Genomic DNA, 57,671 nt, shown 5'->3' with positions numbered 1-57,671 from the left:
ACCAGTTTGGCGCCGACGATCGTGATCTTCGCCGCCGCGTTCCCAGCGTTGGCGCGCGTAGCCGGGATCTCATACGGAGTCGTATCGCTGGTCGTCGCCCCGCTCCAATAGATCAGCTCCTCTTCGCCTGCCGCGCTTGCCCGCTGAATCAGACCCGGCGGGAACATGACGGCGACCAGCATCACGACGGCCATGACGATCGCGTGGAGCTTCTTGTATTTCCGAATGGCTCGCTGCATGGATGAATGCCTCCTATGAATAGTTGTCGCATACTCCTATTTCTAAGTCCCCTGTACAAACTTGTAGGTCTCTCGCATCGGAATCAACTTATCGCTGCGCACCCCTCTGATGTCATTTGTCGATGCTCTACATTTGTTAAATTGCGTTTGAACAAAATTGTAGTCTTGCACAACGGCAACTATAACACGAGATTATTTTGCCATTGTAAACGCGGAAAAGTTATTTTTCGTGCCCCGTCGTTTCGGATTGAGGTCGTTATGGAGGGATAAATGCACAGCGCGGCTTTCATTTTGAAGAGTTGTGAACATTTGTAATTCATGCAATTTATCAAATGACAACTGTGGTAACAAATATATGTCATCGAATTGGCCTTTGTAAAGCAAAGAAACGAGCGAAAAGCGATGGATTTCAATTTTTGTGTAAACTTCATTCACGCGAGGGGGACGCAGAGGGCAACCGGTTAGCGACAATCTATAAATCGCCGCGACATGTCACCTTTCGTTTCATATCCAGCTTATCTCTCCCCTTCCATCCAATCCCTAAGTTACTAGAAACTCATCCTTTCCGATATGCGCAAAAAAACCCGTCGTCCGTCGACGCGGGTTTCTAGGCGCAGTGCTCGCAGCAGTCATTTCTCCTTTTTATTCGACGTTCTCGCTTGCTCCATCAAGAACGCATCTTCTTTCGCTTTGACGATCGACAAATATCCGAACAGATCCCCGATGAGGTTCAAGGTTAAGCCGATCTCGGCTAAATCTATGGAGGATAGTTCGTCAAGTAGCGCGCCGGTTTTCTTTTTGGCCACAGCAACACCCCATAAATTGAGTTAATCCCAACATATGACGCCTTGCCGGAACTTACTTATATACTAGCCCAACCCGGCATAAATGGGCAGTCCTCTCGCGCGGCGCCCCGGGCAACGCCCTCGTCATGTTCGCCTCGATCATTGTCGCTTTTGCGGCATTTCGAACGGCTGCCCCTGCCTTTCTGCAGACGCGCAAAAGCCCGTACAGCCTATTCGCCGTACGGGCTTTTGAAACGGCCTAACGCACCGTCGCCGCTTATCCTTTGGATCCCGAGATTACGATGCCTTGAATGAAGTATTTCTGCGCGAAGAAGAAAATAAGCAGCGGGGGAATGACGGCGACGATTCGAATCCGCCCGAACTGCGCTTGCGACCTGTTCACGAACGATCATTGCCGAACGCAACCGTCTCCTTCCACTAGCGTACTAATGTATAACTTGATGAAGAATGGATGTATTAAGATGGCGACCGTATTCAAGAAAATGGCGTCCCCGAGCTTCCTCTTCTTTGCCTGCGTGATCGTCGTGTCCGCGCTCGTCGGGATCCTCTCCGAGCCTTACTTCACGGAGCCTGTCTTCTATATCGATGGGCACAAATACGCATTGGATCGCGATCAGGGCGCTCTCGTCGCTTACCGCAGCGGGTCGGCCAGCCCCGTTCAAGTGCGCATCGACGGGCCGTCCCGAACCGTTATCATCGACCGACAGGAACATGTCATCGCGAAGAACAGCGATCCTTACAACATCAAGTACAGCGTGACCTATCCGAACGGCCGCCGATACGAAGTCCAGGATCAGTCTCGCCTTCTCCTCAGCTATGACGCGAAGGGCGATCTCTATCTCCCATTCACCGTATCCGTCAACGGTCAGAGCGTGAAGGGCGATGACGAAGAGGCGTATTCCCCCGCCGCACTCGTAACGGCCGCTTATCCGGAATATCATGAGAAGCCGGGCGTTCCCGGCTTCCTGTTCCTTGCCTTGGGCTTATTGATTTACGGCTGGTGCAGTTATCGCTACCGCAAATTCCAAGACGTCACTTTCTGGCTCTCGCTGAAATGGATTTGGGTGGAAGATCCCGAACCGAGCGAATTCTATTACTTCATGTGCAAGGTCGGCGGCATTCTAGTCATGTTTGGCGCGGTCTGGGTCGCCTTCCAAGCCTACTGATCCCTCCCCCTTTCCCTGCCGCATCGCGGCCGTACATCAAAAAGCCCGGTCAGCCTCTCGGCCGACCGGGCTATTCCTCTTTACAACTCCGTTACCCGAACGCCGCGGTAATACGTTCTAGCCGCGCCCCGCGTGCTCACGCCGTACATCCCGTATCCCCAAGTAGCGTCCCGATGCCGCAGCGCTTGTTCGCCGTTGACGGACAGCGTGAGCGTATCGCCTTGGGCGGTGAGCTCGAGCTCGTATTCTTGATCCAACCGCCAAGGGCAGCTGGCTTCCGCGAGCTTCGTATAGCCGAAGTCGTTCAAGTACAGCGCGACCCGGTCCGAACCGTCGAAGCCCGCATGGTAGCCTCGCATAGCTCCTTGCGCGCGAATGGCGACGAGGTGCGAATCCCCGCTCTGCGGATTCAGCTTCACCGAGACGGCATAGTCCTTGGCGAAGTAGTTGCCCGCGTAGGCCTCGCTGGGCTCGGCCGTCATGAGATACATCGCACCGTCCGCCAGGCTCCATGCGCCGTGATTGTGGGCGAACGGCGTCACGCAGCCGAAGTCGGTCGATTGCTTGGCGAAGTCGATCGTATAGTCCGACTTGCCGTAGATGCGGAAGTCGTCGAGGAAGACGCGGCCGAGACTCTTCGGCTTGCGCGTCGAGTACGCTTCCAGCACGATCCCGACTTCGTCGACGAGGTCGCCGCCGGTATCCGGAATCTCGAACTCCACTTGCAGCCATTGCTGATCCACGAGCTTGAGGTAACCCTGGACGAGCTCTTTCCGGCTCTTGGCCAGCCGGACGTACGGCGCGACGCCCATCGTCTCGTTGCCGCTCCATTGGTCGAGATAGATCGCCATGCTCACCTTCTGGCCGGCGTAGGCCCGAGGCGCGAAGGTCGGGGAATACCGTTCGTCGCTGAAGTCGGCCCGCGTATAGAACGGCTTGTAGTAGACTTTGGACATCTCGCCGCGGGTCATGCGGTCGAAGACGATCTCGAGGGAGCCGGTTCCCGAGTGCGCCTTCTCCGCGGAGTGCCGCGCCTGGCAGAAGAACGGATCGGACACCCGAATGTTGTGCGTCGATCCCGGCAGCTCGAAGTCGAAGTAGACTTCGTTCTCCCTGAAGCTGTCCGATAGCGCCGCGGGGCAGGGCTCCTTCGCCAGGCGATAGCCCAGGATCGCCAGCTCCTTCGCATAGGAAGGCAGATCCAGAATGTTGAGGTAGCCGGAGATGCCCGACATGACGATCCCGTCATTGATCGGCCGGCGGTATTTGTCCGCGATCCCCTCCAATCCGGCCGCCACGCCCAGCACCGTGCCGACGTTGCCTGCGTTGCAATCCGTATCCCAGCCGCACATCGTCGCGATCTCGACGGTGCGGTTGAAGTCGCCCTGGCCGTAGATCATGGCGAGCACGCATACGCCCGCATTCGGAATGATGTGGCACACGCCTTTGTACTTGTCGTAGCCCCAGTCCCGCTCCAGCATCTCGCGGCAAGCCCGGAAGTCGTCCGGATGCTCGGCGTGGAACGCCAATACCGCTCTCGCGACCCGCGCGTATAGCGAATCTGCCGGGATCTGGGCCAACGCCGCGTCCAGAATAACGCGAATGTCCGAGGTTTCGAACGCCCGGGCGATCGCCGCGCAGAAGAAGCGGGCGCCCAGCACGCCTTCCCCGTCGTGCGAGACGCGCGCGGCCGCTTCCCCGAAGTCGGCCGCCTTCGCCGGATTGCCGGGATTCACGAGTCCCCACGTGTCGATGAAGATCTGTCCGCCGATCTGCTCGGCGATGACCCGCCCGTTCTGCGCGATCGATCCGGAGCGCGGCGCGGAGATGCCGTTCTTCAAGTTGACGTATGCCGTATGTTCGGTGCTGACGCCGTAGCCGCCCCACCAGAACATGCCGACCCCTTCGCGGGCGTAGTTCAGCCATGCGCGGGCGACGTCGTTTGGAGTGACGTCGCGGTCCGCCGCATCGTCATAGAGCGCGCGCAGGAAGTAATAGGGCCCGTTCGCGTCGTCGTCGGCCGCGAAGTTCTTGAATTCCTTGACGTAGCCGGTAATGTCGCCGTACGTCCGGCGGATGCGCTCGTACGTCCAGATCGTCGGCTCGACCGGCGCGCCAAGGCGAATGCCGATGTTCATGCCCAGATAGCCCGCGTATACCTTTTCCACATAATTGGTTGGAATCATCATGTACACCGCCTTTATAAGATCGGCAGCAGCTGCCGTTGTCTTCGCGCTTGGAATGACAGGTCTTCCTTGAGGATGGCCGCCGCCGCTTCGGCGAATCGGTCCGACTGCGCCGCGAATCCCTGTCGGTTCGCCGCTTCCAATACGGCGATCTCGTCCGCCGGGATCGCCCCGACGCCTTGCATCGCGCCCAGGATGGCGCCGATCATGACCCCGATCGAATCGGAGTCCCGGCCCGAACTGACGCCGTCGCGCACCGCTTCCAGCAAATCCCCTTCGTGCAGGACGATATACGCGAGCGCCATCGGCAGTTCTTCGATCGAGAACAACCGGCTCGGCGTATAGTGGTTCGAGGGAATTCCGAGCTTGTCTGCGCTCCGGTTCACGTCGTTGCCCATCGGCGAGTAAGGCGCGATCGCCGCATGGAAAGCCTCCACGATCCGCTCCCGATCCTGCCGGTCGGCCCGCAAGGCCCAAGCTTGCTCGCAGATGTCCGCAATCGCCCGCTTCGTGCCGTCTTTGGCGAAGCGCAGCGCCGTGCCGACGATATCGTCGACCGTCGCCCCGGGCTCGAATGCTTGGGCGACGCAGCAGGCCAGCACGCCCGCCGCCTCCAGCCCATAGCTGACTTGATGGCCGGACGCGAACAGAATCGCTTCGTCGTAAGCCCCTTTGGGATTGCCGGCGTTCACGACGCCGACGGGAGCGATGTACATGGCCGCGCCGCAGTTGACCATATTGCCGTATCCGCCTTCCCGGGGATCGCAGTTCGCGAGCGCATGGCGGTTGAAGATATGCTTCTCGGGATAGAACAACCGTTCCAGAATGAGCGCCTCCCGGCCGAACTCCGGGATGAAGCGGGGACGGAACGCGATCTCCTTGACGAGCTCGTTCGCCATGTCGTACGCGTCCAGATGGCGCCGCTCGATGCAGTAGACCTGCATCAGCGCGAGCGTCATCAGCGTATCGTCCGTCACGATGCCCTCGCCTCTCACTCTGCCGTACCGGTCGGCTTCCGGCCAATCCGCTTTCCACCACTTCGTCCTCGTCGTCTCGACGCGGCCATACCGCTCCTTGATCTGGGCGTGGGTCATCTTCTCCACGACCGCCCCCATCGCGTCGCCGAAGGCCGTCCCGTAGAGAACGCCGCTCACCCGATCCGCGAATGATATCATGATGCTCCTCTCCCCTCCAAGCGGGGAGCGCGGGGCTTCCGCTCCGCACTCCGTCTGCGTCTTAAGCGTTACTTGATCGTTTGATTGGCGTAATCCGTGATGTCTTTGCCGCCAGCCGCGTTCCAATCCTTCACGAACTGATCCCAGTCCGCGGCCGTCTTCTTGCCGGTGACCATGTTCGCCGCGAACTCGTTGTACAGCGCGGTACAAGCGTCCCACTTCGCCGCGAGATCCGCCGGGATGATGAAGCTGTTGTCCTCGGAGGACATCGCGGCCATCATCTCGAGCGACTTCGTCGCAGGTTCCGACAAGTACGGGGTCGAAGGATCGAATTGTTGCTCCGGCTTGAAGTTCACGGTCGACTCGACGAACCGCGGGTACCATTCGGCGAATTTGTCCGTCAGCTTGATCTTGTTGTCCACGATCTGATACTGCGTGCCTTCGACGCCCAGCTTGTCGAGCATTTGGCCCTTCGGACTCGCGAGATATTCGAGGACGGCGAAGGCCATCTCCTTGTTCTTCGACGTCTTGCCGATGGCGAAGCCGCGGCTTTCCTTGCTGACGTCGATCGGCGTGTAGCCTTGGGCGACGCCCTTGGCCGGAGGGAGCGCCGCGATCTTGGCGCCCGCGCCGTTCTGCGAAGTCATCTTCGTGTTGTAGATATCGATCGTCTTGCCTTGCGTGCCGGCGATAACCGCCGCTTGGCCGTCGTAGAACGCCTTCTCCTTCGTATCCCACTTTTTCGTCAGGAATTCCGGATCGAGCAGGCCGTCCTTGTACAGCTTGGCGTAATATTCCAGCTTATCCTTCTCGAACGAGGTCGTCTTTCCGAACGCGTATTTGCCGTCCGCGCCTTTGATCCAGGTGGCCGTCAAGCCGAACGCCTGGCCGAAGGTCGTATCGAGTTCGTCCAGCGTGCCCGCGGTGGTGTAGCCGTAGGCGGCGCCTTTCTTTTCCTTGATCTCCTTGAAGAAGGCATAATAGTTGTCGGGCGTCGGATTCGCCAGCAGCTCCTTGCCCGAAGTCGTCGCGTCGAGCCAATCCTGCCGCGCGACCGGCACCTTGCTGCTCGTCGGAGACAGCCAGACGAGATACGGATAATGGCTCGTGCGCTTCTGGTTGTACGGATTCATGGAAGCTTTGACATACGTCGATTTCTCGATATACGGCGTCAGATCCTCGAGGATGCCCTGCGTAATCGCGAACTGGTAGTCCCCGCCCTGGAAGTAGATCAAGTCCGGGATGTTGCCGCTCTGAAGCAGGAGACCGAGCTTCTCGGAGTAGGTCCCGCTCTGCACCGGCACGAGCTGCAGCTTCACGTTTTTGCCTTCGGCCTTCATGCCCTCTTCGATGCCTTTGAGCAGCGGGTCGTCGGCCGGCAGGTCTTTGTCGACGATGGTGATGGTGACCGGCTCGGCCGACGCCGGGGACGAAGCGGCGGCGCTCCCGGACGGACTGGCGGCCGGGTCGGCGCTGCCGCCGCCGTTGCCGTTGCTGCAGGCAGCGGTAGCCGCGATGAGGCTGGCGGCCATCAGGATCGCGAATGTTTTTCTCATTTCGGTGTTCCTCCCTTTTGGTTGAACGCTTTATTCTTTCACGCCGCCATCCATGACTCCCCGGGTGTAGTGCTTGAGGATGACCGGATAGAGCATCAGAATCGGAACCATGGCGACCACGATCGTCGCAGCCTTCAAAGCGGAGAAGTCCAGTTGGGCGATGTTGTTGTTCTTGAGCAGATCGCTCGCGCCGACCAGCGCCGTGGTATCCTGCTCCACGACGAACTGTCTTAGGAGCACCTGCAGCACCGTGTTTTTCGGGCTGGACAGGAAGATGCTGGACTTGAAGAACTCGTTCCATTTCGCCACGGCGTAGAACATGCCGATCGTGACGAGCGGAATGCGGGAGAGCGGCACCACGATTCGCGTATATAACGTCAGGTGTCCGGCGCCGTCGATCTTGGCCGCTTCGGTCAAGGAATCCGGGATGTCCTCCAGGAAGCGCATCATGATGATCAGGTAATACACGTTGATCATCCGGTACAGCACCATCGCCCACAAACTGTCCAGCAGGTGGATATCCTTGACGACCATGTATTCCTGCACGATGCCCGGCTCGAAGATCATGATGATAATGAGGAAGATCATGATCGGCGTTTTGCCGACGAGATTTTTCTGCACGAGCACGTAGGCGGCGATCGAGGTGAAGAGAAGGCTCAGGACCGTGCCCGCGATCGTGATGAACAGCGAATTGAGCAGCGCCCGGCCGACGATCGGATTGCCGAGCACGACCTGGAAGTTGATGAGCGAGAAGCCTCGCGGCCAGAGCTCGTATCCGCGCAGCAGATGGACTTGCCCGGGGTTTGAGAGCGCCCTGGCGATCAGATTGACGATCGGGATGAACATCGTCAGCGTGACGAGGGACAGGAACAGCGCGATGAGCGCCTTGGACCAGGTGATTCTTCTAGCCGGCATGCCGCTGCCTCCTTCCTACCATGCGCCTTTGGAAGTCAATCGCTTCGAGAGAAAATGGGTGGAGAGCACGAGCACGAGACCGATGAAGCTCTTGAACAGGTTGGCGGCCGTCGCGAACGAATATTGATTGTTGAGCAGCCCCATCCGGTACACGTACGTATCGATGATATCGATCCGGCTGTTGACGGAGCTGTTGGCGAAGTTGAGCACCTGGTCGAGACCCGCGTTCATGATGAACCCGACGTTCAGGATGAAGATCGTCACCATCGGAATGTACAGATGCGGGAGCACGATCCGCGTCACGATCTGCCAACGGTTCGCGCCGTCCAGGTGGGCGGCCTCGTAGAGGCTCGGGCTCACGCCCATGATCGCCGCGAGGAAGATGATCGAATCCCACCCCATGCTGCGCCAGGCTTCGCTCGCCAGCAGCACCCAGCGGATGCTGTCTTTGTCCGTAAGGAAGTCTTGGGCGTGGAAGCCGAACAGCTTCAGCAGCTCGTTGACGGCGCCCGTGGTCGGCGACAGGAATTCGAACCAGATGCCCGCGATGACGACCCAGGACAGGAAGTGCGGCAGATACGAGACGATCTGCACGGCTTTGCGGAATTTGCCGTTGGCGAACTCGTTCAGCATCAGCGCGAACAGGATCGGGATCGGGAAGATCAAGACCATCTTCATGGCGCTGATGATCAACGTGTTGCGCAGCACCTGGCCGAAGATCGGCGTGCCGAACAGTTCCTTGAAATATTTGAATCCGACGTACACGTCGTTGCCGATGATGCGGTAGTCGTAGAACGCCAGCTTCATGCCCGCGATGGGCCATACATGGAAGATGACGAAGTAGGCGATGCACGGCAGCAGCATCAGATACAGCGCTTTGTCCGTCCATATTTTTCTCAGCTTGCCGTTTCCAATCAATGGGTCGTTCCCCTCTCCGCTGCGAGAACCGCGTTCATGTAAGCGATTACCGAACACTTCGATCTTAATTCTTTTCGTCCGCTTTATCTTCTCGTTAACGGTCTATTTCTTCTCGAAAACAGCTATCGTCACTTCGTCATGACGTATTGCCGGTAAGCTTTGGGGGTTAATCCCACGATCTGCTGGAAGGCTCTGTAAAAGGCCGCGTGCCCTTGGAAGCCGCAGGACAAGTAGATGTCCGTGATCGACAGGTTCGGATCCGCGAGTCCTTTCTTCGCCTCGTGGACGCGAATCTTCGTCAAGTAATCCTTGAAGCCTTCGCCCATCGTTTCTTTGAACAGGTGATACGTCCGGGACGTGCTGAGCGACAGGGAGGCGGCGATGTCCTTCAACTGGATATGCTCGTGATAGCGCGCATGGATGCAATCCAGCGCCGGGCTTAACTTCTTGTAAGCCTGCAGGGATCTGGCCCACTCCTCCGGCGACAGCGCCGTCGCGTAGTGCCGCACCAGGCGCGTGCACGCCTGCATCAGCAGCCCTTTGATCATGCTCCGATGGGCGCGTTCCTCCGCCTGGAGCTCCTCCCAGATGCCGTGCATGAGCCGCCCGATGGCGATGGCGGCCGGCAGCCCGCCGCCGATCTTGTTGACGAACTGGGGCGTCTTCATGAGGAACGGGACGAGCAGCTCGTTGTCGGCGGAGCCGATGAGCGAAGCGTCGAATTTGACGAAGTAGAACCGGCTGGGGCGCGCCGGATCGGACACCGCCCGGTGCTTCTCCATGTTGCCGACGACGAAGACGTCGCCGGCGCGGACGTCGTACCTCTTGTCCTCGAAGTAGAACTGCCCTTCGCCCTCCAGGCAATAGCCGATCTCGAAGGAATGATGCCAGTGGAACGGCGCGAGCTTGGAGCTCGGCACCCAACAGGTCATTTGAATGGGAAAGTCCTTGTTCAACTGATAGTCCCGCTTCATGCTCGGCACCTCCGTCACAGATTCAGTTCCAGCTCCAGGAGCGGCGCGTGCTGCTGGGCTCCGTACACGTCGCGGTCGAGGAACGCGCCGGAGGACACCTGCCGCGCGAACGTGATCTTGAAGCCGAGCGCGGGATCGAAGAAGACGAGATGCGTAATGTGCGCTTCCGGAATGCCGTAGAGCCGGGAGACGAGCGGGCGGTCGATCAACCCCTCGTCCTTGATCTTGTAGTAGATCGCCGGGTCGTCGAACAGCACGTCGATCGTAATCTCGAACGGTCCGCTGTTCTTGCTGCGCAGCACCGATGCCGCTTCGTACAACCTCATGGCTGCACCTCCTCGTAGGTGATGGGGAAAAGCGACAGGCCGTCGTCTACCTCCATGAGGTGGTAAACGGAGAATTCGTACACCGCGCCGAACGGCACGTCGCTCGGCGCGAACGGGAACGCGAGATTCCCGGCCGTCGCCTTGCGGCCCTCGTACCCGAAGTGAAGGAACGTCGAGCGCACCGTGCCGCAGATGCCGTTCGCCAGCTCCTGCGTCTTCGCGACGACCTCGAAGACGATGCCCAGTTCGTGCGCGGGCGCGCGATTCGGCTCCAGCTCTCCCATGACTCCGTTCAAGCCGTAATTGATGAAGTGAATGCGGTAGTCCTCCGGCGGAATCTCCGCGTAGTACTCCCTCACCTGCTGTTCGACGAGCCGCTCCACCTCCTCGATCCGCGAGATCAGGAGCGGGTCGCGCACGCCGGCGACGACGAACGTCCGATAAGCCGCGTGCATCGCGCCTTCCAGCTTGACCTTGTAGACCGCCGTCCGTTCGATCCGGCTGCCGCGCACCTCGACGCTGCCGTCGCCCCGCTCGGCGAACGTGCATTCCGCCAGATTGAGCACGAGTCCCGGACCGTGCAGGATGTACGGATGATCCTTCTCGTAAAAGGTATGGGCCGCGACGGATACGCTCGTGCACCGGCGGGCCGCGTTCAACGGCTGCACGATGAACGAATCCCGCTTTAGCGTGCCGAGCATGCAGTCCTTCGTGGTGCCGGGCTCCGCCGAGAGCGCCGCGCACTCCAGAATCTTGCCCAGATGATAGGCTAGCGCGGCATCGAAGCCGCGATAGATGGCGGGCGCGGCGAACGGAGACGGGTCGTATGCCCTGCCGCAAATGACGATGTCAGCCCCCGCTGCCAGCGCTTCGACGATCGGCTCGTGCCCCATCTGGGCCACGATGCGGTTCGTCGCGGCGAGGCGCGCCGGCGTCAAAGTCGGGACCGCGAGTCCCAGCGGCTCGCACCGCCCCGCGGCCAGACTGGCCTCCACGATCTCCGGCGGGATATCCGCCCAGATGAGCGCGACGCGGACGCCGCGAATCCCCTGCTCCCGCACAATCTCCATCACGATGTCCCGCGTCCATTCCACGTGGACCCTGGCGCCGCTCCCCCCGGCCGACCCGATGAGGACCGGGATCTTTGCCCGGACGCCTTCCGTTAGGATGATCTCGAGGTCCTTCTTGCAGGCTTGCTTGCTCACGATCGCCGTCCCCGCTCCCAGCTTGTGAGGCCCCGCGTCCGTCGAGCCGGCGTCGACGACGATCGCGTCGGGTTTGTGCGCCATGCCTTGCAGGAACGACGCTTTCGGAAAACCGTACCCCAGCATCCCGCAGGGGGCCAATATTTGGAATGATTCCTTCGTCATCTGTTGCCTCCGAACCGCGTTTTGCGAAGTCGCATTCGCTGCGGCAAAATTTGGGTAATTGGATGATCCAATTGTAGGCGAGAGGGTGTCTGTCGCTCTTCCGCTTGCTTAACGCATAAGGATGTTGCGCTTCACTTGGCCGAGATGGAAGAGCAGCGCCGCCTTGGCCTTCGCCGGATCCTTCGCTTGGATCGCGGCCAGGATGTCGGCATGCTCCTTGTACGCCTCCGCTTTGCGTCCCGGGATCGCCGCCGTCTTCTTCATCGTCTTCTGCAGCAGGTCCATATGAAGGTCGATCAGGTTCACCAGCACCACGTTGCGCGTCGCCTTCGCGATCGACAGGTGGAACGACTGGTCCGGATTCGCCGGATCGTCCGACTCCCGATCGATCGTCCCCCACCGTTCTAGAGCGCTTTCAATCTCCAGCAGATCCTGCTCCGACGCCCGCCGGGCGGCCAGCTCCACGATCCCGGTCTCGAAGATCTCGCGGGCTTCCAGCAATTCGATGATCGTTGCCCGCTCGATGTTCTCGAGGATGCGCTTCCGGTCCTCCGCTTGGTTCACGTTCTTGCTCAGGTACCGTCCGCCGCCCGGGCGCGTCTCGATCAGCCCCTCCCGCTCCAAGATGCGGAACGCTTCCCGCAGCGTGCCGCGGCTGATGCCGAACGCCTGCGCCAGCTCCCGTTCCGTCGGCAGGACGGCGCCCGGGGCCAGATTGCCTTCCGAGATGAGGTGCTCGATCTGCTCGATCACGTCTTCGTAAACCCGGTGGTACTTGATTTTTTTGATCGTCATAGGCCGTACCTTTCCGTCCATGCATGGCAAGTCGTTATAATTGGATGATCCAATTATCCGCACCTTCATCGTATTCACCGATGCGAGCGGTGTCAACGCTTTATTTTCGGCGGAACGCTTGGAACTTCGACCGGCTTCGCACCGTTTAGGAACACTTGTTTGCCTTTTGCGCCGCGATTTGTTAGAATTCGGAGTAGCAAGACAATCCCCTTCGAGGAGTGAATCGATTGCCACTCAACGCCTATTTGAATTTTGACGGCAACACGCGCGAGGTCGTGCATTTCTATGCCCAAGCTTTCGGTATCGCGGACCCGGTCATCATGACCTTCGGCTCGATGCCGGCGGATCCGGCGCACCCCCTGCCGCCCGGCACCGAAGATCTCGTCATGCATGCGAAGCTGAACATCGAAGGCAGCGACCTGATGTTCTCCGACGTCTTCCCGGGCATGATGGAGTACAAGCCCGGCAACAACATTACGATCTCCTACGTGACCAAGGACGAGGCGGCGCTGCGGAACGCGTTCCACAAACTCAAGGAAGGCGGCTCCGTCCTGATGGAACTCCAGGAGACGCCTTGGAGCAAGTGCTACGGCCAAGCAACCGACAAATTCGGCATCGGATGGCAATTCAATTTGGATAACGGAGAGTCATAAACGTCAAAAAGCGTTGCGCGGATCCCTTCCGCGCAACGCTTTTTCGTCTTGCACCGTTCCCCCGCATTCCTTCGATCGCTTGACGAATCATCGTCTACTTCCTGATGCGGCTTTGAGATCCGCGACACAGCCGGTTTGCCAATACTTAATACGGTTAATTAATGCCCGTTCACAAGCGGTTTTCAAATGCCGAACGGTTCGCCTATCGTCCCCACAGCGTCTCAACCGGCTTCGCCAAGGCACGCCAATTTTCGGGCACGATCCGAAAATCTGTTACATAGACGGCTTGCATATACTTAACGAGATTAATTATCTTATCTTCAACGAGAAACTCCCGGATTTCAGACGCTTTCCCCGGCACGTTCGATTGAAGGACGCAGCCGAATTCGCTTAGCGGCAGAAACATATCCGGACTCTTCTTGTACGTGCACAGATGCGGGAATCGAGGCGCGCTTCCTGAATCGTACTTGGACAGCTTCGCCGCGCGGTAGTGGTTCAGCAGCAGCGCATGCGCATCGCAGGCGAGGATCGCGAACGTCTCCTCCGGCTCCCGCTTGCTATAGGTCTCCCACATCTTGCGGCAGTCGCGTACCGTCGGCCAGAAGAAGACATGGCGGTCGAGACTCGCCCGGAACTCCGCCAACGTATAGCCCGCTTCGATCATGTGCTCCGGGATGCGCAAGTGCGCGTTGAGCGTCGCCCGGCATTCGGGATCGCGCAGCACCAGCGGCTTCTCGCGGCGCACGCCCGCTTCGTGCGGATACAGGGTGTAGCTGGACAGGAGCGCGTCCCGCCGCGCCATCGCCGGCAAGTTCGTCCCCCTCGTGAAATGGTACAGCGTCTTGCGTCCCTTCGCGCGCGTGACGTCGGCTACGACGGCCTCCGCTCGGCGATGCTCCATGCCCGATCCTCCCGATCCGGGGTTCGTTCGTCCTCGCCCCGCTTGTCCTCGTCTTTGTCAGTATGGCCGGATCGGCAGTCGGCAAGACGCGCGCCGCCGATCGCGAGGCGAGCACCCCGGCCCGTTAACGCGCCCCTATCTAGCCAGGAACGGCGTAAGCTCCCCGCAATAGGTGAGCGTCAACTTGTGCATGGCGCGGGTGCATGCGATATAGAGCAGGCTCTTGTCCAACTCCGTCCGATATACGCGGGCGTCCGCGGACGGCACGACGACCATGTCGAACTCCAGCCCTTTGGCCAGATGGGCGGGCGCGATGCAGATGCCGTCGCGATATCGCTCGCTGTCGAAGCTCAGCAGGTCGATCTCCGGCCAGGCGTCCTTCAGGCGCGCATGCCAGGCGTCCGCTTGCGATTGGGTTTTGCAGACGACGCCGAGCGAGCGCTGCTCCGACGACTCGAACGCGGCGATCAAGCCGCGAATCGTCGCCTCTTCGCCGGCGGGGTCGACGCAGGCGACGATCGACGGCTCATCGCCATGGCGTTCGATCGGGATCAACTTGTCGTTGCGCTTCAGGCGCTGCGCGAACCGCGAGATCTCCAGCGTGGACCGGTAGCTCTTGAACAACTCGACCGTCTCCGCGCGGGGGAAGATCTGTCGGATGAGCGCCAGCGACGAAGAGGAATACGGGTTGACGGATTGGTTGCCGTCCCCGAGGATCGTTTTCTTGCACGGGAACAGCTTCGCCAGGACGGCATACTGAATGGGCGTATAATCCTGCATCTCGTCGACGAGGAGATGCTTGACGAATGCGTAGGGCTCGGCGCCTTCGAGATACATCTTCACGTACGCCAAGGGAAAGGCGTCCGCGTATTCCGCCGTCTTGCCGGACCGGAGACGGAACAGCCCGGGCTTGCCGGTCGCGCGATAGAATTCGCCATACAGCGACAGCGCGTCCCGGTATTTGAACATCTTCCTCACTTCCGCTAGAATGCGCCGCGACGTCGCCGCAGACGGCTTGTCGCCCTCCTCGTCCCTGGCGCTGCCGGCGATCGCGGCGGCCATCTTGTCCAGGCGCGGCAGGACCGGCATGCTCCGAAGCGCGCGGTAGCGCGCGATCAAGTCTTCCCGGTCCAGCTTCACCCCATCGACGACGACGTCTTTCGCCTCGAAATACACCTCTTCCGCCTGTGCGAGGAAGGCGTCCAGTTCCCGGACGAACGCGATCGACGCCTTGTGCGCGATGCGCGCGGCCAGCGCATCGTCTTCGCCCTCCAAGAGCTCCGCGACCTGCCGATGGAACCGTTGAAAGCCGCAAACCCCCGCCAGCGCCTGCGCGGCCAAGTCGTCCATGCCCATCTCCAGGATCGGCTCCTCGCCAAGCTCCGGCAGCACGTTCGAGATATAATCGGCGAACACCTTGTTCGGGGAGAGGATGAGAATATGCCGCGAGGAGAGACGCTCTTTGAAGCGGTATAGCAGAAAGGCGACCCGGTGCAGCGCCACCGACGTCTTGCCCGATCCTGCCGCTCCTTGGATGAGGAGTTCATTGGCGGATTCGTTGCGGATGATTGCGTTTTGCTCTTGCTGAATGGTGGCGACGATGTTTTTCATTTTTTCGTCGGACGCGGCGCTGAGCTCTTTTTGCAGGACGTCGTCGTTGATGGTGATCGCGCTCTCGATCATATAGGCCATCTCGCCGCTTGCGATCTTGTATTGGCGCTTGCGGGTGACCTCGCCTTCCACGCGCCCCATCGGCGCGGAGAAGGCGGCCGGACCTACTCCGTAATCGTAGAACAGGCTGGCGACCGGCGTTCGCCAATCGTAGATCAGATTCTCCTGGCTGGCTTCGTCCGCGAAGGAATGAACGCCGATATAGTAGGCTTCGGCGTCCGTCCGGTCCTCCGTCCGGAAGTCCACTCTCCCGAAAAAGGGCGATTGCGCCAGCTTGCGGAGTTTATCGCGGGTCGCCGCGTTTTTCTCTCCGATATCGATCATCGACGACACTTCGACGCGCTGCGCCGCCCGCTCCGCGGGATCCAGCATCGCCGCGTTCTGCCACAGGTATCGCTTGGCGTCGAGCACGTCGCGGGACGCGGCGGACAGCCGCTCCTCCATCCGGTTCAGCGCCCGTTGAAGCCGGGCCAATAGCCATTGCAAATAGCGTTTCTCGTCGGCCTCGCTCTCGTTGAACATCCGGCAAACCTCCTTCAGATCGATGCGCCGCCCGCGGTGCGGCTCCCTCAATATAAGAGAGATCGCCAAAAAAGAATAGACTTTTTCTTTCCGTTGCGTTATTCTAAAGATAATCTACGCCCCGAAACGGACACTAAATGATCTACCTATATCCATAGCAAAAAGGCCGTCAAGAAGCGATTCTTGATGGCCTTTTTTGCTGTTTATCGGGAAGTGGCGGCCATTCGTCCTGCCCGCTCGAGGAGCAACAGCCTCCCCTTGAAGACGTCGCCGTCCGAGCGCAACCGCCCGCTTTTGCCGCAGGTCAACCGTCTTGCGGAGGGGCCTTGTCCGCTACGACATGCAGGACGATGCCATGCTCCAGCCATGCCTTCATGGCGCAGAGCACCATCGTGAAGCCGCCGGTCGAATCGAGCGCCTGGTGCACGAGCGCGTCTCCGTCGCCATGGAAGCCGGACTCGACTACTTCAACGTAGGCGCCGATATCGCCATGCGGCGTCAACGTCCATTCGACCCGGGTGGCCGCTGGCGCCGACCATTCGAAGACGATGCGCTTCTCCGGCTCGAGCTCCAGCACGCGCACGTCCGTTCCGACCCCGTACATCTCCCAATCCCAACGGATGTTAGCGTCCGCCTCGAGTCTCCCGCTGCTCTTCGTAAACCAGAACAAGGTGGTGATCGCCGGATCGACGATCGCTTCGTACACTTCTCGAGCCGAACGGCGAATCAGCATGCTTGCCTGCGCGACGGGCTTCTGCTTGAGGGTGGTGCTCACTTGGCCCCGCCTCCCGGCGCCTGCGCCGGATCCATGTACAAGACGTTCCAGCGGTGACCGTCCGGATCGGCGAAGCCGCACCCGTACATCCAGCCGTCGGGGCTGCCGGGTCGACCGTACACCTGGCCGCCGGCCCGTTCGGCCTTCGCCGCCAAGGCGTCTACTTCCTCCCGGCTGTCCGCGCCTACGGACACCAAGACCTCGGCGCCTCGGCCGGTATCCGCGGCGGCGATTCCCGCGAAGCGCTCGAACGTCTGGACCGGGAACAGCATGACCGTGACGCCCGGCTCGCCGACCGTGAGCGCGACCGAACCCGGGTCCGGATGGTTGTCGTGAATCCGGAATCCCAGCGAGGCATAGAACGCTCTCGACGCCTCCAAGTCCCGCACGGGAAGATTCAACCACAATGCTTTGGACATCGCTCTTCCTCCTCGTCTTGCATTCTCTTCCTAAGAGTACCAGATTGTCCGCGGTTCGTTTCTTCCCGATTGCGGAGTTGCCTCTCTCCGATGGCCGACCGGATGGCCTCGTCCGGCGAATTCAACAGACGGGCGGCCGCTGCCAGAGCCCGATCGTCCGGCATAGCTCGACCATCTGATACGCGCCTTCGTACTGCCGCCGGTTGCGCTCGTGAATGCTGAGCAGCGCGTCTTCGTATACTTTCCTTGCTTTCTCGAAGCTATGATGATCGACCGACTGCACGATCTCCTTCATGCGATCGAGGAAATAGACGGTTCGGCGCAGCGTGCGGATCAGCAGAATCTGCCGAACGTGCGTCGGCGTGAACAGGCGGTAGCCGTTCTCGGGATCGCGGTCCGGCCGGAGGAGTCCTTCCTTCTCCCAATGGCGGATCGCCGAAGCTTGGACGTCGGTCAGCGCGGCGACTTCGCCGATCGACATGCGGCTCTTCAGCTTCTTGTTCGGCGCGAGCGGCAGCTCCGGATCCCGCAGCAGCGCCAGCGTCTGGTCGGCGACCTGCTTCTCGTGGTGGAGCTGCGCCTGCTCCCGGTTCACGAGCCACAGCGCGGCGTCCAGATCCGAGTCGCGGAGAAGGCGAAGCACCTGGCTCGCGACCGAGACGCCGAATCCGGCGAACAAGGCGCGGAGGCAGCGGAAGTATGCCAGGTGAACGTGCGTATAGAGGCGGTAGCCGTTCTCTCCGCGCTCGGGAATCGGGACGATGTCCCAGGATTCGTAATGACGCAGCGCGCTCGTGCTAATATTCAATGCTCTGGCGATCTCGATCGGCTTGTAGTAACGCATCTCTATTCGCCCTCCGTATGCTATCGTTCGATCTACACTATACCCGAACCGCCCGAATCCTACAAACGCTAGAGCAAAACCCTAAAGTGCTATACTCGGGTTGTCACCGAATTCATGCAATTAGGGAAGCGAAACATTTGCACTTGCATGAGTGTTGTAAGATAAGGTTTGAACTTCATTTGACAGCCCCGAACCGGGAAAGGAGATCCGAATGAAAATAGCGCACGAAATACCGCAAGCCGATGAATGGATCGCACTGAAAAACGCCGCCGGCCAGCGATCCCCGGACCGAACGGCCGCCGAGGCCGCGCTCGACCGCTCGCTCTGCTCGGTCGTCGTCCGGGACGTCGATGCGTCGCCGATCGGGATGGGCCGCATCGTCGGCGACGGCGGCTGTTATTTCCAGATCGTGGACCTTGCCGTTCATCCGTCCCGCCAAGGCCAAGGCGTCGAAGAATGGCTGATGCAGGCGCTCCTCTCCTATCTCGACCGGCATGCGCCAGAAGGCGCCGCCGTAACGACGATGGCGGACGTCGCTTCCATCCCGCTGTATCAGAAGCATGGCTTCAAGCTCGTGTATCCCGACTTGTACGGCATGTCTCGCCAAAAAACGCAAAAGGAAGTCGGCCCTTGAATTCTTGGATCGAAATTCGCGGCGTGCGGGAGAACAACCTGAAGAACGTGACGTTGCGCATCCCCATGCACCGGCTGGCGTGCTGACGGGCCCTTCGGGGTCCGGCAAATGAATCCTGCTGCAGAATCACGCAGAGGGGCTGCCCCCTCCGGTCCGTTCGGACCTTCCGGGACAGCCCTTCTCGGCGTCTCGATGCGCCAGGAGCGCTTCGCTCCTGCTTATAGGGCCGGCAAGCCGGATCGGCTGCCGGTTTGTCGCCGCTAGCGGCCGCGCGCCGCCCGGAACGCCTCCACGTATAACGCGGCGCGATCCGCGATCCGACGCAGATCCCCGACGCGCACGGCTTCGTTCGTCAGGTCGGAGCCGATGCCGACGGCGACCGCGCCGGCCGAGATCCACTCGCCCAGGTTGTCCAGCGTCACCCCGCCCGTCGGCATCAGGTTCGCTTGCGGCAGCGGACCTTTGATCGCCTTGATCATGGACGGCGAGCTGCTCGGGAACAACTTCACGATATCGACGCCTAGCTCCAGCGCCTCCTGAATCTCCTTGATCGTCATGACGCCCGGCATGATCGGGACCCGATACCGGTTGCAGAGGGCGACCGTAGCCGGATTCAGCGACGGGCCGACGACGAACTCGGCGCCGCTCAGGATGGCGGCCCGCGCCGTCTCCGGGTCGAGGACCGTGCCGACGCCGATGACCGCGAACCGGTCCGGGTCGCTCGTCCGGCTGTCGTACTTGGCGGCCAGCCGCTCGATGGCCTTCAGCGCCGACGGCACCGTCATCGTCACTTCGATGACCTTGATCCCCCCGGCGATCGCCTGCTCCGCCATCTCGGCCACTTCGTTCGCGTCCTTGCCGCGAAGCACCGCGACGATGCCGTGCTCTACGATTCGTTCGACCAGCTTTAACTTCTTCATCTCGATCTCTCCTCCATCCGGAATCCGGTTGCTTGCGTTCGTTTAACGCTCGATATGCGCTTGCTTGCCCAGCAGGGCGTCCACGTCGCTCCCCGTCGGCAGCCCTTCCCAATCCCCTTCGACCTGGACGACCATGGACCCGACCAGATTGCCCAGCCGGACCGCTTCGACTGGCGCCCAGCCGCGCAGCAGCCCGGAGAGGAAGCCGGCGCAGAACCCGTCTCCCGCGCCGATCGGGTCGACGACTTGGCGGGCTTTGAAGTACGGCACCGCCGTCACTTGCTCCCGGTCGACGTAGTACGTCTCCTCGTCGCCGCCTTTGACGATCGAGACGCCGGGCAGCTCGCGCAGCCGCTGCACGATCGTCTCGAAGTCCTCCGTCTCGTACAACAGCTTCAGCTCGTCCAGGCCGGGGAGGAAGTAGTCCGCCTCCCGCGCCAGCGGGAGCAGGACGCTCCTGGCTTCGTCCAGGCTCCAGAGCTTCAGACGCAGATTCGGATCGAAAAGGACGGGCACCCCGCTCGCCTTGGCGATCCGGACGGCCTCCAGGACCGTGGCGCGGCAGCTCGGGCTCAGGGCGGGCGTAATCCCGGTAAGGTGCAGCAGCTTGGCCTGCGAGATGTAGTCGGCATCCAGATCGCTAGGCTGCATGCCGCTCGCCGCGGACAGCTTGCGGTAATAATAGACCGACGTCCGGCCGGCGAGCTGCTCGCGCAGCATGAGGCCCGTCGGGGCTTCCGCCGTCAGCGCGGCGCGGGAGACGTCCACGCCTTCGCCGCGGATCGTCTTCAGGATCGACCGGCCGAGCGGATCGTCTCCCAGCTTGCCGAACCAACCGGCGCGATGGCCCAATCTGGCGAGCCCGATCGCGACGTTGCTCTCGGCGCCCCCGAACGACTTTTCCATGCTAGGGCTATGCTCGATCCCTTTAGATCCGCCGATGAGCAGCGCCATCGTCTCGCCGAACGTGACGACCTCCGGGCGGTCGGGCGATGCGCTCTTGCCTTGATTTGGGGTCATTCGACAGCTACCTCCTCGTCCTCTGTAGGTCCTTGCTCTTGTCCATCCGCCACCAGACTTCGTTGATATGCCGGATGAAGCGCCGTTCGATCTCCGCCTCGTCGCCGGCACGGAGCGCTTCGATCAAGGGCGAATGGCCTTCGGCGATGGAGAGCAGATCCGGAAAATACAGCTTGTTCGTGATCGCCAGAAACCGTTTGATCTTCACGGTGATCTGATCCCACAATTGCAGGATCGTTCGGTTGCCCGCCTTGGCGAAGAAAAACCGATGAAAGTCCATATCCAGGTCGATAAAGCGGAAATGGTCGTCCGATTCGGCCGCGTTGCGCATGCGCTCGCAGATGGCGTCGAGTTCGTCCAGGTCGGACTGCCGTAGCATCGGCAGACATTGCCGAACGGCGTGCCATTCTATCAGCTCCCGCAGAGCGTAGATCTCTTCGATCTCTTCCTTGCGGATGTCGGCGACGACCGAGCCCTTGTTGCTTTTGCTGTCGAGCAGTCCTTCCTGTTTCAGCCGCTCCAGCGCTTCCCGCACCGGCGCCTGGCTGATCTCCAGCGCGTTCGCGATCTCCAGGACGAGCAGCCGGCGGCCCGGCGGGAGCTCGCCTCTGACGATCGATTCCCGCAGCGCGAGATGCACCTGCTCGCTTAAGGTTTGCCCGCGTTCGTCCAAACGATAGGGAATGGCGTTTCCTCCTTGCCGTTATTATCGATATAATTATCGATAATTTTATCGTTATTGTTGATGATAGCAAGGCAAGCGCCTTCCGTCAACGCGAACGTAACTTTTCGCTCCTCTCCATCGTCCATTTTGCAGGAAGCAACCCCGGCTTCGCAATTCTGTACGGGATGAGAGTCGCCGGACACATCCATACCTAGAAAAGAGGCAACCGAACGTGCATCGATCGCCCTGCTTAATCGTCGAACGAGGCTATCCCTACGAAGGGGGGACCCCCCTGCCGCTGGAAGCCGGCAGCACCCTGCTGGGTCGACGCGACGAACAATGGGAACCCCATATCGCCTTCGACAACGTGTATATCTCCCGCAAACAAGCGGAGATTCGCCGCGAGAACGGCGAGTATACCGTCACGGATCTGGACAGCAAGCACGGAACGGCGCTCAACGGCCATCCGTTGACGCCTTTCCGGCCTGCGGCGCTGCGGATCTCCGACCGGATCGACTTGGCCCGCGGGATGGTCGTTCTGACCTTCTCTCCCTTCCGGCTGGACGAGACGATGGACTTCGCGCCCTTGATCCCGCAGCCGTTCGTGCAGTCCGGGGAGTACGCGCTAGACCCGGTTCGCCAGTCCGTGCAGGTAGGCGACGAAGCCTACCCCCTCTCCGACAAGGAATACCGCTGCCTGGAGCTGTTGGTCGGCAAGGAGCAGCAGTTCGTCCCGCGGGACGAGATTATCCGGCACGTCTGGCCCGAGCGGGCGGACGCGCCGGACGCGTCAACGGTCAGCGCCGAAGAGGTTCACTCGCTGCTCTACCGCATCCGCAAGAAGACGAACCAACGCCTCCATATCGAGAGCATTCGGGGCAAAGGGTTTATCCTTCAAGACTTGGCGGCCCGAACGGAACCGGCGAAGTCGGCTTCGTCCCCCGTCGGCGAAGGCTGACCGGCGCATTCCGGGACGATCCGCCACCCGCTCCCGCCTGCTATTCCGGCTTGAATTGCTGGAAGATCCGCTTGACCTTCGGCGTAACGTAGGCGCTCCCTCCCCTGCCTTTCACGTCTTCGACCATGACCGCCAAGAGCAGATCGGGCTTGGCGGCGTCGAAGCCGACGAACCAGCCGTTCTCCGTGCCGGGCCCGTCCTTCGTCAACTTGATCTCCGCGGTCCCCGTCTTTCCGCCGATCGAGGCGCCCGGGATATACGCGCCATGACCGACGCCGCCGGGCGTGCTCACCGCCTGGACGAGATCCCGCTTCAGCAGGTCCGCGGTCTCGGGCTTCATCGCCTGCGACTTCCAAACGCGCGCCGGCTGGGCGGCATCCTCTTCCGTCAGCAGCGGGTACGCGATGTTTCCTTCGTTCACGAGCGCCGAGAATACCAGCGCGACATGCAGCGACGTCATCGTCAGCTCCCCTTGGCCGTACCCCGTATCCGCGAGCTGGATATCGCCCCGGATGCCGCCGTTCGCCAGTTGGGACGTCTTGAACGGGTACGGCAGCGGGAGCGCCTCGCCGATGCCGAATTTGGCCGCCTCCTCGGCGAACGCCTCTTTCCCCACTTGGAGCGCGGTTTGGGCGAAGTAGACGTTGTCCGAAAAGATGAGCGCCTTGGACAGATTGACGGGATTCACCGCGTGTACCCGTTTGACGTAATAGCTGCCCCACGACTTGTCCTTCGTCCAGGTCAAGCCCTCGATCGTCTTGCTCTCTTCCGGGTCGAGCTTGCCCAGATCCAGCCCGATCGCCGCCGTCGCGACCTTAAACGCGGATCCCGGCGCGTAGCCCTTCGTAAAGCGATTCAGGAAGGGGTGCCTAGGATCGTCGTTCCAGGCGGCGTATTGCGCGTCGGACAACCCGCGGACGAACGCGTTCGGATCGTAAGACGGACTGCTGATCAGCGCGAGTATCTCGCCCGACAGCGGCTGGATCGCCGCGGCGGACGCGGAATCCGTCTTCAGCTCGCCGTACATGCGCTCCTGCAGATCGGCATCGACGGTCAGCTTGATCGCCTCCCCCGGCGCGGCTTCCGTCTCGGCCAGCACCGCCTTCTCCCTGCCGTCGGCATCCGCGATCGCGATGCGGACGCCGCCATGGCCCCGCAGCCGGTCCTCGAATACTTGCTCCAGTCCCGCCTTGCCGATCAGGTCGCCGGCCGCGTAGCCCTGACCCTTGCGCTTCTCGAGCTGTTCCGCGCTGATCTCGCCTATGTATCCCGTCAGATGCGCGGCCGCCTCCGCATAGGGATAGAGGCGGATCGGCTTCGACTGGAATTGCACGCCCGGCAGATCGGCGAACGGCTTCGGATCGTCGTTCGGCGCCATCGCGATCGGCACGAACAGGTCCGGCTTCACCCATTTGGCGCTCAGTTTCTTCTGGATATCCGCGACGTCGATCCGGAGCTTCTCGGCCAGCTTGGCGAGCGTGCCGTCCGCCGCGTCGCCCAGCTTGCCCGGAACGATGCCGAGCTGCAGCGCTTTGCCGTTCACGGCCAGCTCCTTGCCGTTGCGGTCCACGATCTCGCCGCGCTCGCCCTTCGACGTCTGGACGCGCACCTTGTCCCCTTCCGCCATCTGCGGGAAGATCAGGGAAGGGTCCCATGCGATGCGCCATTCGTTCTCTTTCTTCTGTCCTTCCTCGCCGAGCTGTACGCGGACGAGCTTCGCCTGGTGATCGAATTGCACCGGGCCCGCCTGCGTCTCCATTCGGACCTGGTACTTCAAGGTGGTCTCCGCGATCTCCGGCGTCGAGCTGGCTTCGGCGACCGTCTCGGATCGGTCGCTCACGGCCAGTCCTTTCGCTGCGATCCCGTCGTAGATTTTCTGATATCGGCTGACGAAGTCCTCCCGCGAGATCTTGGCTTGCGCCTCCGGCGTCAAGCGATCGTACATCTTCGCGTAATTTAAACTTTGCCAATCGGCGAGATAGCCCTGGAACACCTCCCCGGGCCGAACTTCTTTTTCCTTTTCCTTTTCTTTCTCGTCGCATCCGACCAGGACGAGCGCAAGCACGCCAACCGCGACGATCAGCATTCGTTTTCTCACCGGGCTCCCTCCTTGGGTTCGATTCCTCTCTCTGCGTCTGATGCGAATCCGGTGCGTCCATCATAGAACGACCCCTTTTCCGCGTTCAATAGCAGAATCCTCACAAGTTCCTGATAGACCGATCCTTGGCGTCTCCTTCTCCTGTATAATAGTAGGATCGCAAGGCCGCGAAAAAAGGGAGGAGATGGATCATGCGAACCGAGCAAGAAATGTACGATTCGATCCTAGGCGTCGCCCGTGCAGACGAACGGATCCGCGCGGTCTACATGAACGGCTCCAGGACGAATGCCCGCGCGCCGAGGGACTTCTTCCAAGACTATGACATCGTATTCGTCGTGACGGAGACCGATTCCTTCCTTCGGGACGCGCGTTGGATCGACGCGTTCGGAGAGCGGCTCATGCTCCAAGAGCCCGACAAGAACGACGGACATGCCGGAAGCGAAGCGGACTTCGGACGGTCGTACGGCTATTTGATGCTCTTGGCGGACGGGAACCGCATCGATCTGCACATCGAGACCCGAGACGCCATGCTGGACGGATACGGCTGGGATTCGCTCACGGTCCCCCTGCTCGACAAGGACGCTTGCCTGCCCGTACTGCCGCCGTCTTCCGACGCGGACTATCGGGTTCGGCCGCCGACGGAAGCGCGATATTTAGGCTGCTGCAACAACTTTTGGTGGTGTCTGCAGAACGTAGCGAAAGGGCTCTGGCGGAACGAGCTGCCTTACGCGAAGTCGATGTTCGAACAGGTCGTCCGGCGCGATCTGGACGAAATGGTGGCGTGGCGGATTGGCATCCGGCAAGACTTCCAGGTGTCGGCGGGCAAAATGGGCAAGTATTTTCAAACCTGTCTGACCGAGGGAGAATGGGCGAGCTATAAAGCGACCTACTCGGATGGCGAGGCCGACCGCGTATGGGACAGCGTGTTCGCGGCATGCGAGCTGTTCCGATCGTTGGCGATCGAAGTCGCCGCGCGCTTCGGTTATACGTACCCCATGGACGACGATACGAATATGACGAAGTACCTGGCGCGCGTTCGGGCGCTGCCTGCGGATGCCGAGGCGATCTTCTAGCCGTCGCATCGCGCTCATCCGCATGGGTGACGCGAGGGATGACGCCATCAAGAGCCTCATCCCCGCGCGTTAACCGCAAGATGCGGTTATCTCCGGCTCCGGGAGCTCATCAACGTTTGACCCCCTCCCATCTTCCAGTTCGCCGCCGGGCCGCATTCGGACCGCCGAATCGTTCACCTGCCTATCAAAAAAGGGCGAGCAGAGAGTCCATCTCTGCTCGTCCTTCTTCGCGAACGATCTATTCCCGGTACGCGTAGGAGATCTTCCCCAGGACCGCCGGCCGGCGCGCGCCCGTCACCGCGGGGAGGTTGTTCGGCCGCCCGGCGATCGCGTAGTCGGCCAGCAAGGCGAACGCGATCGCCTCCTTGGCGTCGCTGTGGTGCCCGACTTCCTCCTGCGTCGCCACCCGCACGCCCATCGGCTCCATCTCCTGCTTCAGGAACCGCAGGAGCACGGGATTGTAGCTGCCTCCGCCGCCCACGATCAACAGCTCGGCCGGATCGCGGTCCCGGATCCATCGCCGGTAGGCGTCCCCGATCGACCAAGCGGTGAGTCGCGTGACGGTCGCGACGAGATCGGCCGGAGACATCCCGCGCTCCTCGCGATAGCGGAGCAGCTCCGCGACATAGGCGGCGCCGAAGCGCTCGCGGCCCGTCGACTTCGGCCAAGGCAGCGCGTAATACGGCTCCTGCCGCAGCCGGTCCAGCAGCGGCCCGTCGACGCTGCCCCCCGCGGCGATCGCGCCGCCGGCGTCCATCGTCATCCCCGGGTACAGCGCGGCGACGACGCCGTCGATCAGCATGTTGCCGGGGCCGGTGTCGAAGGCGTACACCCGCTCCGGCCCGCCGCCCGCCGGGAGGACCGTCACGTTCCCGATGCCGCCGATATTCTGGAGCAGCAGGGTGCGGCGCTCCTCGCGGTACAGCAAATATTCGGTGAACGGCACGAGCGGCGCACCCTGGCCCTGCTCCGCCATGTCGGCCGGACGGAAGTCGGACACGCACGGGATGCCCGTCCGCGCCGCGATCACCGCCCCTTCCCCGATCTGCACCGTAAAGCGCAAGTCGTACCCGTCCGCGCGCTGCGGCTCGGGGGCATGGTAGATCGTCTGTCCGTGCGAGCCGATGACCGCGACGTCCTCCGGCGCCATTCCGGCGCTCCCGATAACCGACAGCGCCGCCTCGGCGTAGAGCTCGCCCAGCCAGACGTTCAGCAGCCCGAGCCGGTCCACCGTCGCCCGACTCGGGTCGAACAAGGCGAAGATCTCATCCCTCGCCTCCGCCGGATAGGGCGTATTCTCGAAGGCGATCAATCGGACTTCAGGGCGTTCCGACGCCGCCCCCTCGCGAATCTCGATCAACGCGGCATCGATGCCGTCCACCGAAGTGCCCGACATCAGGCCGACTGCGTAGCGGCGATCTTGCGGCGCCGCGTTCTTGGATGTTGGGTCCATCATTTATCCTTTCACCGCTCCCACCGTTACGCCTTCCAGAAAATACTTCTGCAGGCTGAAGAATAAGATGAACATCGGCAGGGCCGAGACCGTGGCTCCTGCCATCATCGGCGCGAAATACGTCGTATTGGCGAAGCGGAAGTTCTTCAGCCCGACCTGAATCGTCTGCATATCCATCGTGTTGGTCACGAGAAACGGCCAGAAAAACGTGTTCCAGCTGTCCATGAAGGTGAGGATGGCCATCACGGCGAGCACCGTCTTCGACAGCGGCAGGACGATCCGCAGATAGATCTGGAGCTGATTGCAGCCTTCCACCTTCGCGCACTCCAGAATCTCGTTCGGGATCGTCGACATGAACTGCTTGGCCAGAAAGATGTTGTAGACCGTCACCACGCCCGGCAGGATCAGGGCGCCGTACGTGTTCTGAATGTGGAAGGTGTTGACGATTAGAATATAGAGCGGCACCTGCGTCACTTGATAGGGAATCATCATGGCGCAGAGCAGCAGGCTGAAGAGAATCGACCTTCCCTTGAAGCGGATCCGCGAGAACGCGTAGCCGGCGAGGCTCGCGAACGCCACATTGGTGATCATGACGCTCCCGGCGACGAGCGCGGAGTTCCCGATCCACCGGAGGGAATACGTGCTGTAATCGAAAAAGAATTGGTAGGACGCGAACGAGATCTTGCCGGGCCAAAGCGAGTAGCTCATCGCGGCCGCTTCGACGGGATCCCCGAAGGAGGAGATGATCATGAAGTAGATCGGGAACAGCGTCGCCGCGGCGAAAAGCAGCAGAATGACGATAATGGCCGCGTTGCGGATTCTACGGGTGCTGCGGCGTCCGATATGCTTGCGGTACAGCGCCATCCGGCGACCCTCTCCTCTCTGCGCTTCTAATATTCCACGTCTTTGCCCAGGAACTTGAATTGAAACAGAGAGATGCCCGCGATGATGACCGCCAGGATCAGCGACTGCGCGGCGGCTTTGCCGTATTCGAAATATTTGAACGCATTGTTGAAGATGAGCAGCCCGACCATCGTCGTCGCGTTGTCCGGACCTCCGCCCGTCATCAGAAAGGCGTTCTGGAACACCTGGAACGAACCGATCACGCCGGTGACGAGCAGGAACAACGTCGTCGGCTTCAGAAAAGGAATGACGATATGCCACAGCTTCTGCAGGAACGTCGCGCCGTCAAGCTCCGCGGCCTCGTAGTAGCTCTCGTCCACGCCTAAGAGCGCGGCGAGATAGATGATGATGCTGGCGCCGTGGCTGGACAGCCAGGCCATAATCACGAGCGAGAACATGGCGGTCGCGCTCGAGCCGAGCCAGTTCTGGTTGTGCGCGCCGACGACGGCGATGAACCGGTTGAAGATGCCGGCCGGCATCGGGTCGAAGATCCACAGCCACACCACCGACAGCGCCACGCCCGAAGCGACGACCGGCAGGTAATAGATAGCCTTGAACGTCGTCTGCAGCCGCCGCTTCAGCGGCAGAATCAGGATCGCCACGCAGAAGGACAGCACCAGGGCGACCGGTACGGTGAGGACCGTATAGAGCAGCGTATTCCGGATCGACTTCCAGAACAGCGGATCGCGGAAGGTCGCGGCGTAGTTGTCGAAGCCGGTGAAGGTCGAGCCGAGCGGTTTGTAGTGCTGAAAGCTGATGAAGAAGGCGCTGACCACCGGATAAGCCGTGAACATCGCGTAGACCAGCAAGGCGACTGCGATGAAGGCGTAGCCCCAGACGCCGTCTCCTCGGATCCTACGTTTCCTGCCCGTCTTCGCTTGCTGTGCGGTCTGCATCGTTGGAGTCGTCATCGCCGGATTCCCCTTCATCCTTCAAGATGGCCTGAACCGGGACACGGACGGCCGCATGGCGCGCATGCGGCCGTCCGATCGGGATCGCTTAGTCCGTCACGACGCCGTCCGCGCCGAACGCCTTGACGGCGGCGGCTTTGACCGCCTCGTACATCTCCTCGGGCTTGATCTCGTTCGCGAGCAGCGCCTGCAGCTTCGGGATGATCACTTCGTCTTCGATCTTGATCGCCTTCGCGCCCAGCTCCGCCGGGATGTCCGGGCGAGCCGGCGTGGCGTGCGACAGCAGCGTCTGAACGGCCGCGACGTTGTCCGGATTGCGGTTCACCGTCATGCTCTCCGCCGCTTTTCTACCGCTCTTGGAGATGTGCGCGGCGAACAGGTCGTTATTGGTCGTCGCCGCGACCTGGCCGCTCGCCAGGAAGTAGGCCGCTTTGACGACGTTGGCTTTGTGTTCCGCCGTCGGCTCCTTCTTGCCTCTGAACGTCACGTACCCGTCGACGACCGTGCTCGACTTCGGCTCTTGACCCAGGAAGGTCGGTACCGGCAGGACGATGTAATCGACCTTGATGCTGCCTTTGACGGCGCTGCCGTCGTTGGCGTCGATCTTGGCGTTGTTCTTGTTGGCGGAGTTCTCGAACGTGGCGAGGCCTTTGCCGGTAATCATCGTCTGGCCGGTGAGGAACATGTTCCAGCGCTTGCCCGCGTCGATGGAGCTCAGCTCTTTGGGCATCGAGCCGTCATCGATCATGACGCGTACGTCCTTCAGCACTTCGAGAAAGTTTTTGCTCGTGTAGGCGTACTTCAGATCGGTCGTAAAGGAGGCTGGCATGCCGGCGTTCTTGATCAAAATGTTCAAGTAGTCCTTGGAGGTGACGCCGGCGGTGGCGAATACGAAGCCGTATCGCTTCGTCTCGTTGCCTTCCTTGACGACGCCTTTCTTGATCGCTTCGCGGAATTCGTCGAACGTCCACCCGTCCTTCTGCACCTTTTTCCAATCGATGCCCGCTTCCTCGAGGAACTGCTTGTTGCCGCCGATCGCGTGGACTTCCATGTAGGCCGGGAAACCATAGAGGCCGGTCCCATTCTTCATGTACTCGAGCGGCGTCTTGTCGTAGTCGTCGGTCATCTCGGGCGTGACGGAATCGGTAATATCCATCATCATGCCCTGCTGTACATACTTGGAGATGCCCTCCGACCCGATGAACGCGATATCCGGCGGGCTGCCCGCGTTCACCTGGGTATCCAGCTTCTGCGTCATGTCCTCCCAGCTGGCGGGCTCGATCTTCAGCGTCAGATTCGGGTATTGGGCGTTAAAATCCTTGGAGAGCTGTTCGAACCGGTCCTGGAAGCCGGACGACACCGGAGGGAGCAGCGCGGTGATCGTATCCTTGGCTCCCGAGCTGCCGGCGCCGGCGCTTGCGGAGCCGGCCGGGCTTTGCGAGCCGCTCGGACTCGCTCCGTTGTCCTTGCTGTTGGACGAGCAGGCGGCTAGCGCGGTCATCGAGACGGTTAAGGCCAATACGGACGCCAGTACATGCGCTTTTCTGGTCATCGGGACCTTCCTCCTCCAATTTGGAATTCTGCTTTAACCCAATTCTCGCGGGACCCCCATGCGCTCCGCGTTGCCGGGACTAGACGACCCGGCTGCCGGCGCGGATGGCCGCCTTCAAGTTGCCGTCGGCCCCCGCTAGCGTCCGTTCGGCCTCTTCCGCGTCCAAGCCCGTCTTGAGCATCATGATCGCCATCTTGCTGTTCATCGAAGCGCGTTCGAGCGCCTCCGCCGCCGTATCCGCGTCGACGCCCGTCGCGGCCGTCAGAATGCGCAGCGCGCGGTCGCGCAGCTTGCGGTTGCTTGCATGGAGATCGACCATCAGATTGTCGTACGTCTTGCCCAGCTTCACCATCGTGCAAGTCGTCAGCATATTGAGCACCAGCTTCTGCGCCGTTCCCGCCTTCAGCCGGGTGGAGCCCATGATGACCTCCGGTCCGACGATCGGCGCGATGCAGATATCGCAGACCTCCTCCAGCTTCGAACGCTTGTTGTTCACGACGCCGACGGTCGCCGCCCCGATCTCGGCGGCCCTCCGCACGCCCGCCACGACGAACGCCGCGCATCCGCTCGCGGAGATCCCGATCACCGCGTCCCGCTCGGTCACCCCGCAGCGATCGATGAGCGCCGCCCCCGCCTCCGCGTCGTCCTCCGCCCCCTCGACCGCGAGCCGCAAAGCCGCGTCCCCGCCGGCGATATGTCCTTGCACCTGCCAAGGCTCGGTCCCGAAGGTCGGGGGACATTCCGAAGCATCCAGAACGCCGATGCGGCCAGATGTCCCTGCGCCGATATAGAACATCCGTCCGCCCTGCCGGAGCACGCGATGGAGGACGTCTACCGCTTTGCCGATCTGCGGGATCTCCGCAGCCACCGCGGCGGGGACCTTCGCATCCTCCCGATGGAGGAGCTGCAGCATCTGTTCGGTCGTGCATTCGTCGATCGCCAGCGTCTCCTCGTTGATTCGCTCCGTCGTCAATCCCGCAAAGTCATCGTTCATCGCCATTTCTCCTACTCCGATTGGGATGTGGGTTGGACCTCGACCGGGAGATGCGCCATGCCCGTTTCTGAGGCTTATATTAAGTGGCGCGACCGATGGCCGTCAATAGATTCTGAAATTTTATTTTGATCTAAAATTTGTTTTTGAAATTTTAATTCGATAATGCGACAAATAAAGACACCGTCCGCAGCGGGGCCGATGTCCGTTACGATTACCTGCGGTGCTTGCCCGACAAGATATCGTGCGTTTTGGTCAAGTACTTTTTCACGTGCGGATACTCCGCGCTGGCGACGCCCGCGAAAAGAATGTCGATGACGGTCAGCATGGCGATCCGGGAGCCCATCGCGCCGCTGCGGATCGTCACCTCCGGCGTGGAGATGCTGAGGACGACGTCCGACTTGTCGGCCAGTTCGCTCCGGTTGTACTTGGTGATGGCGATGAGGCGCGCGCCGCTCTTCTTCGCGATCTCCAGCGTATCGAGGATCTCGGCCGTATCGCCGGAGTTCGAGATGAAGATCGCGACGTCCCCCTTGCCGAGCAGCGTCGCCGCGGTCAGCTGGCTATGCCCGTCGGTATAGGCGTGGCACATCTTGTTGATGCGCGAGAACTTCTGCTCCGCGTCCCGGCACACCAAGCCGGATGCTCCGATGCCGAAGAAGACGATCCTGCCGCTCTCGCGCAGCGCCTGAACGGCGCGTGCCACCTCGTTCCGGTCGAGGACGCTGAGCGTGTCCTCGATCGAGCGGCAGTTGTTACGGGAGATGTTGGCGATGATGACGGATAGATCGTCTCCGGGCTGAATGTCGGTATACGGATCGCGATGCTCCTCATCCATCGAGCCCAGCGAGGCGGACACGCTCACGATGAAGCTGCGGTAGCCGCCGTAACCCATCGTCTTGCAGAACCGGAGGACCGAGGCGTCGCTCGTCTTGCTGAGCTGCGCCAGACGCTTGATGGATAAGTGCGGAATCTCCTCCAGGTTGGCCAGGACGTAGTCGGCGACCCTGCGCTCGACCGGCGTCAGACTCTCCTTCCGCTCGCGGATCTTGATCAAAATATTATCGTGAATCGCCATGTCTTTTCCCTACTCGCCTCTAGGTTCTCGTGCCTTTTCGCCAATGGCGGCACCTTTTCATCTTAAGCGCCTATAGGTCGAAATTCAAGAAAACATGCCCCGAAGTACGTGCGACAAAGCGCGATAATTCGGATTTGGATGGCCGGCGCGAATCTATCTAAACTTCAAGAAATTCGTATGCATGATCCCGCTTAAGCGATTGGTCGATCGGATCCGTGCGGCAGCTTGAAGCCGGCCAGACAGCCTTCCAAGACTGCCCGGATCTCCGTCATGGCGCGCGGGAGGTCGTTGGCCTCGGCGATCCACAACGTCATCTCGTTCAGCGCGCCGGAGAGAAAGTGCGTCAGCGCTTCGACGGATACCGGTCTCAGCAGTCCCTGATCCTTCATGTCCTGCAGCTGCTCCCGCAAGTGCCGGACGGCGTTCCGCTCGTCCATCTCGCGCCAGGTCTCCCAGCCCACCGCGGCGGGCCCGTCTTCCAGCAGGATCCGCTTCATGGACGGATCGACCGCGGCCGTCACGAAGGCGATGCAGCCCGCTTCCAGTTGCTCCCACGGCTCGCCGCGCTTCAACGCCTCGCGCTCGACGCGTTCCCCGATCTCTTGCTGCACGGATTCGAGGACGACCCGGAACAGCTCCTTCTTGTTCCCGAAATGATGATAGACCGCGCCTCGCGTCACTTCCGCCCGCTGTGCGATCTCTTCCAGGGACGATGGGGCGTATCCGCGTTCGGTGAACACGGCCCTCGCCGCTTCGATCAGCTTGCGGATCGTCTCGTTCGTCTCGGCTTGCGTTCTTCTCATGCGGATGTCTCCTCCTCGCCGGCCGTTCTGTTCATGCGGATGTCTCCTCCTCGCCGGCCGTTCTGTTCATGCGCATGCCTTCTCTTCGGCGGGCGTTCTTCAGCGCGGTTCGCCGTCGGCCCACACCTGCTCGCGATACTGTTCCCCGTACGCCTCGGAAGGCGGAATGATCTGTATGACGTCCAGTAGAACGCCATTCGGATCGCTCGTGATGAAGTGCCGCTGGCCGAACGCTTCGTCGCGAATCGGCTGGCGGAGCGGGAGCTTCGCTTCCCCAATGAGCCGCTCGTATGCGTCGTCCGCGCTGGCGACCTCGAAGTTGAGGATGACGCCCTGCGCCGCTTTCCGGAACGCTTCCGGCACCGTCTCGTGCGAAGCGCTCAGAATAGCCAGCTCGAACGGCGCCGGGCCGGCGCTATTCTTCAGGCTGACGTACCAGTCCGCCTCGAAGACGGGCTCGAAGCCGAAGTGGGCGATGTAGAACGCGGAACTGGCCTTCACGTCTTCGGTTAAGATCACGGGATAGAAACTATTCGCCATCATGAGCATTCTCTCCTTTAAGGGGGATATCGAAAATTTATCATACATACAGTATGTATGTAAATATATTTTTCTTCGTTTTCCGCGCCTTCGGTTTTCCGCCCTCCTCGACATGCGGCAGCGCGCAAAAAAAGAACCGGAATCGACAACGCCGTCGATTCCGGTTCTTCGTGATGCGCCAATCAAGAATCCACGCGCGGATGGGTCGGGTCGCAGCCGGGATTGGGGACCGCCCCGGACTGGGCGAGCTTGAGGAGATAGTAGCACTCTTCCCGCGCCATATGGTCCGGCATGAGCGGACTGATGATATCGAGCACTTCGGCCCTCAGCTCCAACTCTTCCAGATCGCTCAGAAACTTGCGAAACAGCGCCATCTCCAGATTGATCTGCTGGTGATACCGGCGCATCGCCGGGAAGTCCCGCAATTGCGTGCGCAGGTATCCCGCCATCTCTACCGCCTTCAGATAAAGCGCCTGAAAGTGCTTCTCAAAGTCGACGCTCCGGTGCAGCAAGTCGGTTTCCACCCTGTCCAAGCCCATGGCGATCGCGCCGGCATGGCCGTGCGCGTCCTGAAGCCACAGCAGGTCATGGTGAAGCGGATGGTAGATCGGAACGGGCTTGCCTTCAAGCAGCGCGTCCAAGATCCGGACATACTCCTCCAGCTCATTTACCATATGGCTGAAAAACGTCGGCGGAAGCGAAGACTTCAATCGGCCATGCAAGGAACGGGCCAACAGGTCCAGTTTGAAGGCTCGAAGCGCGTCCGTCTCTATCTTGGCCTCCCGCTGGAGCGCATCGAGGTTCGTACCCGCCGTTGCGTTTCGCGCCCCGGCGAGCAGACCGTCGAACACTTGAACGAATCGCTTCGCCTTCGCGATATCGTCCTTCTCTTGCGAAGCGAATGAATCCAAGATGAAGCGGGCATGATCGCCCAGCACCTGCAGCCAGAACCGATGCTCGAACAGCGCGGACGCGTTATCGCCACCTAGGTTGCGCACGGCGGATCCTCCTTTTTAACGAGGCACTCATGATGCACAACACACCATATGTGCGAACGCCCAGGAAGGTTCGCGTCACCCTGGCTGCCGTTCGGGCGCTATCCGCCTCTTACTTGGCCCAGTTGCCGTCGCGGAAGACCGGCACGACGCTGCCGTCCGGGAGAATCCCGTCGATATCCAGAGCGGCGCCCCCGATCATGAAGTCGACATGCGTCATGCTGTCGTTAATCCCCCGCGCCAGCAGCTCTTCCTTGCTGAGCGCGAGGCCGCCTTCGATGCAGAACGGGAACCCGAAGCCGATCGCCAGGTGGCAGGCCGCGTTCTCGTCGAACAGCGTATTGTTGAAGATCAGGTTCGAGTCGGAGATCGGAGAACGATGCGGCACCAGCGCGACTTCGCCCAGATAACGCCCGCCGTCGTCCGTGTCGATGATTCGCTTCAGCGCTTCATAGCCTTGTTCGGCTGAATATTCTACAATACGGCCGTCCTTGAACGTCAGCGAGAAACGGTCGATCATGCTGCCGTGATGGCTGAGCGGCTTGCTGCTGGAGACGGTTCCGTTCACCTCAAGGCGATGCGGCGACGTGAACACCTCTTCCGTCGGCATGTTCGGGACGAACGGCGTGCCTTGGGCGTTCTTGTTGCCCGCGCTGGTCCAGATATGGCCTTGCGGCAAGCCGATCGTCAGATCCGTGCCCGGACCGGCGTAGCGCAAGGCGGAGAACTTGCTCTCGTTCAGCCAATCGGCACGCGACTGCAGCGCCGTTACATGTTCGCGCCACCGTTGGACAGGTTCATCTTCGTTCACCCGCGTCGCGGCGAAGATCGCGTCCCACAGCGCATCTACGCGCTCGGAAGCCGGCAGCGCCGGGAACACGGTATCCGCCCAAGCCTGCGACGGCACGGCAACGATCGACCACGCCACTTTGTTGGTCACCGTGAATTCGCGAAACGGCTTCAAGGCCGCGGAAGCAGCCTTGTTCGTCGCGGCGATGCGTCCGGAGTCGATGCCGCGCAACAGGTCGGGATCGTCGGCGAGCACCCACAGGAACGCGCCGCCTTCCTTGGCCATCTCGACGCGGCCCTGCACGCGCCAAGCCGGGAATTCCGCCAGCGCGTCTTCGGGCGCCAATTCGAGTCGCGTCCGCGCGATCTGCTCGTCGCCCCACTCGACATGCACGTAACGCGCCCCCATCTCATAGGCTCGCCTCGCAATCAGACGTACGTACTCCGCCGCCGCTACCGGCGCGAAGACGCACAACGTCTGATCGGGCTGAAGGTTGACGCCGACCTCGACGGCCAACGCCGCATACTGCGCCAAGCTTTTCTCGAATTTCATATGCAATTCCTCCCGGCATTTACGATTCGATATGTACGTTTCCTATTATAACGCCTCTTTCCCGGCAAAATCGAGCTACGCTTCTGCGGCCGGAACGCGATTCACCGATAGAAGACGAAGATACGATATGTATCATTTTATGAACTTGTCCTACATCACGCTCTCTTTTCCGGAAAAATATCATTTTACTCCCCACAAAACCGCTTGATCTTGCGCGCTTCCGGTGATTCTGACAGGAAATCGCTTCCAAACCCTTGACACGATACATTTTGTATCATAAATTAGGGATATAGCCCTTCCATCCGGGGATCACGCCATCAGTCTGAGGATGAAGACGCTGATTTCCACTTTCGCCGCAAGGAGAATGAACGATGAACATGGGAGAACGCCTCAGAGAGCTGCGTTTAGAGCGCGGCATATCGCAAGAAGAAGTCGCCCGACATATCGGCATCACCCGTTCCGCCTACAGCCATTACGAGATTAACAACCGTCAGCCCGTCTACGAGACGCTGATCAAGCTGTCGGACTTCTTCGACGTCTCTCTGGACTACATTATCGGAGGCAACCCGCCCAAGCATCGGGAAGCAGCCGCCAGCGCCCAGGATTCGGAGATTCTGCGCCTCATCAAAGACATGAACCACGAGCAGCGGAAGCAGTCGATCGGCCTCCTGCACGAGATCGTCTATAAAGATGCGGGAACGGGCACGGGACGCTAGCAGCCGGCGCTCCTCGTCCGCGCCGCCGCGATCGCGGCCAGGCCGCCAAGGCGATCTGCCGCGATAGGCGCGGGGTTAGATTGGGAACCGAATGGCGAAGGCCGCGCAACGTCCTACTGTCCGCCGGTTCGATATCTCGGCAGAGCGATCCGGAACCGGCTGCCGCCCTCTTCGCGGTTCTCGGCCGATATCCGGCCGCCGTGCGTCTCCACGATCTCGCGGGCGATCGACAGACCGAGGCCGCTGCCGCCGGACGAGGAATGCCGCGACTTGTCGTTCTTGTAGAACCGCTCGAAGATGTGCGGCAGGTCGTCGGGATGGATGCCGCTCCCCGTATCGGATACGTGTACATATACTTCGTCTTTCTCCGCCCGCACGCCGAAGGCGAGACGAATCTCGCCGCCCTTCGGCGTATGGCGCATCGCGTTATAGATCAGGTTGGCGAACACCCGGTCCATGCGATGTTCGTCGATCCGAACTTCCGCCTGCGCGACGCCCTCGCCTTCCGCTTCGCAGCGGAAAACGATGCCTTTCTCCCGCGACTCCATCTCGTACTCGCTCCGCAGCCGCTTGAGCCAGTCCGGCAGCCGGACGACCACATAGGTCATCTGGGCTCGACGCGCCTCCAGGATCGACAGTTCGAACAGATCCTGAATCAGTTCGTTCAACCCCTCGACCTTCGTGAGCATCGCCCGGATCGTCGCGTCCCGCTGAGCTTGCTCGCTGATGACTCCGTCTCGCAGCGCCTCCAGATACCCTTGCAACAGCGTCATCGGCGTCCGCAGATCGTGCGAGATGTTGCTGACGAGCTGTCTGCGGGATTGCTCCATGCGCACGAGCTCCTCGGTCCGCGCCGTGATCCGCTCCTCCAGCAGATTGTTCCATTCTTTGAGCTCGGTAGACAGCTGTTCGGCCCGGACGAACGTGCGCGAGAACCGCAGGGAGATCATGAACGAATTCATCGTGATCAGGAACAGCAGGCCGAAGGACACCATATCCGGCGAACGCCACCAGCCGTTATAGAACAGAATGTCGTTCACGACCGTCGCGACGAGTCCCGCCACGCCGGTCAGCGCGAGCTTCGCGCCCTCTCTCCGCCGGATCGAAGCCGCGATCACGCCGGCAAGCGTCGCCACGCAGAGGATCAGGATGTAGATCTGATAAGCGACCACGACGGAGCTGAACTGCAGCACCGTCAGACTCCAAGTGGCCCCCACCAGGACGATCGCCGCCGCGCCGGCGCAGCGGACCCAAAGACGTGCGATCTCGCGCGGATACATCTGCCTGAAATAGGCGAAGCCGAACAAGCCGCTGAGAACGAAGCAGGTATATTCGATCTTCCCCGAAGCCGTCCAGGTGAGGCTAGGAAGCATGTGCATGAGAAATCCTTCGCCGATGACGCTCATACGACCCGCTACGCACAAGCACAACAGCGCGAAGTACAAATTCGCCAACTCGCGGCGCCTTAGCGCGTACAAGCCCAGGTGGTAGATGCCGATCATCAGCAAGCACCCGAGGACCACCATCTCCTGGGCTTGCTTGCGGAATTCCAGCTGATTGATCTGCTCGGCCGTCCCCAGCACCAACGACGTGCGGATGCCTCCCGTGCGGTGGTGATAATTCGAGACGTCAAGGCGCAGTTCCGCCCGCGATCCGTTCGAGCTGAAGTAGACCGTACCGGGCAGCTGATAGGGCGTCGTATCCGACTCCGCGCGCCCGGCCTCTCCTCTGTGGATCGCCGGCTTGCCGTCGATGAACAGCCGATAGGACGTCGAGATATTCGGCAGACGAATCGCTAGCGATTCCCCGCTAGGCAGTCCTTCGAGTGTCAGCCGGTAGATCCCCGCGCTCTTGCTGCCCGGCGCCATGTCCTCCGATTCGCGGACGCCCCAGGTGCCGGGGACGGCCAGCATCCCTTCATGGGGATCCTCCTGCCGGCCGTAGCCCGAGAATCGCCAATCGCCATCCATCGGCACGACGCCGTCCCTCGCCAAAGACCATTCCGTCAAGTCGAGCAGCCCTCCGCTTGCCTTGGGCCGCCGCTCTTCGTTGCCGGCCGCCGCGCACCCGCTTACGATCAGGCAGCACAGCGCGAAGACGGCCGCCAACCCGGCGCCCCGCCGTTTCATTTTCCATATGTAACCATTCATTCCGACCTCTCCCACAACCCTTGCATGACCTCATCGTAAACGCGCATTGATTCCCCGTCAACGCTTTAAGTATAATAATTTCATATGTGCACCCGCTATGAATGGAGGAAGAGCCTGTGAGCAGACCAAACGCCGCCATTCTGGTCGTAGACGACGAAACGGAAATCACCGATCTGATCTCGTTATTCCTGGCCAAGGAAGGCTTTGCCGTACATACCGCGCACGAAGGCGAACAGGCGATCCTGACAGCCGAAGCGCTCACGCCGGACCTGATCCTGCTCGACGTGAACCTCGGGCGTATGGACGGGATCGAAGTGTGCCGCCGGCTTCGGACCGGGCCTTGCGCCGACGTGCCGATCTTGTTCCTAAGCTGCAGATCCGAGGATGCCGATATCGTTAACGGACTGTCTGAAGGCGGCGACGACTATATCACGAAGCCGTTCAGCCCCAGCCAGCTCGTCGCCCGCGTCCATGCGCATATCCGCCGCAGGCGCATGCGGGAGCGGCCGCCGGAGGATCTCTCCTCTTCGCTGAGCTTCCCTGGCCTCGAGATCGACCTCAAGCGCTACGAGGTGAGACGGCAGCAAGAGCTCGTGCCTCTCTCCGCGAAGGAGTTCGAGCTGCTGTCGGTCCTGGCTAGGCAGCCTAACCGCGTCTATGCGCTCGACGAGCTCTACCGCCTCGTATGGCACACGGACAGCATGGGCGACACCCGAACGTTAATGGTGCATATCAGCAATCTCCGCAAGAAAATCGAGCCCGATCCTTCCCGACCGATCTATATTCATACGGTCAGAGGGTTCGGCTATCGGTTCTGGGCGGAGCCGACGCCGCTCGAAGCGGCAAGCAATCTCATTTGAACGTGAAAAGGAAGAGCGCTAAGACATGCGAATGGCAACCGATTGGCAAGATTACGAATTGATCGACACCGGCAGCGGCGACAAGCTGGAACGCTGGGGGGACGTCATCCTCCGCCGCCCGGATCCTCAGATCATATGGCCCCTCGTCCAAGAGACGAACGAATGGCGCAGCGCCGACGGCCACTACTTCCGAAGCTCCTCCGGAGGCGGACAGTGGCAATTCCGCCGCGCCCTGCCCGAACGCTGGAGCATCTCCTACGGGCCGCTGAAGTTCCATATCAAGCCGACCAACTTCAAGCACACCGGCTTGTTCCCGGAGCAAGCCGTCAACTGGAGCTGGATGATGAAGAAGATCGCGGAAGCCGGCCGGCCGATCCGCGTGCTGAACCTGTTCGCCTACACCGGCGGCGCTACCGTAGCCGCCGCTTCGGCAGGGGCGGAGGTCTGCCACGTCGACGCGTCCAAGGGCATGGTCCAATGGGCCAAGGAAAACGCGCAGCTGTCCGGCCTGGAGGACGCGCCGATCCGCTTTATCACGGACGACGTCTTCAAGTTCGTGCAGCGGGAACAGCGCAGAGGCCGGCAGTACGACGCGATCATCATGGACCCGCCTTCGTACGGCCGCGGACCCGGCGGCGAGACGTGGAAGCTGGAGGAGAGCCTCTTCCCCTTCCTCGAAGAGTGCCGCGCGATCCTCTCCGACAATCCGTTGTTCGTGCTCGTGAATTCGTACACCACCGGTTTGTCTCCGACCGTCCTGCACAACCTGCTCCATCTCTCCGTCGGACGCAAGCACGGCGGCAAGCTGGATTGCGGCGAGATCGGGCTGCCGATCACGCGCAGCGGGCTGACCCTCCCATGCGGCATCTACGGCCGTTGGGAGAGCGACTGAGGCCGCTCGCAAGCCGGTACGGGGAGGGCATGCTGCTGACCGCGAAGTGTCTCGCGCTCGGCGCCGCCATCATGGGCTTCTGCGTCGCGGCGACGGCCTGCAGCCTGTTGGACGGGGAAGGGACCGCCTCTTCCCCGCCGCCGGCGCAGACGGCCAAGCCGACTCCGATCGCGCAGCCTCCGGCGACGCCGACCGCGCCGGCCGCTTCGAAGGAACCGGCTGTATCGCCGTCGCCATTCCCTTCGCCAGCCGGCGAAGTGCCGGATTCCGTCCGGGAGGCCACACTGGTCGCCGTCGGGGATATTATGGTGCATTCCCCGCAGCTTCCCGGCTACTACAATCCGAAGACGAAAAAGTACGACTTCAAGCCCTGGTTCAAACAAGTCAAGCCACTGCTCCGGCAAGGCGACTGGGTCGTGGGCAACCTGGAGACCCCCATCGCCGGCGCCGATCTGAAGTACACGGGCTATCCGCGCTTCAACGCGCCGACCGAGCTGTCGAACGCCCTGAAGGATGCGGGCTTCCAGGTTCTCTCGACCGCGAACAACCATACGCTCGACCGCGGCTTCGCCGGCATCGTGCGAACGCTGGCCAACCTGCGCAAGCTCGGCCTGGTTCCCGTCGGCACCGCGGCGAACGCCGATGACGCTGCGCGCCTCGTGATCGAGGAGCGCAACGGCATCAAGCTCGGCTTCCTGTCCTATACGTACGGGACGAACGGCATCCGCGTCTCGGAGGACAAAGCGTTCGCGGTGAACCTGATCGACCGTGACGCCATCGCCGCCGATATCGGCAGGCTCAAGGAGGCTGGCGCGGACGCCGTCGCGGTCTCGATGCACTTCGGGATCGAATACCAGCGGATGCCGAGCGACGAGCAACGCCGGATCGCGCGGGAGACGCTGGAGGACGGAGCGGATCTCATCCTGGGCTCCCATCCGCACGTCGTTCAGCCGTACGAGACGCTGGTGGTGGACGATCCGTCCGCGCCGGGCGGCAAGCGCCGCGGTCTCGTCGTCTATTCGATGGGGAACTTCGTCTCGAATCAGACCGGGAGCTGGAAAAACGTCGGCGTCATCATGAGCGTGAAGCTCGTCAAGCGCACGGAGAACGGCATTACGCGCACTTCTTGGAGCGATGTGAAGGCTACGCCGACCTGGGTCCATATCTGGGGGCCGGACGCCAAGCGTCATTATACGGTCATTCCGATGCAGCAAGAGCTCGACGAGCGCAACGACCCCAACCTGACGAACAAGGACTATGCCGTCATGGCTTCGCTGCTGCCCGGCATTACCGATCATTTGCGCCGGAAAGCGGACCAAAAAGGAGAGGGTTGATCCCCCTCCTTTTTGTTTTGCATCTAATATGGTACGCGCGATTGGTATGCTTGGGCTTTGGCATTTATTGTGATTGGAGTGCGATCGGAGCGCTTGCGAGTCGGCATCTACAGCAGTTTGTGCGATTGGTTCCCTTGGGTGGAATCTACAGCAGTTTGTGCAATTGGTTCCCTTAGGTGGAATCTACAGCAGTTTGTGCAATTGGTTCCCTTGGGTGGAATCTACAGCGGTTTGTGCAATTGGTTCCCTTAGGTGGAATCTACAGCGGTTGAAGTGAACCGGCATGCCTGCTCAGATGAAATCACATCGTTTTGGCTGCATAGCCTATCCCGATTCCCTCGCTTTCCGCGCATCCCGTACCTCTGAACCGTCCGCGTCGTTGCGAAAACACAACTGATCTTGCTGTTTCACCTCTAGATTCTACCTCTAGTTGTAAATGTACAACTTATTTAGCCATTTTGCCTCTATTATCATCATTTAGCTGTAAACGTACAACTTATTTAGCCATCCTGTACGTTCAGACCGTTTTCTGTACAAATAAGATGTATGTTTGCAACTTATTGCCTCCAAACCTGCAAATGGCGCCAAATAAGTGGTACAAATGCAATTTATTGCGTAATGGCACTGTCCACCGTCTCAGCAGAGCTAGCCCCATCCGTGAATAGGACAAAACTTACATCCTTCAACGCCGATCATCAGCCCGCCAAATCCCCCTATCGTTCCGACCGCCTCCCAAAAAACGAAAACGGCCCCGCCGTCCGCAATGCAGCAGCGGACAGCGGGGTCGTTTTCGTCTACAATATCACCTAATCCTTAAGCGGACGCTTCCTCCGTCCGATTGTCGGCGGCCGAAGCGCGTCCGTTCGCCCGCTCCTTGGCGGCCGCAGTCGTCTCCCGCGTGCCCGCCACCTTGCCGATCAGGAAGACGAGCAGCTGCCGGTTGTGCGCCGACAAGCGGTCCAACGATCGGTTCACGATCTCGCTGCGAATCCGCAGGCCGCGCTCCGTCTCCGTCCGCCCGAACGGGGTCGTACTGACCCAGACGATACGCCGGTCGCCTTCGTCCCTCGTACGCTTGACCAGGCCATTGCGCTCCATGCGGTCGAGCAGCGTCGTCACGGCGGCCGGGGTCGTCTCCAGATGCGGGAGTAGGTCGGACGGCTTCATCGGCTCGTGCGCTTTCAGCAGTTCGAGTACCTGCAATTGCCCTTCCGTCAGCTGCGGGGCCATCTCCGCTTCCATTTGGGTCTGCCAGTCCTTCGTCAACTTCATCCAGCTCTTCACAAATTCCGATGCCGTCTCCATACCTTCTCCTCCTCGGCTATCCCGAACCTATCCTTCTCTTTCTATTATACGCACCATAGATGTCGAATGATAGTTTAAGCGGGTTAAATATTTACGCCATGAATCCTCAGGATCAGGTACGATGCGACATTCGGCGACATATACTGGTGACATCCAAACGGGAACGACGGAAAATAACGCGGTTCAAGCGGAGGCGAACAATCGTGACGGCTGCGGACGAACGCAAACGGATGATCGGGCAAATGGCTCGCGAGGCCGGCATCATCGAAGACCCACAGCTGCTGGAACGGCTGGATGAGCCGGTGCCGCTGTGGGTCCTCTTGGACATGATGCTGAAGTGGATCGACCGCAGCGAGTCGCGCGACGGTCCCTACGACTGACGCCGCCAGCTCTTCGTCAGCAGCTCCCAGCCGTCAGTCTTCCCCCTTCAAGCGCCGGCCGACGATAGCCTTGCGCCGTACGTCAGCCTTGGAGCGGTTTCTTGAACGATTCAACTAGCAGAACGTTGCGATCGGTCGCGTCGACCGCCTTGCGCCGTACGTCAACCTTGGAGCGGTTTCTTGAACGATTCAACCAGCAGAACGTTGCGATCGGTCGCGACGACCGCCTTGCGCCGTACGTCAACCTTGGAGCGGCTTCTTGAACGATTCAACCAGCAGGTCGTTGCGATCGGTCGCGACGACCGCCTTGCCATGCGCGCGACGATCCTCGAGCGGCGCGTCGTCGGAATGGAACGCCGCGAACGCCCCCGAAGCCGTCAGCGCGCCGATCTCGATCGCTTCCTTGACATGGTAGGCGGCGATCAGCCGCGTGCCGTTAGGGCGAACCCGCTTGCCTTCCTTGAACTCGAAGGTCTGAATTCCCTTGCCTCCGCGGCCCTGCTGCGGATAGTCGAACAGCAGCGTACGCTTGGCGAAGCCGTAATCCGAGAGCACGAGAATCTCTCCTTCGTCTCCCGATACCGGAAGGCCGTCCGTGACGTAGTCGCCTTCCTTCAGCGCGATGCCTCTCACGCCGCCGGCGACGCGGCCCTGCAAGCTCACTTCGCCTTCCTGAATGCGGATGCTCATCCCCTGCTCGGTGACGAGGACAAGCTCTTGCGGCTGCTCGCTGCGGTAGACCGTCCGAATCTCGTCGCCGTCCGCCACTTTGCATGCCGCGATCGCCGTGCTTCGGCTCGTCGCGTATTCCGCGAGCAGCGTCCGCTTGACCTGTCCGCGCCGCAGGACGAACACGAGCGCAGGGCCGTCCTCGCCCTGCTCCGCCGCCTGCGCCCATTCGCCGGGCTTGACCGGCACGACGCCGACCAGCCGGTCGTCCTTGGACAACGGCAGCACGTTCACGATCGCCGTGCCGGTATCCTTCCACTTGAACTCGGGAATCTGGTGAACCGGCAGCAGGTAGTACTGGCCCTTCTGCGTGAACAGCAGCAGCGAATCCAGCGTGTTCAACTGCAGGCTCCAGCGGATGACGTCGCCTTCTTTCACGCCGGAGCTGCCGAGATCGCCGCCCGACCGGGTGAAGGAGAGCTGGCTCGTCCGCTTGACGTAGCCTTGCCGGCTGAGCGTCACGATCACTTCTTCGGCCGGAACGGTGACTTCCAGATTGACCTTAAGCTCCTCCACTTCGCCCTGAATGACGGAGCGGCGGTCGATGCCGTACTTGCCGCGTATCTCGCCGAGCTCGTCTTTGATGACGCCGTGCAGCTTCTTCGGGCTCGCGAGAATCGCACGGAGCTGGCTGATCTTTTTCATCGTTTCGGCATGCTCTTTCTCGAGCGAGTTGATCTCGAGATTCGTCAGCCGGTACAGCTGCAAGGTCAAGATCGCGTCGGCTTGTCGTTCGGAGAATCCGAACTTCGCGACCAGGTTGTTCTGAGCGTCCTGGCGGTTTTTCGAGGCTTTGATCGTCTCGATGACCGCGTCGAGCAGGTTGAGCGCTTTGACGAGCCCTTCCAGCACGTGCGCGCGGTCTTCCGCTTTCTCCAGATCGTATTGGGTCCGATGCGTGACCACTTCGACCTGATGCGCGATATACGCGCTCAGGATCGCCTTCAGTCCGAGCTGCTGCGGCGCCTTGTTGACGATGGCGACCATATTGAAGCTGTAAGCGACCTGCAAGTCGGTCTTCTTCAGCAGGAAGGCGAGAATGCCTTCCGCGTCGGCGTCCTTCTTCAGCTCGACGACGATGCGCAACCCGTTCCGGCCGCTCTCGTCCCGCACCTCCGCGATGCCCTCGACCTTCTTCTCCAGCCGCAGGTTGTCGATCGCGTTCACGAGCTTCGACTTGACGATCTGATACGGAATCTCGGTGATGACGATCTGCTGCTTGCCGCCCCGCATCTCCTCGATCGCCGTCTTCGAACGGATGTACATCTTGCCCTTGCCGGTCTCGTACGCCTCGCGGATGCCCTCTTCGCCCATGATGATGCCGCCGGTCGGCAAGTCCGGTCCGCGCACGATCGTCATGAGCTCGGCCGTCGTCATCTCCGGGTTGTCCATGAGCGCCGTGCAGGCGTCGATGATCTCGCGCAGGTTGTGCGTCGGGATCTCCGTCGCGAATCCGGCCGAGATGCCGCTGACGCCGTTGACGAGCAGGTTCGGATACCGGGCCGGCAGAACGACGGGCTCCTTGGTCGTGTTGTCGAAGTTATCCTTGAACGGCACCGTCCGCTTGTCGATATCGCGAAGCAGCTCCAGGGCGATCGCGGACAGGCGCGCCTCGGTGTACCGCATGGCGGCCGGCGGATCGTCGTCCATCGAGCCCCAGTTGCCGTGGCCGTCCACGAGCGTATGCGCGATCTTCCACGGCTGCGCCATCCGCACCATGCCATCGTAGATGGAGGAGTCGCCGTGCGGATGGTAGTTGCCCATCACGTCGCCGACCGTCTTCGCCGACTTGCGGTACGGTTTGTCCGGCGTGTTCCCCGCATCGTACATCGCGTACAGGATTCGCCGCTGTACCGGCTTCAATCCGTCGCGCACGTCGGGAATCGCCCGGTCTTGAATAATATATTTAGAATAGCGTCCGAAGCGGTCGCCTACGACCTCTTCCAAGAATGCCGGCAGAAATTGCTCTAACATACCCATAAACGTCTCCCCTTCTGACCCAACTCTCCGCCGCCATGCCCCGACGAAGGAATCGCGCGCCGCGGGTGCGCCCCTGATACGGAAATCGCGCGGACAATCGAAATAGCGTCATCTCATGACGCTATTTAACCCCAAATTTATTCTTCGTATTCCATGAAGTCGACGTTGTCGATGATCCAGCGCTTGCGGGGATCGATCTTGTCGCCCATGAGCGTCGACACGCGGCGCTCCGCCTTGGCGGCGTCTTCGATCTGCACCTGCAGCAGCGTCCGCGTCTCCGGATTCATCGTGGTCTCCCACAGCTGATCCGGATTCATCTCGCCCAGCCCTTTGTAGCGCTGCAGCTCGGCGCCTTTGCCGATCTCCTTCAAGTAGTTCTGCAACTGCTCGTCGGTCCAGGCGTAGCGCACCGTCTCGAGCTTGCCCGACTTACGGGTGATCTTGTAGAGCGGCGGCTGCGCGATGAACACCTTGCCGGCGTCGATGAGCGGCTTCATGTACCGGTAGAAGAACGTGAGCAGCAGCACCTGAATGTGCGCGCCGTCCGTATCCGCGTCCGTCATGATGATGATCTTGGCGTAGTTGCTCTCGGCCGCGTCGAATTCGGGCCCGACGCCCGCGCCGATGGAGGCGATGATCGCTTTGTACTCTTCGTTGCGCAGCACGTCGATCAGCTTGGCCTTCTCCGGGTTCATCGGCTTGCCCTTGAGCGGCAAGATCGCCTGATGCTTGGAATCGCGCCCCTGCTTCGCCGAGCCGCCGGCCGAATCGCCTTCGACGATGAACAGCTCGTTGCGCGTGTAGTCCTTCGATTGCGCCGGCGACAGCTTGCCGCCGAGGCTCGGGCTTTCGCTGCGCTTTTTGCCGGTGCGGATCTCTTCCCTGGCTTTGCGCGCCGCTTCGCGGGCTTTGGACGCCTGAACCGACTTGCGGATGAGCTGTTGGCCGACCTGGGGGTTCTCCTCGAGGAAGACCGCCATCTTCTCGGCCACGATCGCGTCCACCACGCCGCGCGCCGAAGCGCTCCCGAGCTGGTCCTTCGTCTGTCCGACGAACTCGACTTCGGCCATCTTGATGTTGATCACGGCCATCATGCCTTCGCGCAGATCGCTGCCTTCGAGATTTTTCTCCTTCTCCTTGAGCTGGCCGATCTTGCGCGCGTACTCGTTCATGATGCGGGTATAGGCCGTCTTGAAGCCGGTCTCGTGCGTGCCGCCGCCGCGGGTCGGGATCGCGTTGACGAACGAGGCGATCGTCTCGGTGTAGCCGTCGTTGTACTGCAGCGCGACCTCCACCTCGATATCGTCCTTCTCCGCCGCGAAGTGTACGACGTCGTGCAGCACGGTCTTGTCCTCGTTCAAAAATTGAACGAATTGGCGCGCTCCGCCTTCGTAGTGGAACGTGTCTTCTTTGCCCGAGCGCTGGTCCTTCACGACGACCTTGAGGCCGGAGTTCAGGAACGCGATCTCCTGCAGACGCTCCGATAAGGTGTCGTAATTAATCGCCACGTTCCCGTGAAACACCTTCGCGTCGGGCTTGAACGTCACCTTGGTGCCGGTCTTGTTCGTATTGCCAAGCACCTCCAGGCCGCCGACCGGCTCGCCTACGTGGTCTTTGCCGTTCGCGTCGGTCCACGTCTCGAAGCGCATCTTATGTATCTTGCCTTCGCGGTAGATCTCGACTTCGAGCCACTCCGACAGCGCGTTGGTGACGGATGCGCCTACGCCGTGCAGGCCGCCCGACTTCTTGTAGCCGCCTCCTCCGAATTTGCCGCCCGCGTGCAGCATCGTAAAGACGACCTGAGGCGTGGGCACGCCCGTCTTGTGCATGCCCGTCGGGATGCCGCGTCCATTGTCGTATACGGTCACGGAATTGTCCGCGTGGATGGTCACGTCAATCCGATTGCAAAACTTCGCCAGATGCTCGTCGACGGCGTTGTCGACGATCTCCCAGACGAGATGATGCAGACCCGAGGCGGTCGTGCTGCCGATATACATCCCCGGTCTCTTGCGTACGGCGGTCAAGCCTTCCAGCACCTGGATATCGTCGGCGCCGTATTCCGTTCCCGCCTGCGCCGAAACTTCGGCAAACAGGTTGATTTGTTCGGTCACGAAGGATCCTCCTAGCGATTCTCTGCTGCGTCTGTTGTGAAAGAATGCAACGTCTTGGTGACGCTGCCCTCACGCATTCCTTCTTGGACGACCGCTGTTCCAATCCGGGAAACTTCGATCCACGTCAACATGGGGTTTCCCGGATTGAAAAGGCGGACGTAAACTTCTCCGAAGAAGGAATGCTTCCGGTTCGCTTCGACACGTTGAAAACTTTCAAGACAGACGCACCTTCCGTCTATTTTAGTTCAAGATATCTTGCTTCGTAAAGACGGCAAACGACACGACCAGCGCCGCGATCGCCCAAACGCCTAGAACGGCAAGCGAAAAACCGAGTGTCATCCCGTCGATTGGAGGCGGGCTGCCTTGCAGATATACAGTCAAATCGAGGTTCACGTTGAACAAATATTTGGCGCTTTTCCACGACGACGCCATGTTCGACAGGATCGCGCCGGAGATGACTGCCGCCATCATCGTCACCAGGCTGGCCGCGGTGCTGCGCACCAGCACCGACACCATGAACGCGAGGATCGCGACGACCATCGCGGAGAACCACACCAGTCCCATGAGCATCAGCATGAACGCGCCCTGGGTGATCGCGTGGACGTCCGCCGTGTCGATGTCCGATCCCGCCAGCCGGAATCCGACGAACACGGGCTCTCGCCAGCCCTCGTAGCCGAAGACGAGTCCGGAGACCAGGTAGCTCACGGCCGCCGTCGCCACGATGATGAGCGAGACGTACAGCGTGAGCGTGATCAGCTTGGACAGCAGGATGCGCCATCGTCGCACCGGCCGCGTCAACAGCATCTTGATCGTCCCTGTCGAGCGCTCCGACGAGACGAGATCGGAGGCGATCGCGAGCACCATGAGCGGGATGAACATGCCGACCGCGTTGCGCAAAAAGCTGTTCGTGAACGTCACGGCGTTCGGCGTGTTCGGATTGACGTCGTGATCCAGATCATACTGCAACTGCTGCACCAGCGCAACGCGCCACTTTTTCCATTCCTCCGGCACGCGGTCGCTCGAGAGCGCGTTCGTATTGTCGATGATGCGCTGCCGAAGCTCCGCCCGCCAGTCCACGAACTTGTCCTGATTGTTCTGCGCGATCTTCATCTGGGCGTAGACGAATACCGGGACGAGCACGAGCAGGATGAGGACGACGACCGCGAACCGTTTTTTCTTCCACACCTTGAGCGTCTCGTTCTGAATCAACGCGAGCTGGTTAGCCAACCTTCTCCCCCTCCGTCAGCTTCAAGAATAGTTCCTCCAGCGACGGCGCGGCCCGATGTACCGCCTGTACCCCGATTCCGGCAGCCACGAAACGCTCCACCCATCCGGAAGCGCCGGACGGGTCCATCGCCGTCACGATGGCGCCGGGCAGCGAGGCGATCAGCGCCTCGTCGATGCGGTGCTCGCTCTCCCCGACGATCCGTACGCCGGCATCCTGCGCGAAGAGCGCGATCGCCCGATCGGGATCGTCGACCTGCCACAGCGTATACGTCTCGGCTTGGGAGACGAGCTCCTCCACCTTGCCGACCGCGATGACGCGCCCTTTGCTGATGATGGCGACGCGATCGCACATGAGCTGAATCTCGCTCAGCAGATGGCTGGAGACGAAGACGCTCATGCCGCTGTCCGCCAGCTCCCGGATGAACGTCCGCAGCTCCTTGATCCCCTTCGGATCGAGCCCGTTCGTGGGCTCGTCTAGAATGAGCAGCTTCGGCGCGCCCAGCAGCGCCTGCGCGATGCCGAGCCGCTGCCGCATGCCGAGCGAATACGTCTTCACCTTATCGTGAATCCGCGCGTCCATCCCGACGATCTCCACCACCTCGGCGATTCGCGCGTCCGTGATGTCCCGCTGCATGCGGGCGAAGTGCGCGAGGTTTTCCCAGCCCGTCATATAACCGTACATTTCCGGATTTTCCACGATGCAGCCTACGTGCATCAAAGCGCGCTCGGGCGCACGGTTCACGTCTTCCCCGCACACCGTGATGCGTCCGCCCGAAGGCTTGATCAGATCGACGAGCATGCGGATCGTCGTCGTCTTGCCGGATCCGTTCGGTCCGAGGAACCCGAAGATCTCCCCCGCCCGCACGTCGAACGTGATATCGTGAATGATCGGCTTGCGCCCGATCGACTTGGAGACCCGCTCCACCGACAATACCACCTCATCGCGAACTAGCTTCAATCGGATGCAGCCTCCTTCTCGATCATAATAGCGACTGCGCGACCCGCTCCGCGATTCGCGCATATCCGTCCGCGTTCGGATGGAAATGGTCCGAAGACAAGTATCGCGCGACATCCGTCTCGAACAGATCGTAGGTAGGGACGACCGTGATGCCGCCGTCCGCGTCGGCGAGACGGCGCGCGTACCCGTTCCATTCATCGATGACGGCTCCTACCGACTCGCGCAGCGCCGGGACGTCGTAGAACGGACTGTATAGGCCCACATAGACGATCCGGGCATTCGGGTTCAGTGCGCGGAGCTTCCGGAAGACGGTCTCAAGCCGCGGCTTCAAGCCGACGAGCCGCTTCTGCAGCAGCGCCGCGTCGATATCCCCGCCGTCGACCAGGCTGCCTCCGTTCTGCGCCACATGGAACAGGTCGTTGCCGCCGATCGTCACCAGGAGCAGATCCGCTTGGCTCAGCGCTCCCTTGTATCCCTCGTCGTCCAGCCGAATCGCCAGATTGGACGCTTCGAGCCCGTTGATGCCCAGGTTGTTGACCAACTTCACGGGCTTGCCCAGCCCTTTCGCCAAACGCTCGACCGTCCCGCGCACATAGCCCTGTCCGCTCGCGTCGCCGGTCCCGCGCGTGAGCGAATCGCCGACGGCGGTGACGAGCAGCTCGCGCTTATCCGCCCAATCCCCGCTCGAAGCCGCGGGCTGCGGCGTCGCGCTCGGCAACGCGATGCCCGCGGCGGGGGCCCAGGCGTCCTTCAGCGCCCAGCCGAGCCCGAACAGGAGCAGCACCGTGCAGCCCAGCGAGACGGCCCCTAGCGACGGCCACAACCAGGATGATTTTTTGTTCAACCGCCTCATCTCGCTTTCCCATCTCACATGGATTTCCAATTTCGCATTCCTTCACAATAACTTTTCTGACGGCAATTATCAAATGGGCGGGCTGACGGGCGGTTATCGCATATTCGAGTTATCGGCGCGGGATTCGGACGCCGATGGGGCGAGATAACCCGTGAAGCGAGTTATCGACACAGGATTCGAACGCCGTTGGGGCGAGATAACCCGTGAAGCGGGTTATCGGCGCGGGATTCGGACGCCGTTGGGGCGAGATAACCGGATTTGCGGGTTATCGGCGCGGGATACGGACGCCGATGGGGCGAGATAACCCGTGAGGCGGGTTATCTGCGCGGGTCGCGGTATGCGCGCGTCGACAGTGCGAGCAACTTACCGCCGACTCTCGAATCGTCAGCTTTCGCGCCATATCTTTGCCGGACTTCATCTTCCAAGCGCCTCATCGCCGTGGACGCGCCTGATGTCCTCTCTCGAAAGAACGCCTGAATACGCCCGCCCCGAGTCAGGTGCAGCTGCGCATGTGATGTCCCGCCCAACGCATAGAGAAACAAAAACCGCCCTTCGCGGCCAGATAGCCAGCGAGAGGCGGTTTGAAACGGTTAACTTGGCGTTGCGCAAGCCTGCCCCGTTATTGCAAGCCTTGCTAAAGGCAGCCGCCATTCAGGCCGACAAGAACCGGTACTGCGCCTCGATCAGGCCGCGATAATGGCCGCCCGACCGCATGAGCTGGTCGTGGTTGCCCTGCTCGACGATGACGCCGTGGTCGAGCACGACGATCAAATCCGCATGACGGATCGTCGACAACCGGTGCGCGACGATAAACGACGTGCGGCCATCGAGCAGCGTGCCGAGCGCTTCCTGGATGCGCAGTTCCGTCTCGGTGTCGATGCTCGCGGTCGCTTCGTCGAGGATCAGGATGCGCGGATCGGCGAGCAGCGCGCGGGCGAAGGACAGCAGCTGGCGCTGGCCCATCGACAAGGCGCTGCCGCGCTCCTGCACTTCGGTATCGTAGCCGTTCGGCAGGTTCACGATGAAGTCGTGGGCCCTGACCGAACGCGCCGCGGCCTCGACTTCGGCGTCGGTCGCGGTCGGCCGGCCGTAGCGGATGTTCTCCCGGATCGTGCCGGAGAAGACGAACGTATCCTGCATGACGATGCCGATCTGCTCGCGCAGCGAGCCCAGCGTGACGTCGCGCACGTCGGTGCCGTCGATCATGACGCGGCCTTCGATCGTGTCGTAGAACCGGCAGAGCAGGTTCACGATCGTGCTCTTGCCGGAGCCGGTATGGCCGACCAGCGCGACCGTCATCCCCGGCTGAATGTCCAGATTCAAGCCCTTCAGCGCCGGGCGCCCCGGCTCGTAGCCGAACACCACGTTGTCGAAGCGGACGTGCCCTTGCACGTGCGGCAGCGGCTTGGCGTCGGGCTTTTCGGCCACGATCGGCTTCTCGTCCATGTACTCGAAGATGCGCTCCGCCGAGGACATGGAGATCAAGAGCATCGAATACATCTGACCGAGCCGGTTGATCGGCTCCCAGAAGTTGCTCACATAAGTAATGAACATGACGAGCACGCCGACCGTCAGCTCTTCCGCTTGAATGAGATGCGTCCCGTACAACAGCAGGATCAGCGTCCCGATCGCCGAGGTCACCTCGATGACCGGGCCGAACAGTTGGTTCAACGAGGAGGCCAGATTCCAGGAGCGGATGCTGCTTCGGTTCATATTTTCGAAGAACGTCATGTTCTCTTTTTCTTGGGCGAACGCCTGGGTAACCCGCATGCCCTGGATCGCTTCGTTCAAATGCGAGTTGATGCGGGACTGCTTGATCCGCACCGTCTGCCACGCCATCCGCGTGCGCTTGCGCAGCGAAGACGAGACGATGAAGAGCAGAGGCACCGTGATCATGACGGCGATCGCCAGCTTCGGCTGCAGCACGAGCAGGATAACGATGATGCCGATCAGCTGCGTAATGTCGATAACCGAGTTCACGACGCCGTTCGAGAGCAGATCCTGCAGCGCGTTCACGTCGTTCGTGATGCGCACGAGGACGGAACCTGCCGGCCTTTTGTCGAAGAAGCGGAACGAGAGGCTCTGGACGTGCTTGAACAGCGCGGACCGAAGATCGAAAATGACTTTCTGTCCGATGTCGTTCGTGTGCGTGATCGTGTAGTGCTGCGCCCACCAGCGCAGCAGATACATCAAGAGCATCCCGCCGACCAAGCCGATGAGGAAGCCGACGTGGCCGCTGCCCCGGCTCGGATCGATGACCTGGTCGATCGCGGTGCCGATCAAGAGCGGGATCGCGAGCCGCGTCAGCATGCCGAAGATCATCATGACGAGGACGACCTTGACGACCGCGCTGCGATAAGGCTTCAAGTAGTTGAACAACCGGGCCATTTGCTTCCAGTTGAACGATTTTTCGATCAGGACGTCGTCCTGATATTGGAACTGCCTGCTCATCCCGTCACTCTCCTCTCGCCCGCCGTCGCTTCTTCGCCCAGCTCATCCGGCCGGTCCGCGTACTGCGTACGATAGGTCTCCCGGTAGAGGCCGGGCGCGCGAACCAGTTGCTCGTGCCTGCCACGCTGCGTGACGCGGCCGCGATCCAGCACGAGAATCTCGTTCGCGGACCGCAGGGAAGAGATCCGGTGCGCGATGATGAACGTCGTCTTGCCCGCCATCACCTGACGCAGCGCAAGCTGAATCTGATGCTCGGTCTCCATGTCGAGCGCGCTGGTAGAGTCGTCTAGAATGAGAACGCGAGGCTTCAGGAGCAGAGCGCGCGCGATCGCGATCCGCTGCTTCTGGCCGCCGGACAGCCCCATCCCCCGCTCGCCTACGATCGTATCGTAGCCGTCGGGCAGCTCCATGATGAATTCATGCGCCTGGGCGAGCCGAGCGGCCTCCTCGATCTCTTCTTGGGTCGCGTCCGCACGGCCGTACGAGATGTTCTCGCGGATCGTCGTCGAGAACAGGAACGACTCCTGATAGACGATCGCGGTCTGGCGCCGCAGGCTCTCCAGTTCGATATTGCGGATGTCGACGCCGTCGAGCGTGATCGAGCCGTCCCCGACGTCGTAGGCGCGCAGCAGCAGCTGCACGATCGTGGACTTGCCCGCTCCCGTGCCGCCCAAGATGCCGATGACGGAGCCCGGAGGCGCGTCGAGATCGAAGCCTAGCAGCGCCGAAGGCTGCTCCTCGTGGTTCGGATAGCGGAAGCTGACGTCGCGGTACTGCAGATGTCCGCGGACCGCGCTGTCCTCCAAGACGAGCGGATGTTCCACGTTGCGGACCGCGATCGGCTTGTTCAAAAGCTCGAGCAGACGTTCGCCGGCCGCCTTGGATTGCGTGTAGTTGTTGATCTGGAAGCCGAGCGTCCACAGCGGCGCCACGATCATGCCGAGCATCCCGTTCAAGGAGATCAGCGCGCCGAGCGTCATCGAGCCGTTAATGACGCGCCAGCCGCCGACCAGCAGCAACAGGGCAATGCTGAGGTTCGCGATGAATTCGATGATCGGAAAATATTTGGCCCATACGCCCGCGAGCGACAGGTTGTTGTCTTTGTACTGCGCGTTGCCCCCGTCGAACTTTTTGTACTCGTACGCTTCGCTGGAGAACGATTTGACCGTCCGTACCCCCATGATGTTCTCTTGCACGCTGGTCGTCAGCCGGCTGATCGCCGCGCGGATCGATCGGAACACCGGGTGGATGTTCAGTTCGAACTTGATCGCCACGAAGCCGATGATCGGGATCATCGCCAGCGTCATGAGCGCCAGCGGCCAATCGATGGCGAACATCATGCCGAAGCCGAACACGACGAGAAATGCCGTGTTGAGCAACTGGGCGAAGCCGAAGCCGATGAAGTTCCGGATCCCCTCGATGTCCGCCGTCAGACGAGACATCAGGTCGCCGGTCCGGGCCGAATCGTAGAACGAGAAGGACAAGGATTGCAATTTCTCGTAGCTGGTGTTGCGAAGCCGGTAAGCGAGCCGGTTGCCGAGCCGTCCGCCGCTGAAGCCGTGAACGTATTGGCAAGCCGATTTGACCACGATGATGCCGACTGCGAGCAGCGCGAGCCCGAGCACCCCGTCGAATTTTTTCGGCGTGATCATGTCGTCGATCAGCACCTTGAGCAAGAGCGGATAGATCAGGCCGAGCGCTGTCGCCGCAGCCAAGCCGAGCACCGAGCCCGCCAGAAATCCTTTGTCTGCCCAGAAAAACTGCTTCAGTCCCCGAAATATGTCCAAAAAACGTCAGTCCTCCTCGGATCTCGTTACGACGGAAGTGTAACAGGATCGTCACAACCCTTCAAACGGCGTAAGAGGGGCTGACGGCGCCTCAGCAGGTTCAGGCCCCATTCAGCCGAACCAGGGTCCAGATATCTCCCAAATCATCTGAAATAAACCCTTACATCCCACATTTGACCAGCAATATGGCGAATTCGGGGGAAAACGCAAGAAAAGGCCTTTCTACAATCGCGTAACGATGTAGAAAAGCCGATTCCGTTCGGATATGAGAACGGTTGCCTGACGCGTCCGTTCACCCGTTTTTTAGTTTGGTCCACGCTTCGCGAATCCTAGCCAGCTCTTGTTCGGCGCCCGGCTGGAGCCGTTCTTGCTCCAGGCCGGAAGCGAACGTACCGAGCTCCGCCGCCAACGCTTCGCCGGCCTGCCCGAGCGTCTCGCGGAAGGCGGTTTCCACGGCGACGGTCCATGCCCGCTTCGTCTCTTCGAGCCAATCGTCCGCCGCGCGGAACAGCTCCGTCTCGAGCGCGTCGCGGAGCGCGCGGCTGCCTTGTTTCTCGAAGAAATGCTTCGGGCTGCGGAACGCGTTCCACAGTTGGCGCGCGTCAATCGCGGGCCGGTCCTTGAACGGATCTCCTCCCGCGCCGGCCAGCCCCAGTTCCGGCTTCGGCGGCAGCTCCGGAGAGAAGCCGTCCAGCTCGGAGCGGGCGATGCCGTCCGCGATACGTTCCGCCACGCTGCGCTGTAAGGCGACCTCGAGGCGGAGCCCCGCGGACCGGAGCTCCTGCTGCAGGTCCTCGGCGACGCCGCGCTTCAGATCGAGCCAGCACGACTGGATCAGCTTCTTCAGATCGCGGCCGTCGTCCTGCAGCACCGAAGGGTGGAACGCGCTCGCGAAGTGTTCGCCGAACCGGTACTGCACCCTTCGGCGCAGATGGTACAGCTGCTCTACGAGCTCCTGCGTCAACGGCTGGACGGCCGCCTCGGACAGCTCGGCCTGCCAGGCGCTGCGCAGCTTGGCCGCTTCGTCCAGCAGACGCGCCGTGCGCGCCTGCCGGGTCGCGGCGTCCTCGCCGGCCGACCGGAGCAGGCCGTCGATCAGCCCCTCGATGCGCGTCAGCTGCTGGCGCGCCGCCGCGAGGGCGAGACTGCCGAGCTCCTCCTGGGCGAAGCGGCGGAACGCCGCTTCGAAGTCGGCGAGGCCGGAAGCTTCGAGCGCTTCCGCCGACCGCCCCAGCTTCGCTTCCAGCGCCTGCAGGCTGGACACCGGGAACAGCCGCGGTCTGCGGATGCCATGCTTCAGCAGCTGCTGCTCCACGTGCTGCTGCACCGAAGCCAGCTCTTCGGGCGAGGCGGCGAGATCCGCCGCGTTCAGGACGAAGAACATCTTGTCGAGCTCGAAGGCGTCCTTCACGCTGCCGAGCTGGTTCAGGAAGCCGCGGTCGGCTTCGGTGAAGGCGTGGTTGTAATAAGTGACGAACAGCACGGCGTCGGCGTTCTTGATGTACTCGAAGGCGACGCCGGTATGGCGCGCGTTGATCGAATCCGCTCCGGGCGTGTCGACCAGGACCGCCCCGCTGCGCGTCAGCGGCGCATCGATATGCAGGTCGACCGCTGCGACGAAGCAGGAAGCCTCTTCCTCGGCGACGTAGCGCCGGTACTCCGCCTCGCCCGCCAGGAAGTGCGTGCCGAGCTTCTCGCCGTACCGCGCCCAGCCGCCGGCGGCCGCGCGCAGGAACGCCAGGTGCGGCCGTCCGCGCGGGTGGATATCGTCCGGCGTCATGCGCTTCGAGAG

General features: G+C 61.2%; 52 protein-coding genes (1 of these 52 running past the window's edge). 10 read left to right on the top strand and 42 right to left on the bottom strand.

Annotated features, from left to right (window positions below; all coding sequences use genetic code 11):
* The 3 genes from H7C19_RS00250 to H7C19_RS35155 form a co-directional block, all read right to left on the bottom strand.
* Positions 1-239, bottom strand: the 5' portion of a protein-coding gene (locus tag H7C19_RS00250; protein WP_185140555.1) for an S-layer homology domain-containing protein. Its footprint begins 7,654 nt before the window's first position; 239 of the gene's 7,893 nt are visible here — the first part of the coding sequence; its start codon is at positions 237-239; its stop codon lies off the left edge, out of view.
* Positions 240-868: 629 nt separating this feature from the next.
* Positions 869-1,045 carry a hypothetical protein gene (locus H7C19_RS00245; protein ID WP_185140554.1) on the bottom strand — a complete coding sequence of 59 codons (177 nt, stop codon included), beginning with the start codon at positions 1,043-1,045 and terminating at the stop codon, positions 869-871.
* A 256-nt stretch (positions 1,046-1,301) separates the two neighbouring features.
* Positions 1,302-1,427, bottom strand: coding sequence for a hypothetical protein (locus H7C19_RS35155; protein ID WP_281384771.1), 126 nt, complete (start codon positions 1,425-1,427; stop codon positions 1,302-1,304).
* Positions 1,428-1,506: 79 nt separating this feature from the next.
* Between H7C19_RS35155 and H7C19_RS00240 the strand changes: the two genes are divergently transcribed.
* Positions 1,507-2,211 (top strand): DUF6199 family natural product biosynthesis protein, encoded by a 705-nt coding sequence (locus H7C19_RS00240; protein WP_185140553.1) that lies wholly within the window; start codon positions 1,507-1,509, stop codon positions 2,209-2,211.
* A gap of 80 nt (positions 2,212-2,291) precedes the next feature.
* Here the strand turns inward: H7C19_RS00240 and H7C19_RS00235 are convergent, their stop codons facing one another.
* The 9 genes from H7C19_RS00235 to H7C19_RS00195 all read right to left on the bottom strand — a co-directional run bounded on the left by H7C19_RS00235 (position 2,292) and on the right by H7C19_RS00195 (position 12,426).
* On the bottom strand, positions 2,292-4,397 hold the full coding sequence (locus H7C19_RS00235) for an ADP-ribosylglycohydrolase family protein (protein WP_185140552.1): 2,106 nt from the start codon (positions 4,395-4,397) through the stop codon (positions 2,292-2,294).
* Between the two features lie 14 nt (positions 4,398-4,411).
* Positions 4,412-5,572 carry an ADP-ribosylglycohydrolase family protein gene (locus H7C19_RS00230; protein WP_185140551.1) on the bottom strand — a complete coding sequence of 387 codons (1,161 nt, stop codon included), beginning with the start codon at positions 5,570-5,572 and terminating at the stop codon, positions 4,412-4,414.
* 68 nt (positions 5,573-5,640) lie between these two features.
* Positions 5,641-7,128, bottom strand: a complete 1,488-nt coding sequence (locus H7C19_RS00225; RefSeq protein WP_185140550.1) for an extracellular solute-binding protein — start codon at positions 7,126-7,128, stop codon at positions 5,641-5,643.
* Between the two features lie 30 nt (positions 7,129-7,158).
* Positions 7,159-8,043 carry a carbohydrate ABC transporter permease gene (locus H7C19_RS00220; protein WP_185140549.1) on the bottom strand — a complete coding sequence of 295 codons (885 nt, stop codon included), beginning with the start codon at positions 8,041-8,043 and terminating at the stop codon, positions 7,159-7,161.
* A 15-nt stretch (positions 8,044-8,058) separates the two neighbouring features.
* Positions 8,059-8,907 carry an ABC transporter permease gene (locus H7C19_RS00215; RefSeq protein WP_185140965.1) on the bottom strand — a complete coding sequence of 283 codons (849 nt, stop codon included), beginning with the start codon at positions 8,905-8,907 and terminating at the stop codon, positions 8,059-8,061.
* 182 nt (positions 8,908-9,089) lie between these two features.
* Positions 9,090-9,935: a helix-turn-helix transcriptional regulator gene (locus tag H7C19_RS00210; RefSeq protein ID WP_185140548.1), complete on the bottom strand. Its 846-nt coding sequence runs from the start codon at positions 9,933-9,935 to the stop codon at positions 9,090-9,092.
* 14 nt (positions 9,936-9,949) lie between these two features.
* Entirely contained in the window at positions 9,950-10,261 is a 312-nt protein-coding gene (locus tag H7C19_RS00205) for a DUF4387 domain-containing protein (protein WP_185140547.1), read from the bottom strand.
* Entirely contained in the window at positions 10,258-11,631 is a 1,374-nt protein-coding gene (locus H7C19_RS00200) for an acyclic terpene utilization AtuA family protein (RefSeq protein ID WP_185140546.1), read from the bottom strand. The genes H7C19_RS00205 and H7C19_RS00200 overlap by 4 nt, the downstream gene beginning before the upstream one ends.
* A gap of 108 nt (positions 11,632-11,739) precedes the next feature.
* A complete protein-coding gene (locus H7C19_RS00195; protein WP_185140545.1) occupies positions 11,740-12,426 on the bottom strand; it encodes a FadR/GntR family transcriptional regulator in 687 nt (228 codons plus the stop codon).
* A gap of 227 nt (positions 12,427-12,653) precedes the next feature.
* Between H7C19_RS00195 and H7C19_RS00190 the strand changes: the two genes are divergently transcribed.
* A complete protein-coding gene (locus tag H7C19_RS00190; RefSeq protein WP_185140544.1) occupies positions 12,654-13,079 on the top strand; it encodes a VOC family protein in 426 nt (141 codons plus the stop codon).
* A gap of 202 nt (positions 13,080-13,281) precedes the next feature.
* On the opposite strand, the gene H7C19_RS00185 is transcribed toward H7C19_RS00190, so the two are convergent.
* The 5 genes from H7C19_RS00185 to H7C19_RS00165 all read right to left on the bottom strand — a co-directional run bounded on the left by H7C19_RS00185 (position 13,282) and on the right by H7C19_RS00165 (position 18,211).
* On the bottom strand, positions 13,282-13,980 hold the full coding sequence (locus tag H7C19_RS00185; protein WP_185140543.1) for a DUF7002 family protein: 699 nt from the start codon (positions 13,978-13,980) through the stop codon (positions 13,282-13,284).
* Between the two features lie 135 nt (positions 13,981-14,115).
* A complete protein-coding gene (locus H7C19_RS00180) occupies positions 14,116-16,173 on the bottom strand; it encodes a HelD family protein (RefSeq protein ID WP_185140542.1) in 2,058 nt (685 codons plus the stop codon).
* Positions 16,174-16,477: 304 nt separating this feature from the next.
* Positions 16,478-16,948, bottom strand: coding sequence for an SRPBCC family protein (locus H7C19_RS00175; RefSeq protein WP_313731233.1), 471 nt, complete (start codon positions 16,946-16,948; stop codon positions 16,478-16,480).
* Positions 16,945-17,367, bottom strand: a complete 423-nt coding sequence (locus H7C19_RS00170; RefSeq protein ID WP_185140541.1) for a VOC family protein — start codon at positions 17,365-17,367, stop codon at positions 16,945-16,947. The genes H7C19_RS00175 and H7C19_RS00170 overlap by 4 nt, the downstream gene beginning before the upstream one ends.
* A 121-nt stretch (positions 17,368-17,488) precedes the next feature.
* Positions 17,489-18,211: a TioE family transcriptional regulator gene (locus H7C19_RS00165; RefSeq protein WP_185140540.1), complete on the bottom strand. Its 723-nt coding sequence runs from the start codon at positions 18,209-18,211 to the stop codon at positions 17,489-17,491.
* Positions 18,212-18,422: 211 nt separating this feature from the next.
* Between H7C19_RS00165 and H7C19_RS00160 the strand changes: the two genes are divergently transcribed.
* Positions 18,423-18,845: a GNAT family N-acetyltransferase gene (locus tag H7C19_RS00160; RefSeq protein ID WP_185140539.1), complete on the top strand. Its 423-nt coding sequence runs from the start codon at positions 18,423-18,425 to the stop codon at positions 18,843-18,845.
* 260 nt (positions 18,846-19,105) lie between these two features.
* On the opposite strand, the gene H7C19_RS00155 is transcribed toward H7C19_RS00160, so the two are convergent.
* The 4 genes from H7C19_RS00155 to H7C19_RS34105 are packed head-to-tail and all read right to left on the bottom strand — an operon-like array spanning position 19,106 to position 21,658.
* Positions 19,106-19,765: a bifunctional 2-keto-4-hydroxyglutarate aldolase/2-keto-3-deoxy-6-phosphogluconate aldolase gene (locus H7C19_RS00155; RefSeq protein WP_185140538.1), complete on the bottom strand. Its 660-nt coding sequence runs from the start codon at positions 19,763-19,765 to the stop codon at positions 19,106-19,108.
* Positions 19,766-19,807: 42 nt separating this feature from the next.
* Positions 19,808-20,785, bottom strand: a complete 978-nt coding sequence (locus H7C19_RS00150) for a sugar kinase (protein WP_185140537.1) — start codon at positions 20,783-20,785, stop codon at positions 19,808-19,810.
* A 7-nt stretch (positions 20,786-20,792) separates the two neighbouring features.
* Positions 20,793-21,458, bottom strand: coding sequence for a GntR family transcriptional regulator (locus H7C19_RS00145; RefSeq protein ID WP_185140536.1), 666 nt, complete (start codon positions 21,456-21,458; stop codon positions 20,793-20,795).
* Positions 21,434-21,658: a hypothetical protein gene (locus H7C19_RS34105; RefSeq protein ID WP_221468968.1), complete on the bottom strand. Its 225-nt coding sequence runs from the start codon at positions 21,656-21,658 to the stop codon at positions 21,434-21,436. Before H7C19_RS34105 ends, H7C19_RS00145 begins: the two co-directional genes overlap by 25 nt.
* Positions 21,659-21,681: 23 nt before the next feature.
* Here H7C19_RS34105 and H7C19_RS00140 point away from each other — a divergent pair, with 23 nt between their 5' ends.
* Positions 21,682-22,407, top strand: coding sequence for an FHA domain-containing protein (locus H7C19_RS00140; protein WP_185140535.1), 726 nt, complete (start codon positions 21,682-21,684; stop codon positions 22,405-22,407).
* A 40-nt stretch (positions 22,408-22,447) separates the two neighbouring features.
* Here H7C19_RS00140 and H7C19_RS00135 read toward each other — a convergent pair whose 3' ends face one another.
* Entirely contained in the window at positions 22,448-24,505 is a 2,058-nt protein-coding gene (locus H7C19_RS00135) for a penicillin-binding transpeptidase domain-containing protein (RefSeq protein WP_313731232.1), read from the bottom strand.
* 191 nt (positions 24,506-24,696) lie between these two features.
* Between H7C19_RS00135 and H7C19_RS00130 the strand changes: the two genes are divergently transcribed.
* Entirely contained in the window at positions 24,697-25,578 is an 882-nt protein-coding gene (locus H7C19_RS00130) for an aminoglycoside 6-adenylyltransferase (RefSeq protein WP_185140534.1), read from the top strand.
* 238 nt (positions 25,579-25,816) lie between these two features.
* Here H7C19_RS00130 and H7C19_RS00125 read toward each other — a convergent pair whose 3' ends face one another.
* The 10 genes from H7C19_RS00125 to H7C19_RS00080 form a co-directional block, all read right to left on the bottom strand.
* Positions 25,817-27,031 (bottom strand): anhydro-N-acetylmuramic acid kinase, encoded by a 1,215-nt coding sequence (locus tag H7C19_RS00125; protein WP_185140962.1) that lies wholly within the window; start codon positions 27,029-27,031, stop codon positions 25,817-25,819.
* Positions 27,032-27,034: 3 nt separating this feature from the next.
* Positions 27,035-27,895: a carbohydrate ABC transporter permease gene (locus H7C19_RS00120; RefSeq protein ID WP_185140533.1), complete on the bottom strand. Its 861-nt coding sequence runs from the start codon at positions 27,893-27,895 to the stop codon at positions 27,035-27,037.
* Positions 27,896-27,921: 26 nt separating this feature from the next.
* Positions 27,922-28,830, bottom strand: coding sequence for a carbohydrate ABC transporter permease (locus tag H7C19_RS00115; RefSeq protein ID WP_185140961.1), 909 nt, complete (start codon positions 28,828-28,830; stop codon positions 27,922-27,924).
* A gap of 103 nt (positions 28,831-28,933) precedes the next feature.
* On the bottom strand, positions 28,934-30,397 hold the full coding sequence (locus H7C19_RS00110; protein WP_185140532.1) for an ABC transporter substrate-binding protein: 1,464 nt from the start codon (positions 30,395-30,397) through the stop codon (positions 28,934-28,936).
* A 79-nt stretch (positions 30,398-30,476) separates the two neighbouring features.
* On the bottom strand, positions 30,477-31,391 hold the full coding sequence (gene murQ / locus H7C19_RS00105) for an N-acetylmuramic acid 6-phosphate etherase (RefSeq protein WP_185140531.1): 915 nt from the start codon (positions 31,389-31,391) through the stop codon (positions 30,477-30,479).
* A gap of 211 nt (positions 31,392-31,602) precedes the next feature.
* Positions 31,603-32,466, bottom strand: coding sequence for a MurR/RpiR family transcriptional regulator (locus H7C19_RS00100; RefSeq protein WP_185140530.1), 864 nt, complete (start codon positions 32,464-32,466; stop codon positions 31,603-31,605).
* A gap of 191 nt (positions 32,467-32,657) precedes the next feature.
* Positions 32,658-33,269, bottom strand: a complete 612-nt coding sequence (locus tag H7C19_RS00095; RefSeq protein WP_185140529.1) for a TetR/AcrR family transcriptional regulator — start codon at positions 33,267-33,269, stop codon at positions 32,658-32,660.
* A gap of 99 nt (positions 33,270-33,368) precedes the next feature.
* Entirely contained in the window at positions 33,369-33,812 is a 444-nt protein-coding gene (locus tag H7C19_RS00090) for a VOC family protein (RefSeq protein WP_185140528.1), read from the bottom strand.
* Between the two features lie 179 nt (positions 33,813-33,991).
* Positions 33,992-34,807, bottom strand: a complete 816-nt coding sequence (locus H7C19_RS00085; protein ID WP_185140527.1) for a DUF2935 domain-containing protein — start codon at positions 34,805-34,807, stop codon at positions 33,992-33,994.
* Positions 34,808-34,916: 109 nt separating this feature from the next.
* Positions 34,917-36,146, bottom strand: coding sequence for an aminopeptidase (locus H7C19_RS00080; RefSeq protein ID WP_185140526.1), 1,230 nt, complete (start codon positions 36,144-36,146; stop codon positions 34,917-34,919).
* A gap of 371 nt (positions 36,147-36,517) precedes the next feature.
* On the opposite strand from H7C19_RS00080, the gene H7C19_RS00075 reads away from it, so the two are divergent.
* On the top strand, positions 36,518-36,862 hold the full coding sequence (locus H7C19_RS00075) for a helix-turn-helix domain-containing protein (protein WP_185140525.1): 345 nt from the start codon (positions 36,518-36,520) through the stop codon (positions 36,860-36,862).
* A gap of 113 nt (positions 36,863-36,975) precedes the next feature.
* Here H7C19_RS00075 and H7C19_RS00070 read toward each other — a convergent pair whose 3' ends face one another.
* Positions 36,976-39,012 (bottom strand): sensor histidine kinase, encoded by a 2,037-nt coding sequence (locus H7C19_RS00070; protein ID WP_185140524.1) that lies wholly within the window; start codon positions 39,010-39,012, stop codon positions 36,976-36,978.
* Positions 39,013-39,128: 116 nt separating this feature from the next.
* On the opposite strand from H7C19_RS00070, the gene H7C19_RS00065 reads away from it, so the two are divergent.
* The 3 genes from H7C19_RS00065 to H7C19_RS00055 are packed head-to-tail and all read left to right on the top strand — an operon-like array spanning position 39,129 to position 42,098.
* Positions 39,129-39,872 carry a response regulator transcription factor gene (locus tag H7C19_RS00065; protein WP_313731231.1) on the top strand — a complete coding sequence of 248 codons (744 nt, stop codon included), beginning with the start codon at positions 39,129-39,131 and terminating at the stop codon, positions 39,870-39,872.
* A 25-nt stretch (positions 39,873-39,897) separates the two neighbouring features.
* Positions 39,898-40,764 (top strand): class I SAM-dependent methyltransferase, encoded by an 867-nt coding sequence (locus tag H7C19_RS00060; RefSeq protein ID WP_185140522.1) that lies wholly within the window; start codon positions 39,898-39,900, stop codon positions 40,762-40,764.
* Positions 40,749-42,098: a CapA family protein gene (locus H7C19_RS00055; RefSeq protein ID WP_221468967.1), complete on the top strand. Its 1,350-nt coding sequence runs from the start codon at positions 40,749-40,751 to the stop codon at positions 42,096-42,098. Before H7C19_RS00060 ends, H7C19_RS00055 begins: the two co-directional genes overlap by 16 nt.
* A gap of 813 nt (positions 42,099-42,911) precedes the next feature.
* Here H7C19_RS00055 and H7C19_RS00050 read toward each other — a convergent pair.
* Positions 42,912-43,403, bottom strand: coding sequence for a MarR family winged helix-turn-helix transcriptional regulator (locus H7C19_RS00050; protein ID WP_185140520.1), 492 nt, complete (start codon positions 43,401-43,403; stop codon positions 42,912-42,914).
* A gap of 203 nt (positions 43,404-43,606) precedes the next feature.
* Here H7C19_RS00050 and H7C19_RS00045 point away from each other — a divergent pair, with 203 nt between their 5' ends.
* Entirely contained in the window at positions 43,607-43,783 is a 177-nt protein-coding gene (locus H7C19_RS00045) for a hypothetical protein (RefSeq protein ID WP_185141008.1), read from the top strand.
* Between the two features lie 240 nt (positions 43,784-44,023).
* Here H7C19_RS00045 and gyrA read toward each other — a convergent pair whose 3' ends face one another.
* The 8 genes from gyrA to H7C19_RS00005 form a co-directional block, all read right to left on the bottom strand.
* The gene (gene gyrA / locus H7C19_RS00040; protein WP_185140519.1) at positions 44,024-46,492 is read right to left on the bottom strand and encodes a DNA gyrase subunit A; all 2,469 of its coding nucleotides are present in this window, start codon (positions 46,490-46,492) and stop codon (positions 44,024-44,026) included.
* 137 nt (positions 46,493-46,629) lie between these two features.
* The gene (gene parE, locus H7C19_RS00035) at positions 46,630-48,603 is read right to left on the bottom strand and encodes a DNA topoisomerase IV subunit B (protein ID WP_185140518.1); all 1,974 of its coding nucleotides are present in this window, start codon (positions 48,601-48,603) and stop codon (positions 46,630-46,632) included.
* A 240-nt stretch (positions 48,604-48,843) separates the two neighbouring features.
* Positions 48,844-49,830, bottom strand: a complete 987-nt coding sequence (locus H7C19_RS00030; RefSeq protein ID WP_185140517.1) for an ABC transporter permease — start codon at positions 49,828-49,830, stop codon at positions 48,844-48,846.
* A complete protein-coding gene (locus H7C19_RS00025) occupies positions 49,823-50,788 on the bottom strand; it encodes an ABC transporter ATP-binding protein (protein ID WP_246469219.1) in 966 nt (321 codons plus the stop codon). Before H7C19_RS00025 ends, H7C19_RS00030 begins: the two co-directional genes overlap by 8 nt.
* Positions 50,789-50,810: 22 nt before the next feature.
* Complete coding sequence (locus H7C19_RS00020) at positions 50,811-51,659, bottom strand: GDSL-type esterase/lipase family protein (RefSeq protein ID WP_221468966.1); 849 nt, start codon at positions 51,657-51,659, stop codon at positions 50,811-50,813.
* A 633-nt stretch (positions 51,660-52,292) separates the two neighbouring features.
* Positions 52,293-54,092, bottom strand: coding sequence for an ABC transporter ATP-binding protein (locus tag H7C19_RS00015; protein WP_185140514.1), 1,800 nt, complete (start codon positions 54,090-54,092; stop codon positions 52,293-52,295).
* On the bottom strand, positions 54,089-55,879 hold the full coding sequence (locus H7C19_RS00010) for an ABC transporter ATP-binding protein (RefSeq protein ID WP_185140513.1): 1,791 nt from the start codon (positions 55,877-55,879) through the stop codon (positions 54,089-54,091). The genes H7C19_RS00015 and H7C19_RS00010 overlap by 4 nt, the downstream gene beginning before the upstream one ends.
* A gap of 292 nt (positions 55,880-56,171) precedes the next feature.
* Positions 56,172-57,671: dynamin family protein (locus H7C19_RS00005; RefSeq protein ID WP_185140512.1), on the bottom strand; the 1,500-nt coding region annotated here is incomplete at its 5' end.

Origin of the sequence: Cohnella nanjingensis (assembly GCF_014212125.1) — a bacterium.
In the GTDB taxonomy this organism is placed as follows: domain Bacteria; phylum Bacillota; class Bacilli; order Paenibacillales; family Paenibacillaceae; genus Cohnella; species Cohnella nanjingensis.
This window is presented reverse-complemented; position numbering and strand designations above follow the sequence as displayed.

Excerpts from the sequence above, each read along its gene's own strand:
- H7C19_RS00240 (WP_185140553.1), top strand. The coding sequence starts at position 1,507 with ATGGCGACCGTATTCAAGAAAATGGCGTCCCCGAGCTTCCTCTTCTTT.
- H7C19_RS00235 (WP_185140552.1), bottom strand. The coding sequence starts at position 4,397 with ATGATTCCAACCAATTATGTGGAAAAGGTATACGCGGGCTATCTGGGC.
- H7C19_RS00230 (WP_185140551.1), bottom strand. The coding sequence starts at position 5,572 with ATGATATCATTCGCGGATCGGGTGAGCGGCGTTCTCTACGGGACGGCC.
- H7C19_RS00225 (WP_185140550.1), bottom strand. The coding sequence starts at position 7,128 with ATGAGAAAAACATTCGCGATCCTGATGGCCGCCAGCCTCATCGCGGCT.
- H7C19_RS00220 (WP_185140549.1), bottom strand. The coding sequence starts at position 8,043 with ATGCCGGCTAGAAGAATCACCTGGTCCAAGGCGCTCATCGCGCTGTTC.
- H7C19_RS00215 (WP_185140965.1), bottom strand. The coding sequence starts at position 8,907 with ATGCTGCTGCCGTGCATCGCCTACTTCGTCATCTTCCATGTATGGCCC.
- H7C19_RS00210 (WP_185140548.1), bottom strand. The coding sequence starts at position 9,935 with ATGAAGCGGGACTATCAGTTGAACAAGGACTTTCCCATTCAAATGACC.
- H7C19_RS00205 (WP_185140547.1), bottom strand. The coding sequence starts at position 10,261 with ATGAGGTTGTACGAAGCGGCATCGGTGCTGCGCAGCAAGAACAGCGGA.
- H7C19_RS00200 (WP_185140546.1), bottom strand. The coding sequence starts at position 11,631 with ATGACGAAGGAATCATTCCAAATATTGGCCCCCTGCGGGATGCTGGGG.
- H7C19_RS00195 (WP_185140545.1), bottom strand. The coding sequence starts at position 12,426 with ATGACGATCAAAAAAATCAAGTACCACCGGGTTTACGAAGACGTGATC.
- H7C19_RS00185 (WP_185140543.1), bottom strand. The coding sequence starts at position 13,980 with ATGGAGCATCGCCGAGCGGAGGCCGTCGTAGCCGACGTCACGCGCGCG.
- H7C19_RS00180 (WP_185140542.1), bottom strand. The coding sequence starts at position 16,173 with ATGTTCAACGAGAGCGAGGCCGACGAGAAACGCTATTTGCAATGGCTA.
- H7C19_RS00170 (WP_185140541.1), bottom strand. The coding sequence starts at position 17,367 with ATGTCCAAAGCATTGTGGTTGAATCTTCCCGTGCGGGACTTGGAGGCG.
- H7C19_RS00165 (WP_185140540.1), bottom strand. The coding sequence starts at position 18,211 with ATGCGTTACTACAAGCCGATCGAGATCGCCAGAGCATTGAATATTAGC.
- H7C19_RS00160 (WP_185140539.1), top strand. The coding sequence starts at position 18,423 with ATGAAAATAGCGCACGAAATACCGCAAGCCGATGAATGGATCGCACTG.
- H7C19_RS00155 (WP_185140538.1), bottom strand. The coding sequence starts at position 19,765 with ATGAAGAAGTTAAAGCTGGTCGAACGAATCGTAGAGCACGGCATCGTC.
- H7C19_RS00150 (WP_185140537.1), bottom strand. The coding sequence starts at position 20,785 with ATGACCCCAAATCAAGGCAAGAGCGCATCGCCCGACCGCCCGGAGGTC.
- H7C19_RS34105 (WP_221468968.1), bottom strand. The coding sequence starts at position 21,658 with ATGGATGTGTCCGGCGACTCTCATCCCGTACAGAATTGCGAAGCCGGG.
- H7C19_RS00130 (WP_185140534.1), top strand. The coding sequence starts at position 24,697 with ATGCGAACCGAGCAAGAAATGTACGATTCGATCCTAGGCGTCGCCCGT.
- H7C19_RS00125 (WP_185140962.1), bottom strand. The coding sequence starts at position 27,031 with ATGGACCCAACATCCAAGAACGCGGCGCCGCAAGATCGCCGCTACGCA.
- H7C19_RS00120 (WP_185140533.1), bottom strand. The coding sequence starts at position 27,895 with ATGGCGCTGTACCGCAAGCATATCGGACGCCGCAGCACCCGTAGAATC.
- H7C19_RS00115 (WP_185140961.1), bottom strand. The coding sequence starts at position 28,830 with ATGCAGACCGCACAGCAAGCGAAGACGGGCAGGAAACGTAGGATCCGA.
- H7C19_RS00110 (WP_185140532.1), bottom strand. The coding sequence starts at position 30,397 with ATGACCAGAAAAGCGCATGTACTGGCGTCCGTATTGGCCTTAACCGTC.
- murQ (WP_185140531.1), bottom strand. The coding sequence starts at position 31,391 with ATGAACGATGACTTTGCGGGATTGACGACGGAGCGAATCAACGAGGAG.
- H7C19_RS00100 (WP_185140530.1), bottom strand. The coding sequence starts at position 32,466 with ATGGCGATTCACGATAATATTTTGATCAAGATCCGCGAGCGGAAGGAG.
- H7C19_RS00095 (WP_185140529.1), bottom strand. The coding sequence starts at position 33,269 with ATGAGAAGAACGCAAGCCGAGACGAACGAGACGATCCGCAAGCTGATC.
- H7C19_RS00090 (WP_185140528.1), bottom strand. The coding sequence starts at position 33,812 with ATGATGGCGAATAGTTTCTATCCCGTGATCTTAACCGAAGACGTGAAG.
- H7C19_RS00080 (WP_185140526.1), bottom strand. The coding sequence starts at position 36,146 with ATGAAATTCGAGAAAAGCTTGGCGCAGTATGCGGCGTTGGCCGTCGAG.
- H7C19_RS00075 (WP_185140525.1), top strand. The coding sequence starts at position 36,518 with ATGAACATGGGAGAACGCCTCAGAGAGCTGCGTTTAGAGCGCGGCATA.
- H7C19_RS00070 (WP_185140524.1), bottom strand. The coding sequence starts at position 39,012 with ATGAATGGTTACATATGGAAAATGAAACGGCGGGGCGCCGGGTTGGCG.
- H7C19_RS00060 (WP_185140522.1), top strand. The coding sequence starts at position 39,898 with ATGCGAATGGCAACCGATTGGCAAGATTACGAATTGATCGACACCGGC.
- H7C19_RS00050 (WP_185140520.1), bottom strand. The coding sequence starts at position 43,403 with ATGGAGACGGCATCGGAATTTGTGAAGAGCTGGATGAAGTTGACGAAG.
- gyrA (WP_185140519.1), bottom strand. The coding sequence starts at position 46,492 with ATGGGTATGTTAGAGCAATTTCTGCCGGCATTCTTGGAAGAGGTCGTA.
- H7C19_RS00015 (WP_185140514.1), bottom strand. The coding sequence starts at position 54,092 with ATGAGCAGGCAGTTCCAATATCAGGACGACGTCCTGATCGAAAAATCG.